The organism is Mycobacterium sp. PDNC021 (assembly GCF_048282635.1).
Lineage (GTDB): Bacteria > Actinomycetota > Actinomycetes > Mycobacteriales > Mycobacteriaceae > Mycobacterium > Mycobacterium llatzerense.
This window is the reverse complement of the sequence record NZ_CP182502.1, coordinates 5753916-5804342: the sequence shown is the minus strand read 5'-3', so window position 1 is coordinate 5804342 and position 50427 is coordinate 5753916. Positions and strand designations below refer to the sequence as shown.

54 protein-coding genes and 1 riboswitch (1 of these 55 cut by a window edge) are annotated in these 50427 nt (G+C 67.6%); of the genes, 29 read left to right on the top strand and 25 right to left on the bottom strand.

Annotated features, from left to right (window positions below):
* A partial coding sequence (locus ACNO8X_RS27790) for a DUF6986 family protein (protein ID WP_418003615.1) occupies positions 1-1214 on the bottom strand: 1214 nt, incomplete at its 3' end.
* 103 nt (positions 1215-1317) lie between these two features.
* On the opposite strand from ACNO8X_RS27790, the gene ACNO8X_RS27785 reads away from it, so the two are divergent.
* The 4 genes from ACNO8X_RS27785 (at position 1318) to ACNO8X_RS27770 (ending at position 7120) form a co-directional block, all read left to right on the top strand.
* Positions 1318-2340 carry an alpha/beta hydrolase gene (locus ACNO8X_RS27785; protein WP_418003614.1) on the top strand — a complete coding sequence of 341 codons (1023 nt, stop codon included), beginning with the start codon at positions 1318-1320 and terminating at the stop codon, positions 2338-2340.
* 81 nt (positions 2341-2421) lie between these two features.
* Positions 2422-3558, top strand: coding sequence for an alkene reductase (locus ACNO8X_RS27780; protein ID WP_418003613.1), 1137 nt, complete (start codon positions 2422-2424; stop codon positions 3556-3558).
* A 189-nt stretch (positions 3559-3747) separates the two neighbouring features.
* On the top strand, positions 3748-4959 hold the full coding sequence (locus ACNO8X_RS27775; protein WP_043390495.1) for an acetyl-CoA C-acetyltransferase: 1212 nt from the start codon (positions 3748-3750) through the stop codon (positions 4957-4959).
* 16 nt (positions 4960-4975) lie between these two features.
* Positions 4976-7120 carry a 3-hydroxyacyl-CoA dehydrogenase NAD-binding domain-containing protein gene (locus ACNO8X_RS27770; RefSeq protein ID WP_418003612.1) on the top strand — a complete coding sequence of 715 codons (2145 nt, stop codon included), beginning with the start codon at positions 4976-4978 and terminating at the stop codon, positions 7118-7120.
* A gap of 60 nt (positions 7121-7180) precedes the next feature.
* Here ACNO8X_RS27770 and ACNO8X_RS27765 read toward each other — a convergent pair whose 3' ends face one another.
* From ACNO8X_RS27765 to ACNO8X_RS27755, 3 genes are all read right to left on the bottom strand, one after another.
* On the bottom strand, positions 7181-7618 hold the full coding sequence (locus ACNO8X_RS27765; protein WP_418003611.1) for a TIGR03618 family F420-dependent PPOX class oxidoreductase: 438 nt from the start codon (positions 7616-7618) through the stop codon (positions 7181-7183).
* A 131-nt stretch (positions 7619-7749) separates the two neighbouring features.
* Positions 7750-8760 (bottom strand): zinc-dependent alcohol dehydrogenase, encoded by a 1011-nt coding sequence (locus tag ACNO8X_RS27760; protein WP_418003610.1) that lies wholly within the window; start codon positions 8758-8760, stop codon positions 7750-7752.
* Positions 8757-9653, bottom strand: a complete 897-nt coding sequence (locus ACNO8X_RS27755) for an IclR family transcriptional regulator (RefSeq protein ID WP_418003609.1) — start codon at positions 9651-9653, stop codon at positions 8757-8759. The genes ACNO8X_RS27760 and ACNO8X_RS27755 overlap by 4 nt, the downstream gene beginning before the upstream one ends.
* Positions 9654-9711: 58 nt before the next feature.
* On the opposite strand from ACNO8X_RS27755, the gene ACNO8X_RS27750 reads away from it, so the two are divergent.
* The 5 genes from ACNO8X_RS27750 to ACNO8X_RS27730 are packed head-to-tail and all read left to right on the top strand — an operon-like array spanning position 9712 to position 14326.
* Positions 9712-10983 carry a sulfotransferase family protein gene (locus ACNO8X_RS27750; RefSeq protein ID WP_418003608.1) on the top strand — a complete coding sequence of 424 codons (1272 nt, stop codon included), beginning with the start codon at positions 9712-9714 and terminating at the stop codon, positions 10981-10983.
* Positions 10984-10991: 8 nt separating this feature from the next.
* Complete coding sequence (locus ACNO8X_RS27745) at positions 10992-12239, top strand: MBL fold metallo-hydrolase (protein ID WP_418003607.1); 1248 nt, start codon at positions 10992-10994, stop codon at positions 12237-12239.
* A complete protein-coding gene (locus ACNO8X_RS27740) occupies positions 12236-12985 on the top strand; it encodes an SDR family NAD(P)-dependent oxidoreductase (RefSeq protein WP_418003606.1) in 750 nt (249 codons plus the stop codon). Before ACNO8X_RS27745 ends, ACNO8X_RS27740 begins: the two co-directional genes overlap by 4 nt.
* 2 nt (positions 12986-12987) lie before the next feature.
* On the top strand, positions 12988-13935 hold the full coding sequence (locus tag ACNO8X_RS27735) for an LLM class flavin-dependent oxidoreductase (protein ID WP_418003605.1): 948 nt from the start codon (positions 12988-12990) through the stop codon (positions 13933-13935).
* Between the two features lie 10 nt (positions 13936-13945).
* Complete coding sequence (locus ACNO8X_RS27730; protein ID WP_418003604.1) at positions 13946-14326, top strand: nuclear transport factor 2 family protein; 381 nt, start codon at positions 13946-13948, stop codon at positions 14324-14326.
* A 253-nt stretch (positions 14327-14579) separates the two neighbouring features.
* Here ACNO8X_RS27730 and ACNO8X_RS27725 read toward each other — a convergent pair whose 3' ends face one another.
* Genes ACNO8X_RS27725 through ACNO8X_RS27715 form a run of 3 tightly spaced genes read right to left on the bottom strand, consistent with a single transcriptional unit; the run spans position 14580 to position 16868 of the window.
* Positions 14580-15191, bottom strand: coding sequence for a class I SAM-dependent methyltransferase (locus tag ACNO8X_RS27725; RefSeq protein WP_418003603.1), 612 nt, complete (start codon positions 15189-15191; stop codon positions 14580-14582).
* A 4-nt stretch (positions 15192-15195) separates the two neighbouring features.
* Positions 15196-15621 carry a pyridoxamine 5'-phosphate oxidase family protein gene (locus ACNO8X_RS27720; RefSeq protein WP_133762344.1) on the bottom strand — a complete coding sequence of 142 codons (426 nt, stop codon included), beginning with the start codon at positions 15619-15621 and terminating at the stop codon, positions 15196-15198.
* 59 nt (positions 15622-15680) lie between these two features.
* Positions 15681-16868, bottom strand: a complete 1188-nt coding sequence (locus ACNO8X_RS27715) for an FAD-dependent monooxygenase (RefSeq protein ID WP_418003602.1) — start codon at positions 16866-16868, stop codon at positions 15681-15683.
* Positions 16869-16950: 82 nt separating this feature from the next.
* On the opposite strand from ACNO8X_RS27715, the gene ACNO8X_RS27710 reads away from it, so the two are divergent.
* Complete coding sequence (locus ACNO8X_RS27710) at positions 16951-17502, top strand: TetR/AcrR family transcriptional regulator (RefSeq protein WP_418003601.1); 552 nt, start codon at positions 16951-16953, stop codon at positions 17500-17502.
* Positions 17503-17514: 12 nt separating this feature from the next.
* On the opposite strand, the gene ACNO8X_RS27705 is transcribed toward ACNO8X_RS27710, so the two are convergent.
* Positions 17515-19212, bottom strand: a complete 1698-nt coding sequence (locus ACNO8X_RS27705) for an alpha/beta fold hydrolase (RefSeq protein ID WP_418003600.1) — start codon at positions 19210-19212, stop codon at positions 17515-17517.
* A gap of 304 nt (positions 19213-19516) precedes the next feature.
* Between ACNO8X_RS27705 and ACNO8X_RS27700 the strand changes: the two genes are divergently transcribed.
* Both ACNO8X_RS27700 and ACNO8X_RS27695 read left to right on the top strand, forming a co-directional pair.
* Positions 19517-20533 (top strand): VWA domain-containing protein, encoded by a 1017-nt coding sequence (locus ACNO8X_RS27700; protein ID WP_418003599.1) that lies wholly within the window; start codon positions 19517-19519, stop codon positions 20531-20533.
* Between the two features lie 3 nt (positions 20534-20536).
* Entirely contained in the window at positions 20537-21766 is a 1230-nt protein-coding gene (locus ACNO8X_RS27695; protein ID WP_418003598.1) for a hypothetical protein, read from the top strand.
* A 13-nt stretch (positions 21767-21779) separates the two neighbouring features.
* Here ACNO8X_RS27695 and ACNO8X_RS27690 read toward each other — a convergent pair whose 3' ends face one another.
* Positions 21780-22085, bottom strand: a complete 306-nt coding sequence (locus ACNO8X_RS27690) for a type VII secretion target (protein ID WP_418003597.1) — start codon at positions 22083-22085, stop codon at positions 21780-21782.
* Between the two features lie 147 nt (positions 22086-22232).
* On the opposite strand from ACNO8X_RS27690, the gene ACNO8X_RS27685 reads away from it, so the two are divergent.
* A complete protein-coding gene (locus ACNO8X_RS27685; protein ID WP_418003596.1) occupies positions 22233-23222 on the top strand; it encodes an LLM class F420-dependent oxidoreductase in 990 nt (329 codons plus the stop codon).
* Positions 23223-23232: 10 nt separating this feature from the next.
* Here the strand turns inward: ACNO8X_RS27685 and ACNO8X_RS27680 are convergent, their stop codons facing one another.
* Positions 23233-23898, bottom strand: a complete 666-nt coding sequence (locus ACNO8X_RS27680) for a helix-turn-helix domain-containing protein (RefSeq protein WP_418003595.1) — start codon at positions 23896-23898, stop codon at positions 23233-23235.
* Positions 23899-24008: 110 nt separating this feature from the next.
* Between ACNO8X_RS27680 and ACNO8X_RS27675 the strand changes: the two genes are divergently transcribed.
* From ACNO8X_RS27675 to ACNO8X_RS27660, 4 genes are all read left to right on the top strand, one after another.
* The gene (locus ACNO8X_RS27675) at positions 24009-24824 is read left to right on the top strand and encodes a Coq4 family protein (protein WP_418003594.1); all 816 of its coding nucleotides are present in this window, start codon (positions 24009-24011) and stop codon (positions 24822-24824) included.
* 42 nt (positions 24825-24866) lie between these two features.
* Complete coding sequence (locus ACNO8X_RS27670; protein WP_418003593.1) at positions 24867-25589, top strand: YqjF family protein; 723 nt, start codon at positions 24867-24869, stop codon at positions 25587-25589.
* 94 nt (positions 25590-25683) lie between these two features.
* Positions 25684-26058, top strand: a complete 375-nt coding sequence (locus ACNO8X_RS27665) for a hypothetical protein (RefSeq protein WP_418003592.1) — start codon at positions 25684-25686, stop codon at positions 26056-26058.
* Positions 26059-26105: 47 nt separating this feature from the next.
* The gene (locus ACNO8X_RS27660; RefSeq protein ID WP_418003591.1) at positions 26106-26444 is read left to right on the top strand and encodes a cupin domain-containing protein; all 339 of its coding nucleotides are present in this window, start codon (positions 26106-26108) and stop codon (positions 26442-26444) included.
* On the opposite strand, the gene ACNO8X_RS27655 is transcribed toward ACNO8X_RS27660, so the two are convergent.
* From ACNO8X_RS27655 to ACNO8X_RS27645, 3 genes are all read right to left on the bottom strand, one after another.
* Entirely contained in the window at positions 26425-28020 is a 1596-nt protein-coding gene (locus ACNO8X_RS27655) for an FAD-dependent oxidoreductase (RefSeq protein ID WP_418003590.1), read from the bottom strand. The two genes, ACNO8X_RS27660 and ACNO8X_RS27655, sit on opposite strands and share 20 nt — an antisense overlap.
* A gap of 58 nt (positions 28021-28078) precedes the next feature.
* Positions 28079-29728, bottom strand: coding sequence for a DNA repair helicase XPB (locus tag ACNO8X_RS27650; protein ID WP_043390519.1), 1650 nt, complete (start codon positions 29726-29728; stop codon positions 28079-28081).
* A gap of 75 nt (positions 29729-29803) precedes the next feature.
* Positions 29804-32041: a helicase-associated domain-containing protein gene (locus tag ACNO8X_RS27645; RefSeq protein WP_418003589.1), complete on the bottom strand. Its 2238-nt coding sequence runs from the start codon at positions 32039-32041 to the stop codon at positions 29804-29806.
* A 57-nt stretch (positions 32042-32098) separates the two neighbouring features.
* Between ACNO8X_RS27645 and ACNO8X_RS27640 the strand changes: the two genes are divergently transcribed.
* The 4 genes from ACNO8X_RS27640 to ACNO8X_RS27625 are packed head-to-tail and all read left to right on the top strand — an operon-like array spanning position 32099 to position 33696.
* The gene (locus ACNO8X_RS27640; protein ID WP_418003588.1) at positions 32099-32293 is read left to right on the top strand and encodes a hypothetical protein; all 195 of its coding nucleotides are present in this window, start codon (positions 32099-32101) and stop codon (positions 32291-32293) included.
* A gap of 2 nt (positions 32294-32295) precedes the next feature.
* Complete coding sequence (moaC, locus tag ACNO8X_RS27635; protein WP_133762328.1) at positions 32296-32766, top strand: cyclic pyranopterin monophosphate synthase MoaC; 471 nt, start codon at positions 32296-32298, stop codon at positions 32764-32766.
* 31 nt (positions 32767-32797) lie between these two features.
* On the top strand, positions 32798-33277 hold the full coding sequence (locus ACNO8X_RS27630; RefSeq protein WP_418003587.1) for a MogA/MoaB family molybdenum cofactor biosynthesis protein: 480 nt from the start codon (positions 32798-32800) through the stop codon (positions 33275-33277).
* Positions 33274-33696, top strand: coding sequence for a molybdenum cofactor biosynthesis protein MoaE (locus ACNO8X_RS27625; protein WP_166555720.1), 423 nt, complete (start codon positions 33274-33276; stop codon positions 33694-33696). The genes ACNO8X_RS27630 and ACNO8X_RS27625 overlap by 4 nt, the downstream gene beginning before the upstream one ends.
* 116 nt (positions 33697-33812) lie before the next feature.
* Here the strand turns inward: ACNO8X_RS27625 and ACNO8X_RS27620 are convergent, their stop codons facing one another.
* The 4 genes from ACNO8X_RS27620 to ACNO8X_RS27605 all read right to left on the bottom strand — a co-directional run bounded on the left by ACNO8X_RS27620 (position 33813) and on the right by ACNO8X_RS27605 (position 37086).
* Entirely contained in the window at positions 33813-34949 is a 1137-nt protein-coding gene (locus tag ACNO8X_RS27620) for a transglycosylase family protein (protein ID WP_418003586.1), read from the bottom strand.
* A gap of 7 nt (positions 34950-34956) precedes the next feature.
* Positions 34957-35123: riboswitch (cyclic di-AMP (ydaO/yuaA leader) on the bottom strand.
* A gap of 240 nt (positions 35124-35363) precedes the next feature.
* Positions 35364-35621 (bottom strand): MoaD/ThiS family protein, encoded by a 258-nt coding sequence (locus ACNO8X_RS27615; RefSeq protein WP_418003585.1) that lies wholly within the window; start codon positions 35619-35621, stop codon positions 35364-35366.
* 2 nt (positions 35622-35623) lie between these two features.
* Positions 35624-36685 (bottom strand): GTP 3',8-cyclase MoaA, encoded by a 1062-nt coding sequence (gene moaA, locus ACNO8X_RS27610; protein ID WP_418003584.1) that lies wholly within the window; start codon positions 36683-36685, stop codon positions 35624-35626.
* Entirely contained in the window at positions 36682-37086 is a 405-nt protein-coding gene (locus tag ACNO8X_RS27605) for a YccF domain-containing protein (protein ID WP_418003583.1), read from the bottom strand. The genes moaA and ACNO8X_RS27605 overlap by 4 nt, the downstream gene beginning before the upstream one ends.
* Positions 37087-37235: 149 nt before the next feature.
* Here ACNO8X_RS27605 and ACNO8X_RS27600 point away from each other — a divergent pair, with 149 nt between their 5' ends.
* Both ACNO8X_RS27600 and ACNO8X_RS27595 read left to right on the top strand, forming a co-directional pair.
* Positions 37236-37646: a cold-shock protein gene (locus ACNO8X_RS27600; protein WP_043390536.1), complete on the top strand. Its 411-nt coding sequence runs from the start codon at positions 37236-37238 to the stop codon at positions 37644-37646.
* Between the two features lie 86 nt (positions 37647-37732).
* Complete coding sequence (locus tag ACNO8X_RS27595; RefSeq protein ID WP_418003582.1) at positions 37733-38734, top strand: glutathione S-transferase family protein; 1002 nt, start codon at positions 37733-37735, stop codon at positions 38732-38734.
* A 70-nt stretch (positions 38735-38804) separates the two neighbouring features.
* Here the strand turns inward: ACNO8X_RS27595 and ACNO8X_RS27590 are convergent, their stop codons facing one another.
* Together ACNO8X_RS27590 and ACNO8X_RS27585 are read right to left on the bottom strand one after the other, a co-directional pair.
* Positions 38805-39287, bottom strand: coding sequence for a DUF2771 domain-containing protein (locus ACNO8X_RS27590; RefSeq protein ID WP_043390538.1), 483 nt, complete (start codon positions 39285-39287; stop codon positions 38805-38807).
* Positions 39284-41014 (bottom strand): MFS transporter, encoded by a 1731-nt coding sequence (locus ACNO8X_RS27585; protein ID WP_418003581.1) that lies wholly within the window; start codon positions 41012-41014, stop codon positions 39284-39286. Before ACNO8X_RS27585 ends, ACNO8X_RS27590 begins: the two co-directional genes overlap by 4 nt.
* Positions 41015-41416: 402 nt before the next feature.
* Here ACNO8X_RS27585 and ACNO8X_RS27580 point away from each other — a divergent pair, with 402 nt between their 5' ends.
* Positions 41417-42118 carry a DUF3027 domain-containing protein gene (locus tag ACNO8X_RS27580; protein WP_082067791.1) on the top strand — a complete coding sequence of 234 codons (702 nt, stop codon included), beginning with the start codon at positions 41417-41419 and terminating at the stop codon, positions 42116-42118.
* Here the strand turns inward: ACNO8X_RS27580 and ACNO8X_RS27575 are convergent.
* Both ACNO8X_RS27575 and ACNO8X_RS27570 read right to left on the bottom strand, forming a co-directional pair.
* Positions 42115-42579, bottom strand: a complete 465-nt coding sequence (locus ACNO8X_RS27575; protein ID WP_418003580.1) for an SRPBCC family protein — start codon at positions 42577-42579, stop codon at positions 42115-42117. The two genes, ACNO8X_RS27580 and ACNO8X_RS27575, sit on opposite strands and share 4 nt — an antisense overlap.
* A gap of 27 nt (positions 42580-42606) precedes the next feature.
* The gene (locus ACNO8X_RS27570; RefSeq protein WP_043983892.1) at positions 42607-42873 is read right to left on the bottom strand and encodes a DUF2530 domain-containing protein; all 267 of its coding nucleotides are present in this window, start codon (positions 42871-42873) and stop codon (positions 42607-42609) included.
* 41 nt (positions 42874-42914) lie between these two features.
* On the opposite strand from ACNO8X_RS27570, the gene ACNO8X_RS27565 reads away from it, so the two are divergent.
* The 3 genes from ACNO8X_RS27565 to ACNO8X_RS27555 are packed head-to-tail and all read left to right on the top strand — an operon-like array spanning position 42915 to position 44477.
* On the top strand, positions 42915-43346 hold the full coding sequence (locus ACNO8X_RS27565; protein ID WP_133762318.1) for a MarR family winged helix-turn-helix transcriptional regulator: 432 nt from the start codon (positions 42915-42917) through the stop codon (positions 43344-43346).
* Positions 43343-44191 (top strand): TrmH family RNA methyltransferase, encoded by an 849-nt coding sequence (locus ACNO8X_RS27560; RefSeq protein WP_418003579.1) that lies wholly within the window; start codon positions 43343-43345, stop codon positions 44189-44191. The genes ACNO8X_RS27565 and ACNO8X_RS27560 overlap by 4 nt, the downstream gene beginning before the upstream one ends.
* A 10-nt stretch (positions 44192-44201) precedes the next feature.
* On the top strand, positions 44202-44477 hold the full coding sequence (locus ACNO8X_RS27555; protein ID WP_418003578.1) for a DUF2537 domain-containing protein: 276 nt from the start codon (positions 44202-44204) through the stop codon (positions 44475-44477).
* Between the two features lie 169 nt (positions 44478-44646).
* Here ACNO8X_RS27555 and sepH read toward each other — a convergent pair whose 3' ends face one another.
* Together sepH and serC are read right to left on the bottom strand one after the other, a co-directional pair.
* Positions 44647-45594 carry a septation protein SepH gene (gene sepH, locus ACNO8X_RS27550; protein WP_418003577.1) on the bottom strand — a complete coding sequence of 316 codons (948 nt, stop codon included), beginning with the start codon at positions 45592-45594 and terminating at the stop codon, positions 44647-44649.
* A 137-nt stretch (positions 45595-45731) separates the two neighbouring features.
* Entirely contained in the window at positions 45732-46838 is a 1107-nt protein-coding gene (gene serC, locus ACNO8X_RS27545) for a phosphoserine transaminase (RefSeq protein WP_043390555.1), read from the bottom strand.
* A 207-nt stretch (positions 46839-47045) separates the two neighbouring features.
* On the opposite strand from serC, the gene ACNO8X_RS27540 reads away from it, so the two are divergent.
* Both ACNO8X_RS27540 and ACNO8X_RS27535 read left to right on the top strand, forming a co-directional pair.
* Positions 47046-48062, top strand: a complete 1017-nt coding sequence (locus ACNO8X_RS27540) for an AurF N-oxygenase family protein (protein ID WP_133762313.1) — start codon at positions 47046-47048, stop codon at positions 48060-48062.
* 15 nt (positions 48063-48077) lie between these two features.
* Entirely contained in the window at positions 48078-49754 is a 1677-nt protein-coding gene (locus ACNO8X_RS27535) for an FAD-dependent oxidoreductase (RefSeq protein ID WP_418003576.1), read from the top strand.
* A 48-nt stretch (positions 49755-49802) separates the two neighbouring features.
* Here ACNO8X_RS27535 and ACNO8X_RS27530 read toward each other — a convergent pair whose 3' ends face one another.
* A complete protein-coding gene (locus ACNO8X_RS27530) occupies positions 49803-50255 on the bottom strand; it encodes a VOC family protein (RefSeq protein ID WP_071286748.1) in 453 nt (150 codons plus the stop codon).
* 99 nt (positions 50256-50354) lie between these two features.
* On the bottom strand, positions 50355-50427 hold the 3' portion of the coding sequence (locus tag ACNO8X_RS27525) for a citrate synthase 2 (RefSeq protein ID WP_418003575.1). It continues 1070 nt past the right edge of the window; 73 of the gene's 1143 nt are visible here — the last part of the coding sequence; its start codon lies off the right edge, out of view; it ends in the stop codon at positions 50355-50357.

Sequence of the window (50427 nt, the reverse complement as noted above, 5' to 3'; positions counted from 1 at the left end):
CATGACAGCTTCCGGTTCTTGAGGTTTCGTAGCACCGCGACGGTGGCACCGGGTGCGAGAGCGAGGACGTCGTCGGCACCGAATGCGCCGCAGTCCAGACCGCGCAGCACGACCGCCGCCAACGCCTCGGCGGTCGCGGGTTCATCGACGATCGGGCCGCCGCTGCGGTCCAGATAGGCCTGCAGCCGTGGCGCCGCGGCGGCCATGGCGGCCCGGAAGAACGTGAACGTCGCCAGCCACCGTGTCACCAGGTGGCCGGGGTGCATGTCCCAGCCCTGATAGAAACCGCGCTCGAGCGACCGCGTGACGAGCCGGTGGTGGCGCCGGATCGCTTGCACCACTTGATCTTCGGTGCCGACCGGGGCCACCTGCGTCGAGCCGTCGGCAACCCAGACCCCGGTTTGTGCGGCGGCGGTCTGCATCACCGCCTTGGCGTGGTCGGCCACGGGGTGATCCAGCGCTTGGTGCTGCGGTGCGATCCCGCAGGCTGCACTGTAATCGTATGTGCCGTAATGTAATCCGCTGCACCGACGGTCGGCGAGTTGGATTGCGCGGGCGAGCGTCGCGGTCCCGTCGGGGCCGAGTACCGCCTGCGGACTCTCGATCTGCAGCTCGAAGCGCAGCGTGTGCGCTGCCAAACCGTGTGCGGTCTCCAGTGCCTCACACAGCCAGACGGCCGCGGTGACCTGTTCGGCCGCACGTAGTTTCGGCACGGTGAAGACGAACCCTTCGATGGCGCCGGCATCCAGCACCAACTCGAGGGTGCGCAGCGCCCGTGGGCGCTCGGCGGCGGTCAGCCCCTTGATGCGAATCCCGCTGTGGCTCAACCCGAGTGCGCGCAGGGTCACCGCCGCTCGCGTCGCGTCACGATCCTCCACATCGTCGCCACGGCGGCCGTAGCCGTCCTCGAAATCCAGCCGCAGATCGGCAATCGGGGCTTCGGCCAGTTGGTCGCGCACCAGCGCGACAGTGGTGGTGTCGCCGAGTTCGGCGAAGACCCCTGCGTGCTGGTCCAGCAGTGCCAGCGCGGCCTGCCCCCATTGCGCAGGAGTATCGGGAGTGGCGTCGGCCGCGCTGACATACACGGTGTGTATGGGCTGGACGTCAGCACTGTCTCCCGGGAACCGCGCCGCGAGATCGGCGTCGACGCGGGACAACAAGGTGTCGATTCGATGTAGTGCATCCGCCGGGATGCGATGTTGGGGGGCCGACACCTGCCTATCGTGCCGTGTCGACGCGATCTCAGCACGTCGAGTCCAAGCCCGGATCGGGGAGCTGATCTAGTCTCGGCACAGCAACGTTGCCAAAGGAGGCCCTATGACCAGCGCCGAACGGATCGACGATCCTTTTGAGGGCTCTGCGCCGGAAACCGCGACGTACTCCGGCCCGGAATGGATGGGCAAGGCCAACTGGCATTCGGTCGCAGAGACATACCTGCTCAAGGCCATGAAGCCGCTCATGTTCCTGCTGACCAAGGTGATGCTGGCCATCAACAAGCGGTTCCCGCAGGTGCTGCTGAACCGCGCCTACGACGGTGCCGAGCGCGTCATGCATTGGATGCCGGGCGTGGCCGGTTCACGCACCGAAAAGGTCGAGCTGCCGAATTGTCCGGCGGAATGGGTGTGGAACGAGACCACGCCACCCGTCGACGGGCGGGTCATCATCTACTTCCACGGTTCGGCGTTCATCGCGCTCGGCATCAACAGCCACCGGCCGTTGGTCAGCCACATCGCCCGTGACAGCGGCGCGCGTGCCCTCAGCGTCGGGTACCGGCTCTGCCCGCGCAATCTCGTCGAGGACGCGGTCGACGACGGCGTGGATGCCTACCGCTACGTGCTGGCACAGGGTGTGAAACCGGAGAACATCGTGCTGGCCGGCGACTCTGCCGGCGGCTTCATCGCGGCGATGACGGCCGTCGCGGTGCGCGATCTGGGCCTGACGCCGCCCGCGGGCTGCGTGCTGCTCTCGGCCGCCACCGACAGTGACATGACACCGAAATATGAAGCAGCTCGGCGTATTCCGGATGCAATGTTCCCCATCGAGTTCCTCCGGATGATCAGCGAGGTCTTCCTGCTGCGCAACGGGGCCCGGGGCCCGATCCCGTCTCCGGTGGACGCTGACCTGCACGGCCTCGGCCCGTTCCTCCTGCAGGTGGGTTCGGCAGAGGCGCTGCGGCCCGATTCAGAGCTGATGGCCGAGCGGCTCGCGGCGGCGGGAGTGCCGGTGCGGCTGCAGGTCTTCGACCGCGCCGTCCATGTCTTCCAGGCCTTCGCCTTCTCCAACCCCGACGCCCGTCGCGCAGTCCGCGAGGTCACGGAGTTCGTGAAGGCTGTCGCCTAGCCCCACCGAGAGTCGGGTTGTGGTCGAGATCCTCGCGAATTCTCGATCACAACCCACCATTCGACGCCACCACGGCCGGGAATGAACCGGCGCCGTGCGGCGGTTGCCTACTCCGTGACTGCCGCTCCCTTCCGCCTTTCCACCGACGCCGCACTGCTCAAGCCCGTTCAGGTCGGTGACACGCCGGCCGCCAACCGTCTGTTCATGGCGCCGCTGACCCGGTCGCGGGCCGACGCCGACGGCACACCGTCGGACTTGGCGGCCGAGTACTACTCGCAGCGCGCCGCCTCCGGGCTCATCATCTCCGAGGCGACCGCCATCTCGCGGAGCGCCAACGGCGCCTACATGAATACCCCCGGCATGTACACCGACGGGCATCAGGCGAAGTGGGCCGAGATCGCGCAGGCGGTACACGGTGCCGGCGGGAAGATGTTCGTCCAGCTGTGGCACGTCGGCCGCATGGCGCATTCGGAGATCAGCGGTGCCACGCCGGTCGCGCCGTCGGCCATCGCCGCCGACATGGTCACCCACACCCCCACGGGCAAGAAGCCGCTGGAGATCCCACGGGCGCTCGACATCGAGGAGATTCCCGGGATCGTCGCCGACTTCCGTGCCGCCGCGCGCCGCGCGGTCGACGCTGGGATGGACGGCGTGGAGATTCACGGCGCCAACGGTTACCTGTTGCACGAATTCGCGTCCGATGTGGTCAACCAGCGCACCGACGCGTATGGCGGAACGCCGGAGAACCGGGCCCGGCTGACCGCCGAGGTCGTCGAAGCCGTCGTGGCCGAGATCGGGCCCGGGCGGGTCGGGCTGCGGATATCCCCAGGGAACCCCGCCGGCGACATGCATGAGGACGACGCGTTCAGCGCGTATGAGGCCCTGCTGAACCGGATCGACCCGCTCGGTATCGCCTACCTGCACGTGCTCATCGACCCCACCGAGAGCCTGTTCGGTGCGATCCGCGCGCTGTGGTCGGGGACCTTTGTGCTCAATACGGGACGGGGCTCAGGCACCGATTTCTGCCAGCTGAACAGCTTCGTCGACCTGGGTGCCATCAGTGCCGCCGCGGTCGGGCGGTCCTTCCTGGCCAACCCCGACCTGGTCGACCGGCTGATCCTGGGGGCCGAGCTCAATGAGCCTGACGTGGCGACGTTCTACGCGCCGGGCCCCGTCGGCTACACCGACTATCCGACCCTCACCGAGGCTGTCGCTTAACTCACGGCGCAGTGGCCACTTATTGCACGTCAGGTCGTCCAGAACGTGCAGTAAGTGGCCTTTTGCGTTCGTCTGGTCACTCTCCCAACCACCTGGTTGGGAGGGCCTGTTACGCTTCCGGGCAGGGGACCGTCGACCTGCTGGTGGGCGCACCCATAACCCCATCTCAATAGGACCTGGAGCAAACACATGTCCGAAGAAGCCTTCATCTATGAGGCCATTCGCACGCCCCGTGGCAAGCAGCGCAACGGTGCACTGAACGAGGTCAAGCCGGTCAACCTCATCGTCGGCCTGATCGACGAAATGCGTCGCCGCAATCCCGACCTCGACGAGAACCTGATCAGCGACGTCATCATGGGCGTCGTCTCGCCCGTCGGCGACCAGGGCGGCGACATCGCCCGCACCGCCGCTCTCGTGGCCAAGCTGCCCGAGACCACCGGTGGTTTCCAGCTCAACCGCTTCTGCGCCTCCGGCCTGGAGGCCGTGAACCTGGCCGCCCAGAAGGTCCGTTCCGGCTGGGACGACCTGGTGTACGCCGGTGGCGTCGAGTCCATGAGCCGCGTCCCGATGGGTTCGGACGGCGGCGCGTGGGCCGGTGACCCCGAGACCAACTACCGCATCGGCTTCGTCCCGCAGGGCATCGGCGCCGACCTGATCGCCACCATCGAGGGCTTCTCGCGTGAAGACGTCGACGCCTACGCGGTGCGTTCGCAGGAGAAGGCCGCCGCGGCCTGGTCCGGCGGCTACTTCGCCAAGTCCGTCATCCCGGTCAAGGACCAGAACGGCCTGACCATCCTGGACCACGACGAGCACATGCGTCCCGGCACCACCGTCGAGAGCCTCGGCAAGCTGAACTCCGCGTTCGCGGGTCTGGGCGCCATGGGCGGCTTCGACGACGTGGCGCTGCAGAAGTACCACTACGTCGAGAAGATCAACCACGTCCACCACGGTGGCAACAGCTCGGGCATCGTCGACGGTGCCGCGCTGGTGCTGATCGGTTCGGAGGCCGCCGGCAAGTCGCAGGGCCTCACCCCGCGCGCCCGCATCGTGGCCACCGCCACCAGCGGTGCCGACCCGGTCATCATGCTGACCGGCCCCACCCCGGCCACCAAGAAGGTCCTGGACCGCGCCGGCCTGACGGTCGACGACATCGACCTCTTCGAAATCAACGAGGCCTTCGCCTCGGTGGTGCTCAAGTTCCAGAAGGACCTGAACATCCCGGACGAGAAGCTGAACGTCAACGGTGGCGCCATCGCGATGGGCCACCCGCTGGGCGCCACCGGCGCCATGATCACCGGAACCATGGTCGACGAGCTCGAGCGCCGCGGTGCCAAGCGTGCCCTGGTCACGCTGTGTATCGGCGGCGGCATGGGCGTTGCCACCATCATCGAGCGCGTCTAGGGAGAAGCGAAAAACAATGGCTGAGAAGACAATTCAGTGGGACAAGGATGCCGACGGCATCGTCACCCTGACGATGGACGACCCCACCGGGTCGGCCAACGTGATGAACGAGCACTACAAGGAGTCGATGCACTACGCAGTGCAGAGCCTGGTAGCTGAGAAGGATTCCATCACCGGCGTCGTCATCACCAGCGCGAAGAAGACCTTCTTCGCCGGTGGTGACCTCAAGGGCATGATGCAGATCGGTCCGGACGACGCCGGCGAGGCGTTCTCCATGGTCGAGGACATCAAGGCCGACCTGCGCGCCTTGGAGACCCTGGGCAAGCCCGTCGTGGCCGCCATCAACGGCGCCGCCCTCGGCGGTGGCCTGGAGATCGCCCTCGCGTGCCACTACCGCATCGCGGCGGACGTCCGCGGCAGCCAGATCGGTCTGCCCGAGGTCACCCTGGGCCTGCTGCCCGGCGGTGGCGGCGTCGCCCGCACCGTCCGCATGTTCGGTATCCAGAAGGCCTTCATGGAGGTCCTGAGCCAGGGCACCCGGTTCACCCCGGCCAAGGCGCAGGCCACCGGCCTGGTCAACGAGCTCGTCGACACCGTCGAGGAACTGATCCCCGCCGCCAAGGCATGGATCAAGGCCAACCCCGAGGGCGGCGTGCAGCCGTGGGACGTCAAGGGCTACAAGATGCCCGGCGGCACCCCGTCGAGCCCGGGTCTGGCCGGCATCCTGCCGTCGTTCCCGGCTCTGCTGAAGAAGCAGCTCAAGGGTGCTCCGATGCCCGCGCCGCGCGCCATCCTGGATGCCGCCGTCGAGGGCGCGCAGGTCGACTTCGACACCGCGTCGCGCATCGAGAGCCGCTACTTCACCACCCTGGTCACCGGCCAGACCGCGAAGAACATGATCCAGGCGTTCTTCCTGGACCTGCAGGCCATCAATGGCGGCGCCTCGCGTCCGCAGGGCATCGCCAAGCAGGACATCAAGAAGATCGGTGTCCTCGGCGCGGGCATGATGGGCGCCGGTATCGCCTACGTGTCGGCCAAGGCCGGCTATGAGGTCGTCCTCAAGGACGTCACGCAGGAAGCCGCCGACAGGGGCAAGAACTACTCCGAGAAGATCGAGGCCAAGGCTCTCGAGCGTGGCAAGACCTCTCAGGAGAAGTCCGACGCGCTGCTGGCCCGGATCACCCCGACCGCCGACCCGGCCGACCTCGCGGGTGTCGACTTCGTGATCGAGGCCGTGTTCGAGAGCCAGGAACTCAAGCACAAGGTGTTCCAGGAGATCGAGGACATCGTCGAGCCCAACGCACTGCTCGGCTCGAACACCTCCACCCTGCCGATCACCGGTCTCGCGACCGGCGTGAAGCGCCAGGAGGACTTCATCGGTATCCACTTCTTCTCGCCGGTCGACAAGATGCCGCTGGTGGAGATCATCAAGGGCGAGAAGACCTCTGACGAGGCGCTGGCCCGGGTGTTCGACTACACCCTGGCCATCAAGAAGACCCCGATCGTCGTCAACGACAGCCGTGGCTTCTTCACCTCGCGCGTGATCGGCACCTTCGTCAACGAGGCGCTGGCCATGCTGGGCGAGGGCGTCGCGCCCGCGTCCATCGAGCAGGCCGGCTCGCAGGCCGGTTACCCGGCGGCGCCGCTGCAGCTTTCGGATGAGCTCAACCTGGAGCTCATGCACAAGATCGCCGTGGCTTCCAAGGAAGGCGTCGAGGCCGAGGGTGGCACCTACGTCGGGCACCCGGCCGAGGCTGTCGTCGAGAAGATGATCGAGCTCGGTCGTCCGTCGCGCCTGAAGGGCGCCGGCTTCTACGAGTACACCGACGGCAAGCGGACCCAGCTGTGGCCGGGTCTGAAGGACGCCTTCAACTCGGGTTCGGTCGAACTGCCGCTGCAGGACATGATCGACCGCATGCTGTTCGCCGAGGCACTGGAGACCCAGAAGTGCATCGACGAGGGCGTGCTGACCTCGACCGCTGACGCGAACATCGGCTCGATCATGGGTATCGGCTTCCCGCCGTACACCGGTGGTTCGGCGCAGTTCATCGTCGGCTACCAGGGCGAGCTCGGCGTCGGCAAGGAGGCCTTCGTGGCCCGGGCCAAGGAACTGGCCGCCCAGTACGGCGACCGCTTCCTGCCGCCGGCTTCGCTCACCTAATAGCGCGAACCGTCGCGAAAACCCCTAAATCCCTATGGATTTGGGGGTTTTTGCGTCTGCTCAGCGAGAAGGGTTCGAGTACACCCGAGTGGGGGAGATCAGCACCGCGGCCCGACCCTCTTCGCGCATGACGCGGTCGTAGGTGTCCCAGTCGTCATGCGTCCCGCCTGCGGCTTGAAAAACGTTGCGCAGCAACACCCGTAGGGTCTCGGCGTCGGTGTCGTCGGGGCCGATGACCTCCGCGGTGCCTTCCGCCGTCAGCCACTGCCAGCCCGCGTGCGTGACGACCGAGGTCCGCGGGTCGGTGCGCAGGTTGTGCAGCTTGCGGGTGGACCCGATCGCGACGAGCGCGACGACCGGCTTCCCGGTGTTCGGATGCGTCATCACACCGGCATTGACGACCGAGGACTGGATGCTGCCGTCACCACGCAGCGTGTTCAGCACACACAGCCCGTGATCACGTGCGGACAGCTCGGCGAAAGCGGCAAGGTCAGTCACCGTCGCAACGCTACGCCGGATTTTCTCGGACTGGTCGTGTTGATTGCCCGGCCCGATCACAACGTCGGCCTGAGGGCGTAGATAGCCGGATATAGCCTCAACGAGGCTCTCAGACCGACATTGTGTCGCGGTCAGTCGAAGGTGACGACGATCTTGTCGGCGGCACCGGGGGTCGACGCTGTCACCAGCGCCTCGTTGACCTGGTCGAACGGGATGGTGTGGCTGACGATGCGAGCGTACTTCTGCCAGTTCGCGACGAGATCGCTTGTGACGTCGAAGATTTCGTCGGGGTATCCCATCGAACCGAGAATGGTGATCTCGTTGCTCATCAGCGATAGGAAGTCGACCGGGACGGGCGCCTTGTGCACGGCCACCACGCCGATGGTTGCGCCCTTCTTGGCCATCGTCACCGCGCTCTCGATCACGGCGGGGACGCCCGCCGCGTCGAGGTAGATGTCGGTATCGGCCTTGCCGGGGAACATCGCCGCACCCGCGCCGTGCAGTTCGACGAGACGGGCGGCAAGCTTCTCTTCGGCGGAGTTGATGACGGCGTCGGCGCCGATCTCCAGCGCGGTCTCGAGTCGGGATGCGATGACGTCGGCGACCACGACATGCTGCACACCAAGGGATTTGAGCGCCAGCACGGCGCCGAGACCGATGGGGCCGGCGCCGAAGATCAGCACCTTGTCGGAGGGCTTCGGCCGGCAGCGGTTGACGGCATGCCGCGCGACGGCCATGGGTTCGTTGAGGGCAGCCACCTCGAACGGGATGTGGTCGGGGATGACTTCGAGGTGAGTGCCGCGGACGGCGTCGGTGAGGAGCAGGTACTCGGCGAGGGCGCCGCGGCCGCCGCCGTTGCCGATGATGTCACCGGGGGTCGCCATGGGGTCGACGACGACATGGTCGCCGACGGCCAGATCTACGACCTTCGCGCCGACCGCGACGATCTCACCGGCAGGTTCGTGCCCCAACGGCATGCGGCCCTGATGCGGCGGCAGCCCGCCGATCGCGATGTAGAGCGCGTCGCTGCCGCAGATGCCGCAGGCGCGAATCTTCACCAGCACGTCGCGCGGGCCGACCTCGGGTTGGTCGACGTCGATGACATCCGTTGTGCCCGTGCCGGTTACCACGGCCGCCTTCATGGTCCGACTCCCTGCAGTCGTTGTTCGATGCGGTGGGCTGCTTCGGAAACCTGTGCGCCGACGTCCTGTACCTGGGCGGCGGTGAGCGCGGCGAACGGTGCGGCGCTGACCGACATGGTCACCAGCCCGTCGGCGTCCCGGACCGGTGCCGCGATGGTGGCGATCTGGTGGGGACCGTCGTCGTCGAGTTCACCGGGCAGGTAGTCGACGAGCGTGAGGTCGGCGAACGACCAGGCGAGGCGTCGGGTGATGGCGTCGGCTTCGCCGTCGACGACCAGTGCGCGCAGCGCGGAGTAGACCCGGACGTACTCCGGGCTGAGTCGCTCGATCACGTAGCCGCGCCGCCGCGTCTCCTGCAGCACCGCGGCCAGGCGCTTCCGGAGTTGCGTCGCCGGTTGGCCGGTGCCCAGCCACGCTTGTTGCGCCGATTCGGCGGCCCATGCCACGTAGTCGCGGCCGAAGGGCGCGACCAGTGGGACCCGGAAACCGGGGCCGAGCCGGGGAGCGGTGAGCGATTCGCCGGCCGTGTCGACGATCTGCAGCGCGGCGCCGTCGCGGCGGGCCAGCAGGACCAGCGTGCCGATTGACTCGGACAGTTCGGTCAGCACCGGTCGGAATGCCCGGTTGTTCGACGGGCGGCCCAGCGTCGCAATCGCCGGTCCGCAGGAGTAGCCCGCACTCGCTTCGTCGCGCAGAACCCATTGGTGCGCAGCAAGAGTCGTCACGATGGCGTGCCCCGTGGCTCGGCTGATGTCGAGGCGGCGGCAGATGTCGGCAAGGGAGAACGAGTGGTCGGGTTCGGCGGCCAGCAGTTGCATCACCGCGATCACGCGTTCGGTCGGCGGTGACGGCACTTGACTGACAGCCTCGGCCCCGCCTACCTTCAGTGTCATACTTTCGAACAGTACGTCGAATATTCGACATTCACAAGTGGGAACCGAGGAGTGGCCGATGGCGAACACCCCGGACGGCGCCGACGTCGTCGACATCGACGACCTGGCCGCACCGCAACTCACTGCGCCGCAACGGCAGATCCTCGACTACACCGAGTCCCGGCGGGTTGAGCTCGACATCGAGACGATGCTGGCCGAGGCGGTCGCTCAGGCCGGGGTGGATGATCTGGCGGACACCGACGGTTTCGCCGCCCGACTGACCGCCCATGTGGCCGCCATCGAGGCCGACGACGGCCTGCGCCAGCTGGCCCGGATGACGCTGCGCGGCAGAATCATTCGGCTACTGCGCAACCGGCTGTCGTTGACCGAGCTGCTCAAGCGTCATCCCGAGATCGAGGCGATCGAGATCGAGCGGCCCATCATCGTCGTCGGGATGCCGCGGTCGGGCACCACGCATCTGGTGAACCTCATCGCCGCCGATCCGGGACGCCGGGCACTGCCGTACTGGGAGAGTCAGGAACCGATCCCGGCACCGGGTCAGGGGCCGGACATCAACGGCATCGACCCGCGCTTCGCGCGCGCGAAGGCCGAACACGACGCCATGATGGCCACCACCCCGCTGGTGGCGGCCATGCACGACCGGTTCCCCGAGGCCATCGAGGAAGAAGTCGAAGTCCTCGACCTGGACCTGGCCTCGTATGTGCTGGAATGGCATGCACGCGTGCCGGATTGGCGCGACTACTACCTGAGGCTGGACCAGAACCGGCACTACGCCTACCTGAAGAAGGTGCTGCAGGCACTGACGTTCCTGCGCGGGCCCCGCACCTGGGTGCTCAAGAGCCCGCAGCATTCCGAGCAATTGGGTCCGCTGATGGCGACCTTCCCCGACGCCACCGTCGCCTTCACCCACCGCGATCCCGTCGCGGTGATCCAGTCGGCGGTCACGATGATCGCGTACGGCGACCGGATGCGACGGACGAGCATCGACCCCGGCGCGCTGATCGAGTATTGGAGTGACCGCGTGCACCGGCTGCTCAGTGCGGGTGTCCGGGACCGCGAGCTGGTACCCGCCGACCGCAGCATCGACATCAACTTTCATGACCTGAACGGCAACGAAATGGCCCTGCTGGAACAGCTGTACGCGGCCGGTGGCATAGAGCTGACACCCAAGGCCCGCAGGGGTTTCCAGCGGTACCTGGACAGCAACCCGCGCGGCAAGCACGGCCGCATCCGCTACGACCTGCAGGGTCATTTCGGCGTCGCGCCCGACGACCTGCGTAGCCGATTCGATTTCTACTTCGATCGGTTCGACGTCCGGCCAGAGAATTGAGGAGAGACGTGATGGAACCGATCTACCGCAGCCGGCCCGGCGCCGATGCGATGGCGCCCGCGTCCGCGGACGCCGCCGAGCAGATCGCGCCCGGCCTGTGGTGCTCGCCGGGCCTGTCGAATTCCTATCTACTGACCACCGCCGACGGCAGGGTGATCATCAACAGCGGCATGGGTTTTGAAGGGCCGGTGCACCGCGCCAACTTCGACGCCGTCGACTCCTCGCCGGTGCGCTACGTCATCTTCACGCAGGGCCATGTCGATCACGTAGGTGGACTGGACAGCGTGCGTGACCCGGACACGCAGGTTGTCGCCCAGGCGAACTGGACGACCTGGCGCGACGACAACAACCGGCTGATCCCGTACCGCGCGAGCCGCAGCGCCTTCGCCTTCAGCGACACCCTGGCCGCCGGCGTCCGGCAGATTCAGCAGCGGCTGGGCACCACGCACCTTGCCGGGCAGAGCGTGCCGACCGTCGACATCGACTTCGAGGACACCCTCACCATCGAGGTCGGCGGCCGCCGCATGGAACTCATCTCCGTGCCCGGCGGAGAGACCACCGATTCGCTGGTGGTCTGGCTGCCCGACGAGCGAATCTGCCTGGCCGGAAACGTCTTCGGAGCGCTCTTCGGACACATCCCCAATCTGGTGACGATGCGCGGTGACCGGTACCGCGACGCGCTGACCGTCATCGCATCGATCGAACGGGTGCGCGCGCTGCAGCCCGAGCTGTTGGTGACCGGACATTTCGGACCGATCGCCGGGGCGGAGTTGATCGAGGCCGAACTCACCCGGCTGCGCAATGCCGTCGAGTACATCCACGACGAGACCGTCGCAGGCATGAACGCGGGCAAGGACGTTCGGACCCTGATGCGCGAGATAGCCCTGCCCGCCGAATACGAGGTGGGGCAGGGCTACGGCAAGGTGGCCTGGGACGTGCGAGCCATCTGGGAGAACTACTCGGGCTGGTTCCACCACCGGTCGACCACCGAGCTGTACCCCGTCGGGCCCGATGCCGTCGCCGCCGACATCGTCGAACTGGCGGGCGCGCAAGCCCTCGTCGACCGGGCCCGGGCCCACCTCGATGCCGGCCGCCCGCTGGAGGCCATTCACCTGGCAGAACTGGTCGGCAGCGACGATCCCGGCGCGCGCGAGGTGTTGCGGCAGGCCCACGAAGTGCTCCTGTCCGGCAGTACGAATTTCTGGGAAACCGCCTGGCTCAGAAACGTTCTCGACACCTTAGAGGGGCAGAAATGACCGCACGCGTCACCTTCGATTTCGCCGGGACCGCTGTCCTGGTCACTGGCGGCACCAGCGGCATCGGCCATGCCACCGCGACACTGTTCCGCAACGCCGGGGCCCACGTCACCATCACGGGCACGAAATCCGTTGCGGCGGAATATGACACCGATCTGTCGGGGATGACGTACCAGCAGTTGCAGATCACCAACCCCGACTCGGTGAATGCGCTGGCCCAGCAGTTCGACCGGCTCGACGTCCTGGTGAACAACGCGGGCGCGAATTTCCCTGGCGGCCTTGACGAATCACAGCCCGACGGCTTCGACGCCTCGGTGGCACTGAACCTCAGCGCGCCGTACCGGCTGACGGTCGGGCTGTACCGCGCGCTGAGGGCGTCGACCGCGGCGGGTGGCGCCAGCGTCGTCAACATGGCATCGATGTCGGCGTTGCGGGCCGTCCCGCTGGTGCCCGGCTATGGCGCCGCCAAGGCTGGAATCATCGGCATCACCCGCAATCTCGCCGTCAAGTGGGCCGACAAGGGCATCCGGGTCAACGCGGTGGCGCCCGGCGTGATCGACACCCCGATGACCGCGCCCATGAAGTTCGCGCAGCAACTGGTCGACGCCGAGCTGGCCCATGTTCCGTTGCGGCGCTTCGGATCCGTCCACGAGATCGCGCCCACGATCGCCTTCCTGTGTACCGAGCAGAGTGCCTACACCTCGGGCGCGCTGTTCGTCGTCGACGGCGCCTCGGACTGCGTGTAGCCATGCAGCTGACTGTTCTGCGCTTCAATTTCGCCTCCCCGCAGGGAGATCCGCGCAACCAGCACCGGCTGTTGTCGGCGGCGCTGGAAATGGCGCAGTGGGGCGAGGCCAAGGGCATCACCTCGGTGAGCGTCGACGAGCACCACGCCACCGGGCACGGCTGGAGCTGCAACCCGATCATGGCCGCGTCCATGTTTCTGGCGCGGACCACTAAGCTGGTCGCCAGCGTGGACTGCGCGCTCGGTCCGCTGTGGAATCCGGTGCGGCTCGCCGAAGACATCGCGCTGGTGGACAACATGAGTCGCGGACGGTTGTTCACGACCGTCGGCCTCGGTTACCGCGAATGCGAATACGATTCGCTGGGAGTCGATTTCAGTCAACGGGGCCGGCTGCTGGACGACCTGATCACACGGATGCTGGCGCACTGGGCCGAGATCGGCAGCTGGACCCGGCCGCATCCGATGCTGTTCGTCGGCGGCGGAGTTCAGGCGACGGCGCGGCGCGCGGCACGGTTCGGGCTGCCGCTGAGCCTGGTCGACTACCTGCCCGAGGTTGCCGACCACTACCGAGAGTTGTGCGCAGAAAAGGGCATCACCCCGTTCGTGATGATGCCCGGAGAAGCCAACCGCGGCATGATCTATCTGCACGAGGACCCTGACCAGGCCTGGGCGGAACTCGGCGAACACATCCTGTGGGAGGCCGTCACCTACGGCGCCTGGTCCGTCGAACGCCGGTCCCTCATGCACATTCCCGGCGTGCAAGCCATCGACGAGGTCAGGGCGTCAGGCAAGTACCGCATTCTCACGCCGGACGCGCTGATCGACGAGATCCGCGCCGCCGGTCAGTACGGCCCGCTCGTCATGCACCCGCTGGTCGGCGGCATGCCCGTCGACGCGGCGTGGAAGTCCATCGAATTGCTCACCGACACAGTGCTGCCCGCACTGGCATAGGAGATTTCACGTGGCATCCGTCGAACAGATCCAGAACGTCGTGGCGCGGTACGTCGAACTGCTTGCGGCACACCAACCCGACGCGATCGTCGACCTCTTCGCTGACGACGCCACCATCGAGGATCCCGTCGGCACCGAACCCAAGACGGGCCGTCAAACCTTGGTCGACTTCTACACGGTCTTGGCGTCGATGGAAGACATCAGCGCAGAACTCCTGTGGAGCAAGGTGGCCGCCGACACCGCCGTCTTCTCGTTCAAACTCCGCACCGGCACCGGCTCGTACCGTTTCGAACTCAGCCCGGTCGACATCATGGTCTTCGACGACGACGCGAAAATCGTGAGCCTGCGCGCCGTCTTCGACCCGGCCACGGACATCACGCCCCTGTCCTGATGCGAGTAGGAATGTGACGGACCGGGCGGCGACGTGCTCGGGTTGACAGTCATGGACCTTGTTCGCAATTGACTCGGCGGCTACGCACACGTGCACTCGGGTTTTGTGTGCGTAGCCGCACGATCAATGTGTGGCCCTCATTGACTGTGAGCCCACGCACTCGTCTACTCGCACTTTGTGTGCGTAGACGCAATGTCAACGCGCACAGGGTGATTGCTTGTCAAGTGTCCAGCAGATGACAACCGCGAGCAACTCAGGTGCGGCGCCGCACGAACAGGTAGTACCGCGCCGGATTCTTGCCGTTGTGGTCCAACCCCGGCTCGTCGCCGCTGTCCAGCAGCGTCCAGCCGAGCGCGAACCGTCGCTGCACCTCCGCCGGATCGATCCCGGGCACTCCGAACGAGGCGTCCGGGACGAACGCGACGATCAGCAGCCGCGCGTCCGGGGCCGCGACCGCGGTCACCTCGCCTACGTACGCGTCGCGGTCGTTCGCGCTCATCCCGTGCTGGCACCCGTTGTCCACGATCAGCGCGAAATCCGCGCCGATGCCCTGGCCGGTGAGCCGGGTGGCGTCGGCCTGGTCGAACCGCACCGCCCCCGGTGCGGAGTCGGCCCGCTTGGCGGCCTTGGCCCGCGCCTTCTGCACTGCGCTGGCGACGTAGTCCACTCCGGTGACGTCCCAGCCGAGCCCGGCCAGATAGAGCGCGTTGTCGCCGGTGCCGCAACCGATGTCGAGCGCGGTGCCCGGGGTCAGGGCACCGTCACCCTCGACCAGCTCACGCAGGCTGGTGGCTAGCGGATGACCGTCCCACGGAGTGAATCCGAGCCGGTAGAAGGCCCGGAACAAGCGCTGCCGGGACGACATGGCATCACAGCGCCCCGAGGTCGGCCGACAGCCAGTGCTTGGGGTCGACTGTGACGGTCACGTTCGTGCCATGCTCGCGCCGCGCCATCTCCAGGTATGCCGGGGCCTTCTCTTCGCCGAGGTACCGCACTGCCATCTCGACCAACTGCTCGTCGGTGCCCGGCTCGATGCTGAGCACCGGACCGTCGACCGCGACGTAGCGGACCGTCGGATCCAGACGCTCGGCCATCAGCGACAGGTGCCCCGCCGCTTCGATCAGCTTGTGCTTACGGGAGTCGAGCCCGGTGAGCAGCCACAACTTGCCGCCAGGCGTGTACTGGTACCAGATCGGCACTGTCAGGGGGCCGCGGTCCGCGCCGGCGTTGACCGACAGTGCCCCGATGTGTGGTTCGGCCAGAAATTTTTCGCGTTCATCCTTGGAAAGCGCCATGGGATCCAACGTAGCGAAAATGGGTGACACCGCAGCGGCTTCGGCCACACGCGATGACGTCAGTTCGGCAGCGGCATGGTGTCGTACAGCCTGACGCCCTTCGCGTTGAGCCGGGCCAGCCGCTGCGTCAGGCCGCTCGGCAAGAGCGAGACGGTGCGTGCCGCGCCGAGGAGTGCCCTTGCGCCCCAATCTGATCCGGGCACGATGGTCTTCGCGTTGACCCGCGCCATGGTGCGGCTGCCTGCCACCGGAGCGGCCATGGCCCGTTCGTAGGCGGCGAACGCGGCAGTGTGGTCGCCGCGTGCCGTGATCAGGGCGTGCGCCAGGACGTACGCCCCGTACACCGCCAGGCTGGTACTGCCACCGACCGCGGGCCCCGGGCAGTACCCGGCGTCGCCCACCAGCGTGACGCGCCCACGCGACCAGGTGCTCATCTCCAGTTGGGTGATCGCGTCGAAATAGAACGCCGGAGTACGGTCTGTTTCCTGCAGCCAGTAGTCGACTTCGGGAGCCAGCCCGGCGAACGCCGCCCGCAGCTGCCGCTGTTGGCCGGCGACGTCACGGTAGTGGTAGTCCAAGGGCTGCTGCGTCCGGAACATGAAGACCGCGCGAGCGTCGTCGAGATGGTCGGCGGTATAGATCATGGCGATCCGCCGGGGCGCCAGGTAACCGCTCATCTCACCTTTGGGCGCAAGGACTTTCGGCACGGAGACCACCGCCAGGTACCCGCCGAGGAACCGTTCCCGCACCTGATCGCCGAAGGTCAATCGACGGACTCCCGAGTGCAGGCCGTCAGCGCCGATCACCAGGTCGTACTGTTCCGGAGCGCCGTGCTCGAACGTCACCTCTCCGGCGTCGGTGATGGACGTGATCTGGTCTCCGAAGCGGAACTCGGCGTCGTCGCGGACGGCGTCGTAGTAGGCCTCGCTGAGGTCGTCCCGCATGATCTCGACATGCCGGTCGGACATGGCCGCGATGAGCTTGACGTAGTCGATGTGGGTCCAGCGGTTGCCGGGCGGACGGTTGAGGGCGAGCGTGGTGGTCCCGGTGGCGCGCGACTCGATGCGGTCCAACACGCCCATGCGCTCGGAGATCTCCATCGCCGGCCGGAACAGGTCGACGGCATGGCCGCCGGTTTTGCGCAGCGCGGGCGCGCGTTCGACCACCGTCACGTCGAATCCGTTGCGGGACAGCCAGTAGGCCAGGACCGGGCCGGCGATGCTGGCGCCGGAGATGAGCACCTTCATGGGGTTCCTCCGTATTTACTTAACGGTCGGTAAGTAGATGTCCGGTCAGCTTACCGCCTGTTAAGTAAGTTAGGGTGGTTACGTGGCGAGACCCCCTTCCGAGACTCGGCTGCGCATCCAGGACGTGGCGCGCGAGCTATTCAGTCAGAAGGGCGTGCAGCGGACCAGCCTGCAGGACATCGCCGACCGGCTCGGTATCAGTAAACCCGCGCTGTACTACCACTTCAGTTCGCGTGAAGACCTGGTGCGCAGCATCCTGCAGCCGCTGATCGACGAGGGTGAGGAGTTCGTCGCCGCCCAGGAACGGCTGCGCGGGTCGGCCCGGGCCACACCTCGCGAGCTGCTGCAGGGCTACTTCGACTTCCACTACCGGCACCGGGCCGATCTGTTGCTGATCGTCGCCGAACTGTCCACGCTCGCGGATCTGGGGCTGATCGATGCCATGCTGGCCTGGCGTGACCGGCTCGGCAAGCTGGTCTTCGGACGCCGGCCGACCCTGGAACAGTCCACGCGCGCCGTCATCGCTTTCGGCGGTCTGCAGGACTGTTGCCTGCAGTTCCCGGACGTCCCCGCCGACCAGCTCAGACGGGCAACGGTCGACGGCGCGATGGCCGCGCTCGGGCTGTCGGACTGAGCCAGGCTTCGGTTAGGCGACGGCGGCGACCGGCTGCACCAGGTTGGCGGCCGGGTTGGCGGCGAGCATGCCGAGGATGTCCTGCCAGACCCCGTAGTTGATCGCGATGTTCAGATGTCCGCCGGCAAACCCTGGATTTTGGTCCTGTACAACGACATTGGTGACGTTCGGTCCGCTGAGGGCCTGCTGGGTGTATGGCGTAACCACCTCGTCGTTGGTGGAGGCGATGGTGTCGTAGATGACGCCGGGCCGGGTGTCGCCGTTGTCGTATACCTGGTGCACCAGCGACGAGCCCATGGCCTGCTGCAGCCAGGCAGCGCCGCCTTGGCTCACCAGGCCCTTGATCAGGGTGCCGAGGATCGGGACGGCAAGCAGGCCGGTGATGCCGTCGAGGTTGGTGCCGTGGTTACTCGGGGCAATGCCGATCAGTTGCGACACCTTCGAGGCACCGCCGAGATTGTTGATGTAGTACTCGGGCAGGATGCCCCCGCCCTGGGAGTGCCCGATCAGGATCACCTGCGGCGCGCCGGTCTGGGCCAACACCATGTCGACCTCGGCGGAGAGCTGCTCGCCCGACTTCGTGATGTCCGCGATGGACTGCACGGGGAAGTTGGGGTCGCTGGTGTTGTTGCCGTAGTTGAAGGTGAAGACCTTGTAGCCGGCATTGGCCAGCACCGGAGCGCCGACGCTCCAGTCGAAGTTCTGAGTCGTGGCGGTGGCGTTGATCAGGATGATCGGCAGTGGATGTTGCGCGGTCACGGTGATCGACGGGTCGTTGGCCCCGGGAGGGGGCACCAACGGCGTGGAGAAGCCGAGCAGGTTGTAGACGCCGTAGTCGACCGCGAACGGTCCGCTGCTGGTGGCGTTGAGCGGCGTCCCGGTGAGCACCTTGCTGATGTCGCCGGCCGTGGTGGCAATGCCGGTCAACGCCTTGTACGGCAAGCCCCACAGCAGGTTCGGGCCGACTTTTTGGGCGTCCTGGGTGACCGTGTTCTTCACCTCTGAGGCCAACATCGCGCCGACATCGAACCCCAGCCCGACCATCTGTCGGGTGAACTGAGTGGCCTGCCGGACGTTGTTGGCCCACGCGGCGCCGACGTGTTCGGCGGTCCCCGCCAGTGCCGCCCCCACGGTGTTGACCACCGAGTTGACCAGGTATCCGGGGCTCAGTTGGGTCGAGACATTGGACTTGCGTTGTAACTCTTCACCCAGCGCTGCCACGGTCGCGCTGTCCGGAAGCCGCGGGCTCGAGGGTTTGAGTGGTGTGTGGGGTGAACTCGCGGTGGTCACCGCGCTCACCGGGGTCGCGCCGGTGGGGACTTTCAGCAGCTTGGTGACTTTGGGTGCCGGGGAGGACGACGTGGTTGCAGCGACCGCAACGGCGGGCGCGGCCGACGGCTTGGTCGGCGTGCCGTGGTCTTTGGCGGATGTCGGTTTCCGTGACGATTGTGGATCGGTTTTGGGAGCGACGGGCTTGGTTTCACCGGCGGCTTTCGCTCGCTGGCGCGGTGGCGCCGGTTTGGCCTGTTGGTGAGTGTCGGCGTGACCGGATCCCTCGCCGTCACCCTCGGCCCAGGCGACGCCGTCGGCCACCGCAAGCATTGCCCAGGCGGCCAGTACCACCGCCAGTACAACCATCCACGGCCGTCGCCGGCGCATATCGTGCGCCGCGACACCGCCGACCAGACCGATGCGCGTAGGTGCTTCCATGAGGTCCTGGTATACGGCAGAAAAACCTGTGATGGAGTCAATTCTGCAATAATTTTTCCCGCGGCGGGAAAAATTGTTCTTGCTCCGCGCATCGGCAATTGCAATTGCCGGCCGGTGACCCGCGCCGGGCTACCGGTGTCGCCGCAACCGCGGCGTCCGGAGCCACCGCCGCCGCGCCGGTACGATTGCGGATGTTCGTCGGCCCCGTTCAGCCGACGCCGAATTGCAACGGAGGGTGAGTGTTGGGGATTTCGCCGCCGCGACGCCCTGAGGTGCGGTCGATGCCGCCCGGTCCGGTGAGTCGATGAACATCCCCTTTGTCGGGCCGCTGACGCTGTCCGGGTTCTCCAGTGCGTGGTTCTTCCTCTATCTGATCGCCGTCATCGGGGCCGTCGCGATTTACCTGCTGCTGCGCAAGGCGCGGCGCAAGCGGGTGCTGCGGTTCGCCAACACCGAGCTGCTGGAGCAGGTCGTCGCGGCCCGTCCGAAGACGCAGTCGCGGTGGCGGCATGTGCCGGCGGTGTTGCTGGTGACCTCGCTGGTGCTGCTCACCACCGCCATGGCCGGACCGACCCACGACATCCGGATTCCGCGTAACCGCGCCGTCGTCATGCTCGTCATCGACGTCTCCGAGTCGATGATCGCCACCGACGTCAAACCCAGCCGCATCGAGGCGGCGAAAAGCGCAGGCAAGACGTTCGTGAAGGGCCTGACCAACGGGATCAGCGTCGGCCTGGTCCAGTTCTCGTCCAGCGCAACGATGTTGGTGGCCCCGACCAGTGATCACGACGTCGTGGCGCGAACCATCGAGACTCTGGAGCCGTCACCGCGCACCGCGACCGGCGAAGGCATCTTCACGGCGTTGCAGGCCATCGCCACCCTCGATGCGGTGATGGGCGGCGGTGACGGTCCGCCGCCTGCCCACATCGTGCTGATGTCGGACGGTAAGGAAACCGTGCCGGCGGACCCGAACGACCCCCGCGGCGCACTGACTGCGGCGCGGGCGGCCAAGGACCAGGACGTCGTGATCTCGACGATCTCGTTCGGTACGCCGTCGGGCGTCATCACCTACGAGGGTCAGGAAGTGCCGGTCCCGACCGACGACCTGTCGCTGCAGAAGATCGCGAAGGTGACCGGCGGCGAGTCGTTCCGCGCCGAGACCCTCGACCAGCTGACCCGCGTCTACGCCAATCTGCAGGAGCAGATCGGCTATCAGACCATCCGCGGCGACGCCAGCGGCAGCTGGACGCGAGTCGGATTCTTCGTGCTGGTGTTGGCGTTGTTCGCGGGCCTGAAGATCAACAACCGCCTGCCGGGCTGAGCCATGGCCCGACGGTTGATCGCGGTGTCGCTGGCGGCGCTGGTCGTGGCCGGCTGTGCCAACACCGAGCCCGGGCAGGCCGAGAAGCAGGGCGGTGGGCCGCCGTCGTCCGCCGTAGACGTGACCCTGCTCGGCAGCGGGAACTTCCCGGTGACGCCGACACCTCCGCTGGGCACGGCGGGAGCGGCGTCCACAGGGGCGCAGATAGATGCGCGCCGGATGGCCGACGACGTCGTCGGGCCCTGGGAAATCGACCCGCAGATGGTGGTGCCCGGCGAATCGCGGGCCGTCGTGATCACCGGAGCACCGGCCCTCGGCACGATCCTGCCCGCCGCCGTGGCGAGCACCGTCAACGCCCACCACATGCTGTACGGCTTCGCATCCGACCGGCAGGACCCCGACCAGTGGCGATTGATGAACGGCGTCCTGCGGTTCCCTGACCCCGCCGCCGCCGTTGCGGCGGCCGCGGATCTGGCCGGTGCGGTCGCCGGGCTGTCGCCGACGGTGAATCACCCGGTACCGATCGCCGGGCATCCGGACGCGCGCGCCACGACCTACAGCTCGAACCTGAACACCGGCCCGGATCAGCCGGTCACGCTGTACTCGTTCACGCCGCACGGTCCGTATGTCCTCACCCAGCTGGTTTACGGGCCGGACCCGGGCGATGCCGCGGCGGCCGTCGGCGCTGCGTTGGACGCGCAAATGCCGCGCATCGACGAGTTCGTGCCGACCGACCCGGCCAAGCTACCGACGCTTGCCGTGGATCCGTCAGGCTTGCTGTCGCACACCATGTCGCCGCCGACTTTCCCTGATCCGCCGTCCTCGCGGCTGCCGGACGCCAAGATCGGCAGCTACCTGCCACGGGCTGCGCTGCACTTTCAGGACGAGCCGACCGGCACGGCACCGTTGTTCGCGGCAGCGGGCCTGCAGGAGATGACCTACAACCAGACGATCGTCTATCGCGTGAAAGATGCGGCGGCCGCGAAGAAACTGGTCGATGACCTGGCCGACCTCACCGCGCGCGTCGAGGTGTCGGCGCATCCGGCCAATGCCGTCGATTTCCTGCCGGGCAGCCGGTGCGTGCAATCCGAGATCGACCCGACGATGACCAATGGTTCGATGTTCTATTGCTTTGCGGCGCTGAACAACACCGTCATCGCAGTGCGCAATGCCGATGCCACCGGGGCACGCCAGGAGACGGCGGCGCAGTACAAGATGCTGCTGGCTCCGTAGGGCCGCGGGCTGATCAGCGCCCCGGCATGGTCTTGCCGATAGCGCCACCTGATGCGGCATCGGTGTTCTGGTACTTGGTCGCCGCGGTGCGCAGTGAGTCGGCGTACCCCGTGACCGCCTTCCCGAGGTTCTGGCCGTCGGCGTTCAGCAGCGGGCCGACGCGTTGGCAGGCGGCCCCGGTCGCGAGCCCGGACATGCCGGACGCGGCCGAATTCAGCGGCTCGCCCGGCTTGAGCTCGCCGACGGCGGAACCGCACAACGTCATTGTGCTCGCCGCGGTTGTCAGGACCTGCGGGTCGACGCGCAAATCGGGTGCCATTTCTTCAGCCTAAGGCCGCTAGGCGGTGGATCCCGACGCTGTTTCTTTGCCCCGTTTGATCGTCGTACGGCCGGGTCTGATTTGCCGCACTCCTCATCGCGGCTCGTCCCTCGCCGCTTGATCGTCGTACGGCCTAAAGTCGAGGCCATGCGCTTCGGATTGTTCATCCCGCAAGGTTGGCGTCTCGATCTGGTGGGGATCGCCCCGCAGGATCAATGGCAGGTGATGCGCGACCTCGCCGCGTACGCCGACGCCGGACCCTGGGATTCGCTGTGGGTGTACGACCATTTCCACACCGTGCCGATGCCGACCGCGGAGGCCACGCACGAGGCGTGGACGCTGATGGCGGCCTACGCGGCGACCACCAATCGCATCAAGCTGGGCCAGATGTGCACGGCGATCAGCTACCGCAACCCCGCGTACTTGGCGAAGGTCGCCGCGACCACCGACATCATCTCCGGCGGCCGGGTCCAGATGGGTATCGGCGGCGGCTGGTACGAACATGAGTGGCGCGCTTACGGTTACGGATTCCCGTCGGCCGGGGTACGGCTGGCCCGGCTCGACGAAGGCGTGCAGATCATGCGCGCGGCCTGGCGCGAAGGTGTGGTGAGCTTCGACGGCAAGCACTACCAGGTCGACGGTGCCATCGTGCAGCCGAAGCCGCTGCAGACCGGCGGGATTCCGCTGTGGATCGCGGGCGGCGGGGAGAAGGTGACGCTGCGGATCGCCGCGAAGTACGCGCAGTACACCAACTTCACCTCCGAGCCGGACGGTTTCGCGCACAAATCCGAAGTGCTGCAACAGCATTGCCGCGAGGTCGGCACCGACTACGACGGCATCGTCAGGTCGGCCAACTTCAACGTCGTGATCGGTGACTCCGAGGCCGACGTCGCGGCCCGCATCGCGCGCATCCGCGAGCGGCAGGTCGCCGTCGCGCATGAGGCTGCCGTCGACGCGATGGTCAAGAACCTGACCTCGCCCGACTCTGCCTGCGGCACAACCGAACAGGTCATCTCGAAGCTGCAGAAGATCAAAGATCTCGGGTGTGAGTACGCGATCCTGTATTTCCCGGAAGCCGCGTACGACCGGTCGAGCATCGAGGCATTCGAGCGCGAGGTCATCCCCGCGCTGAGTTAGGGCGTCGTCGCTACTGCGGAAACACCGGCTCTGCTGCCGGTGGTTCGGCGAGCAACGCCGGTAACACGAAGACCCGGACATATCGACGTACCTGGGCCGCGTCGTCGGCCCCGGGGATCGCATCCATCAGCAGGCTCAGTGCCACGCCCAGGACGTACTGCGCGGCGTCGGCGGGTTGCAGTCCCGGCCGCATGCTGATCACCTGCGCCTTGAACAGGCCCTCGTACATCGAGCCGAGCAGGGTGACCAGGTTCGGCGCCGTCACGATAAGCGTTGCGACGCTTGATTTCTCGTCGTGCTCGGACAGGACCCGCAGAATCGGATTCTGACGTACCTCGGTGGCGACGATGACGAGCGACTCGGTCATGATCTCGGCGAGGTCCTGCAGCATCAGTAGCCGGGCGGCCATCTGGGTTATCTGGGTCAGCGTCACGCGGACCACGAGGGCCTCGAGCAGTTGATCGCGGTTGCGAAAATGCCGGTACATCACAGCCCTGCTGTATCCGGCTTCCAGGGCGATGGCCTCCATCGTGGTCGCCGCGAAACCCTGCCGGATGAAGAGTCGTTCCGCGGCATCCAGGATTTGGGTTTGCGCCTGTGGTGCGCTGTTTCCGCCTCCCGTGGGGCGGCCCCGGCCGCGTTTGGGGGCGGGGCTGTCCTTCGTGTTCCGCGCCATCACCACATTCTCCAGCACATGACCAATATGTTGACATATGTCGTCGTGTATCTGATTATCGAATCGGTTGAATCACTCAATGCGGAGGCTGGATTCAGGTGAATGAACATGTGCCAGGACCGACCGAATATGAACGCAGCGGTGGCGTTGTCCCAGACAAAACGACGTGGACGCCGTGGTTGAAAGCCTGGCGAATGCTCATCGACGCCAGGTACCACACCGATATCTACGAGGCTTTCCTCGGCATGGAAGCGCCCATCCTCGCGCGCGCCTACTACCAGGTGCGGTCACATCCCAACGGACGCAAGCTGTTCCGGGACAAGCCAGATCTGCTCGCCGTCCTGAATGACCGGGAGTACCTGGCGTCGCTGCCGTTCGGCAGTCTCGGCCACGCCTACCTGAGCTTCCTCAACACCAACAAGCTCGATGCGGGCGTTTTCGGTGAGGCCGAGACCATCCGGCCCATCGCCGAGAAGAACAACTGGGACGACGACTTCTACTACATGGTCGTGCGCGGCACCGCGCTGCACGACATGTTCCACACCATCGGGGGCTACGGCCCCGACATGGCAGGCGAGATGGCCAACATCGGATTCCATTGCGGGCAAATGGAACCCGCCGGTCCATTGGAGAAGCTGGGCTGGTTCGGTGCTCTCACGCTGCCGGGTGCGTCGGTGCCGTTCAAGTTGCGGTACTACCGCCAAGCCGTCGAGCGTGGCCGAAGGGCCGATCTGCTGATGGCGGCGCCATGGGAAGCGCTGCTGCCGAAACCGTACGGCGCGGTCCAGCGGACGCTCGGAGTGGCGCCCGTCGAAGTGGCCCACCCGCAGGGCCGGTGGGTCACCGACTGGACTCCACCGAGCATCACTCCGCCCACCGCGTGGAACTATGAACGGATCCTGGCCGCCGGCCCCGCGGCCGCGTGACCTCAACTGGCGGCGGAGCCGTCGGGCGGGTGAGATGACAACGTGAGCGACTTCCTGGTCGACGCCCCGCCGCTGCCGCCGCCGGTGTGGGTCGAACAATTCTGGGGAGACCTCACGTTCCTGCACTGGCCGGTCGACCCGGCGACCGTCGCGCACCTGTATCCGCCCGGCACCGAGCCGGACGCCTTCACCGATGGGCTGACGTACGTCGGCCTGATCCCGTTCGTCATGCACCGCTCCGCGGTGGCAGGCAGAGTGCCGCTGCCGTACTTCGGGGCCTTCGCCGAAACCAACGTGCGGCTGTATTCGGTGGATGCCGCCGGCCGGCACGGCGTGCTGTTCCGGTCGCTCGAGACGACGCGGCTCGCGGTCGTCGGGATGACGAGGCTCGGCATGGGCGTGCCGTACACCTGGGCCAAGCTGCGGGTGACCCGAACCGGTGATCGGATCACCTACGCGGGCACGCGCCGGTGGCCGGAGCGCGGCCTGCGCAGCCTCGCGGAGGTGGCGATCGGGGAGCCCGTCGAACCCACTGCGTTGGAGGTGTGGCTGACGGCTCGGTGGGGCGCGCACACCCGCAAGGCCGGCCGGACGTGGTGGGTCCCCAATGCGCATCCGACCTGGCCGCTCCGGCAGGCCGAACTGATCGAGCTGACCGACGATCTGGTGCCTGCCAGTGGTGTGGTGCCGGTGGGGCCGCCGTTGCGCGCGCTGTTCTCGCCGGGCGTGCAGGCCCGTTTCGGGCGGCCCACCGCGCTCCGCTGACCTTTACCCGAAGGTGTCTGATTCCGGTCCGGAAGATGAACGGCTGGTAGCGCAAAGGTGCAGTCTCGGTGATCATTGCGCCATGTTGCCGACGATGCGCGAAACCGGACGCCGAACCGCCCCGGTGCCGATCCCCTCCAATGCCACGGCCACCCGGCGCACGGTGCGCCCCGGCGTCGCGAGTGGCCGGCCGCGCGTCGATACGCAGCCCCGTCCCGCCCACCGCGCCGACCTGGCGCAATCACGCCTGTTCGCGGCGCTGTTGCTGGACGAGATCGCCGATCTGGAAGACCAGATGACGTTGGTGGAGCGGCGATCCCGGCGTGCGCAAGGCACCGCGGCAGCGGGGTCCGAGCTTCCGTCGGACGCTCTGCTCGCACTGCGTCGGCGACTCATGGAGGTGCAGCGGATGCTCGACGCACTGGGCCGTCGCTTCCCCAACGAGGGGGATTCGCTGCGCGTGATTTAAACCGCCAAACGGTTCCGGTGGGCATTGCTGAAGCGGATATTTGAATCATGGAGAAAATCTCGCTGACCGCTCTGGCGCGCCAGCATCTGGACATCGCGCGGGATGGGAACGGTGGGCGCAGTGCTCACACGATCTTCGGCGGCCACGAGCACGCGTTGCGGCAGACGCTGATCGCTCTCGCCGACGGCAATGAGTTGGCCGAACACGAGAGCCCCGGCGAGGCCACCCTTCAGGTGCTGCAGGGCCGGGTGCGGCTCGTCGCCGAGCAGGCCAGCTGGGACGGTATGGCCGGTGACCACCTCATCATCCCGTCCACCCGGCACAGTCTGAAGGCGCTCGCCGACTCGGTGGTGCTGCTGACGGTGGTCAAACAGCCTGCGCGTTAGCCGGAATGAACGTCATCGCGCGCTCGGCGAGCGCGGTGATGGTCAGACTCGGATTGGCACCCACATTCGCCGGGACGGCTGCACCGTCAGTGACCAGCAGGTTCTCGTAGCCGAACACGTGGTTGCGGCTGTCGACCACACCCGTCTCCGGGGACGCGCCGATCACCGCGCCACCGAGGATGTGGGCCGTCGACGGGATCGCGAAGATGCCCTCCGTCACGCCGGTGTAGGGAACGCCGCCCATCCGCCGAGCGAACCATTTCGCCGCGTCGTAGGCGGCCGGCACGAAATCCGGGTTGGGGTTGAGCGGGTCCTGCTCGGTCGTCAGCGCCACGTTTCCGTTCGGCAGCCGCATCTTGACCTTCAGGCGCATCGCGTTGTCGATGGACTGCATGACCAGCAGGATGATCGTGCGGCGTGAGGTGCCCTTGATCTTCCACGCGGCCAGGGCTGCCTTCGGGTTCTTCGCCGCGGCGGCCAGGAAATGAAGTGGCCTGGTGCCGCGCTTTCCGGCCTCGATCATCAGGTTGAACAGCATCGACTGGGTGTCGCCGCCCTTGCCGTACGTGACGACCTCGATGTGGGTGGTCGGGTCGGTGTAGATACTCGACGTGATCGCGATCGAGTGGGTGAAGTCGTCGGGGTAGTCCTCGGGCGCCATCACCGCCATGATCGATTCGCTGTTGGTGCGCACCACATACCCGAGGCGGTCGGAGATGTTCGGGAGCGAACCGCTGAGCTTGCAGCGCTGCAGCAGCCGGTTGGTGCCCAAGGCCCCGGCCGCGACGACGACGCCGCGGGCACGCAGCGTCTCGCTGGTGCGCTTGCCCAATGCGCCGCTCTTGCGGTGTGTCACTTCATATCCCGCTGAACCGTCGTCGTCGAGCGGCTTGATGTCGGTCACCGCGCGCTCGCTGAAAATGCGGACCCCGAGCTTCTCTGCGAACCACAGATAGTTCTTCCGCAACGTGTTCTTCGCGCCATGGCGACAGCCGACCATGCACGAACCGCATTTGATGCAGCCCGTCCGGTCGGGTCCGTCGCCGCCGAAATACGGGTCCGGCACCGTCCGTCCCGGCTGCCCGAGGAACACGCCCACGTGCGCGCGGCGGTAGGTGTCGCCGACGCCGATCGACTTGCCGTACTCCTGCAACAACAGGTCTGCTGGTCCGTCGTCGTCGTACTCGACGACGCCCAGCATCCGTTCGGCCTCGTCGTAGTGCGGCGCCAGCTCGGTTTCCCAGTCGGCCAGGCCCTTCCACTGCGAGCTCTCGTAGAAATTCGGGAACGCCCGGTAGAGCGTGTTCGCGTAGCCAAGGCTGCCACCACCGACACCGCAGCCCGAGCCGATGAAGATGTCCTTGAACAGCGTCAGCCGCAGGATGCCGCGCATCCCGAGCTGCGGCGCCCAGTAGTAGTTCTTTGCGTCCTTGGTCTCGTCCGCGAAGTCGGCATCCTCGAAGCGCCGCCCGCATTCGAGAATCGCTACGCGGTAACCCTTTTCGGCCAAGCGCAGCGCCGAGACGCTGCCGCCGAAACCGGACCCGATGACCAGCCAGTCGTAGTCGTACGTCATCTGTGACCTCCGCAATCGGCGAACTGCGAAGAGCCTATGCCCTGATTGCTGGGACTGACTAGATAGCGGGCCCAAGCAGGTCGTCGGCGTCCTTGATGACGTAGCCGTAGCCCTGCTCGGCCAGGAAGCGCTGCCGGTGTGCGGCGTACTCGGCGTCGAGGCTGTCGCGCGAGACCACCGAGTAGAACACCGCGCCGCCACCGTCGGCCTTCGGGCGCAGCAACCGGCCCAGTCGCTGGGCCTCTTCCTGTCGCGAGCCGAACGTGCCCGAAACCTGAACGGCCACAGACGCTTCCGGCAGGTCGATGGAGAAGTTGGCGACCTTCGACACCACCAGGGTGCGAACCTCGCCGCGCCGGAACTGATCGAACAGCGCTTCGCGTTCGGCGTTCTTGGTCGAGCCCTGGATCACCGGGGCGTCCAACTCCTGGCCGAGTTCCTCCAACTGGTCCAGATACGCGCCGATCACCAGGGTCGGTTCGTCGGGGTGACGGGCCAGGATCGACTTCACCACCGCGATCTTGGTGTGTGCCGTCGAGCACAGCTTGTAGCGCTCCTCGGGCTCGGCCGTCGCGTACGTCATGCGCTCGTTCTCGGTCATGGTGACCCGCACCTCGACGCATTCGGCCGGCGCGATCCAGCCCTGCGCCTCGATGTCCTTCCACGGGGCGTCGTACCGCTTGGGTCCGATCAGGGAGAACACGTCGCCTTCGCGGCCGTCTTCGCGAATCAGGGTGGCGGTCAAGCCAAGTCGGCGCCGGGACTGCAGATCGGCCGTCATCCGGAACACCGGCGCGGGCAGCAGGTGCACCTCGTCGTAGATGATCAGGCCCCAGTCGCGGCTGTCGAACAGTTCCAGGTGCTTGTACTCGCCCTTGGTGCGCCGGGTAATGACCTGATACGTCGCGATGGTGACGGGCCGAATCTCCTTGCGTTCACCGGAGTATTCGCCGATCTCCTCTTCGGTCAACGAGGTGCGCGCGATCAGTTCGCGCTTCCACTGCCGGCCGGCGACGGTGTTGGTGACCAGGATCAGCGTCGTCGCCCCGGCCTTGGCCATCGCCGCCGCACCGACCATGGTCTTGCCCGCGCCGCAGGGGAGGACCACGACGCCGGAGCCGCCCGCCCAGAACGAATCCGCGGCCAGCTCCTGGTAGTCGCGCAGCTTCCAGCCGTCCTCCTCCAGCGTGATCGGGTGCGCCTCGCCGTTGACGTAGCCCGCCAAATCCTCGGCGGGCCAACCGATCTTGAGCAGCATCTGCTTGACGCGGCCGCGCTCGGACGGGTGGACGATGACGGTGTCGTCGTCGATCTGGGCGCCCAGCATCGGGGCGATCTTCTTGTTGCGCAGCACCTCGGTGAGCACCGCGCGGTCGAAGCTCACCAGGGTCAGCCCGTGCGCGGGATGCTTCACCAGCTGTAGGCGCCCGTAGCGGCCCATGGTGTCGACGATGTCGACCAGCAGTGGCTGCGGCACCGCGTAGCGGGAGTGCGACACCAGCGCGTCGACCACCTGCTCGGCGTCGTGACCCGCGGCGCGCGCGTTCCACAGCGCCAAGGGCGTGATCCGGTAGGTGTGCACGTGCTCTGGCGCACGCTCCAGCTCGGCGAACGGCGCGATCGCCGCCCGCGCCGCCCCGGCCAGCTCATGGTCGACCTCGAGCAGCACGGTTTTATCCGACTGAACGATCAGGGGTCCGTCAGTCATGTGCGATCCATTCCATTACTCGCTCGCAGGCCATCCGATCCATTATCCAGACTTCTCGGAGTGGCCCAGATTCCGTCAGTCCGGCGCCACCACCGAGGTCACCCGGTGGATGGCGAATTCGCGGACCCGTCCGGCGGCCGGGTCGTAGGCGGTCAGCTGGCCGCCGCGGACGTTGACCGGCGACACCACCCGCTGCGTCGCGACCCCGGCGGCGTCGACGTAGCCGATCACCACCGGCGACTGGGTCAGTGCGGCGTCGGTGAGCAGCGAGATCGCCGCGGCGGGGTCCAGTCGCCCGCCGTTGCCCCCGCGGCCGGTCTGGCGCAGGACGGCGACGATCGCGCCGAGCGTCTTCGGGTTCGGCGGTTGCGGGTGCCGGAAGGTGCGACGGTGTATGGGTGTGGACACCCGCGCGCCGAGCGGGCGCAGGTCGACGATGGTGCCCGACCAGTCCTCGGCGGCCGGGGCGAAACCCGCGGTGCGCAGGCCGGCGAGCACATCGGCGATCGGGGCCGGGGACACCGCGACGGTCGGGGCCAGGGCCCGCAGGCTCAGCTGCTCGAGGGTGGGGGAGGCCAGTGCCTGCGCCAGCAGGGCGGGGTCCTCACACCGCACGAACGACGATGCCATGCCCACCCGCAGCTGCCCGTGCCGGCGCGCCACGTCGTCGATGAGGTAGCTGAGGCCTTGCGGCACCGGCGTTTTGGAGTGCCGGGCGAACAGGGTATGGATCTCGCTGGCGGTCCTGCCAGTGTCCAGGGCGCGCCGGATGGACTGCTCGCTGATGCGATACACCGTTGCCGCGCCGGCGGATTCGATGTCGGCGACGGCCGCCAGCTGATCGGCCAGGTCGCGTTCCAGCGGTCCGGGGACGACGACCGTCAGGTCGGCCTGCAGCAGGAAATGGTCGATGGGGTCGGGCAGTGCCGCGGCCATCGCGGCGGTGACCTCTTCTTCGGGCGCACCCGCCAGCAGCAGCCGGATGGGGCCGGCGATGGCGCCGCGGCCGATCATGCCCAAAGCGTGTGCCTCGGTGAGCAATTCGTCGGTGGGCTCGGGCTGCAGCCGGGCAGTCCAGCGCGGCCGGCGCCAGAGCATCGCGGCGGACGCCGCTGCAGTGTCCATGGCGCTGCCCGGCGGCAGCTCGGCGAGCACCGTCAGCAGCAGTCGGCGGTCCAGCGGAGCCGCCGACGAGTACAGCGCGTTGGTCAGGGCGGCATAGGGTTTGCCGTCGGGGCCACGCTTGCCCACCAAGCCGGGCCGGCCCGGCAGATCCAGCCAGGTGGTGGCCAGCAGATGCCAGCGCGTCGCGGCGTTCGATTCGATGAACCGGTCCGCGGCCACGGTGGGCGCCCAGTAGGGGCCGTCGTCGTAGTCGTCCGAGTCCGGGATGCCCGACGCGATCAGCGTGGCCGACGCGCACAGCTCCAGAATCAGCGACAGCCGCCCTTCGTCGATGCCGGTGACCTTGGTCAGCCGCTTGGCGTCGCGCACCCCGAGGCCGCCGCTGCGCAGCTCGGGAACCGGTGTGGCCGAGAGGGTTTCGAGGACCAGTTCGACCTCGCGCAGTAGGTCGATGGCCGAGCCGGCCGCCGCCGCATCGACGTCCGCCGCCGGCAGCACCGGCGACGACGGGGCCGGCGGCGTCAACGTCGTCGGCCCCGGTGGCTGACCGCGCAGCACCTGGCCGACGAGTCGCGGCAGGATCACCGTCTCGTCATCGATCCGGCGCAGCAGTCCGGCCGCGATCAGCTGTGGCACCGGGCGGTCGTCCGGCGTACCGGGGGCCGCGTCCTTGGTTCGGCCGATCGGTGATCCGTCGGCCAGCCGCTCCAGCAGATCGCGCTGCGGGGTATCGATACCGGCCAGCTTCCCGGCGATGCCGTCGCCGTCAGGGTCTTCGACCGTGACCTGGCCCGGATACCAGGGCAGCACCGACGCCGCCTCCGAGACCACCCGCACCGAGGTGTCGCCCCACACCAGCCCGCGGGTCCGCAGCTCGTCGAGCGCCGAGGTGACGATCTTCTTGGTGGCCCGGCCGGCCAGCAATTTGAACAGGGCTCCGGTCGGCACGGCGATGCTGGTGGCCTGCAGCGTCAGCAGTGCGTCCAGCACCGCCAGCTGCAGGAAATCGAGATCGTCCGTCGCGGCTTTGACCGACTGCCGGGACTGGGCCCGGGCGGCCAGCGCCGACAGGGTCGCCGGTGGCGGCTGGGTGAGGTCAGGTCGGGCGCTGAGCAGCTGTACCAGCTGCGCATCCGACATGTCGGCCAGCCAGGAGCCCAGCGGCACACCCGGGGATTCGTCGATCATTGCTGACCAGCGTAAAGCAGCCTCCCGGCCTCGCCAGCGGGCGCGGCGCCTGCCACAATGTCATCCGTGGCTGAGAAGAAGAAGAACCAGTACGTCGACAACGGCTGGCCCGAGGTGGCCGACGACGATCACGCCGTCAGTGAGCTCGCGACGGACCGTACCGGCGCCCTGTCTCCGTTCGGTGACGTGGCGTTCCCGCTGCCGGCCGAGCGGCTGCCGTACATGCACCCGGTCACCGTCGTCAACAAGTAGCCGTGGAGCTCTCGCACCTGGACGAATCGGGTGCGGCCCACATGGTGGACGTGTCCGCCAAGGACGCCACCCGACGCACCGCCGTCGCGGCGGGCGTCCTGCACACCCGCGCTGACGTCGTCGACCTCATCACCAGCGGTGGCCTGCCCAAGGGCGACGCCCTCGCGACGGCCCGCGTCGCCGGCATCATGGCCGCCAAGCGCACGAGCGACCTGATCCCGCTGTGCCACCAGCTGGCACTGACCAAGGTCGAGGTGGCCTTCGAGACGAGTGCGGGTGCTGCCGATATCGCCATCACCGCGACGGTCCGAACCACCGACCGCACCGGTGTCGAGATGGAAGCCCTCACCGCCGTCAGCGTCGCGGCGCTGACGCTGTACGACATGATCAAGGCCGTCGACCCGGCCGCGCGCATCGACGACATCCGGGTGCTGCGCAAGGAGGGCGGCAAGACCGGTCTCTGGGAGCCGTGATGAGCGCTTGCGCGAAGAACAGAGTGCCAACGTGAGTCGTTCGGCCAGGGTCCTTATCGCCTCGACCCGGGCCGCCGCCGGCGTCTACGAGGACCGCACCGGCCCGTTGATCGTCACCTGGCTCGCTGAGCGCAGGTTCGACGTGCCCGCACCGGTCGTCGTCACCGACGGCGCCCCGGTGGGCGTCGAACTGCGCCGCGCCATTGCCGACGACGTGGACGTCGTCCTCACCTCAGGTGGCACGGGAATCTCCCCGACCGACGCCACCCCGCAAGCCACCATCGAGGTCCTGGACTACCAGATTCCCGGGCTGGCCGATGCGATCCGTCAGTCCGGCCTGCCGCACGTCCCGACCTCGGTGCTGTCCCGTGGTGTGTGCGGCGTCGCCGGCCGGACGTTGATCGTCAACCTGCCGGGTTCGTCCGGGGGAGTGAAGGACGGGCTGGGCGTGCTGGCCGGGGTACTGGACCATGCGCTCGACCAGCTCAGTGGAAAGGACCATGCCGGGTGATCGTGCTCCGTGCCGACCTCAGTGAATCGCCGATCGACGTCGCGTCCCACGAGGCGCTGGTCGACCACAGTGCCGCGGGAGCGGTCGTGAGCTTCGCCGGCGTGGTGCGCAATCACGACGGCGGCCGTGGGGTGACGCGCCTGGAGTACTCGGCGCACCCGTCGGCCGCGGAGGTACTGGCCGAGGTCGCCGCCGAGGTCGCCGCAGCCTCCGAAGGCGTGCGGGCCATCGCGGTCAGCCACCGGATCGGCGTCCTCAACATCGGCGACGCGGCCCTCGTCGCGGCGGTCTCGGCCGATCACCGCGCCGCGGCGTTCCGGACCTGCGCGCTACTGGTCGACACCGTCAAGGAGCGGCTGCCGGTCTGGAAGCACCAGTTCTTCACCGACGGCACCGACGAATGGGTCGGCTCCGCCTGACTTCCGCCGACCGGCCACTTACGACCCGCGTTCCACGAATATCCGCGTCGTAACTGGCCACTCGGCAAAAGAAATCGCCCCGGTCGATGACCGGGGCGATTTCTTTTTGTCAGGTGCTACTGGGCCGGAGCCGGGGCGATGTCGGCAACCGGGGCCGGGCCGGGCGCCGGAGCGTTCGGCGGGGCCGGGACGCTGCCACCCGGGGTGCCGGTCCGCGTCGAGGCGACGGCGAGCAGGGCGTCACGTCCGGAGATGTCGTTGTTCTGGACCGCGTGCCACAGCTGCTTGAGGTAGCTCATGTTGGCGCTGTCGCCGGTGTCGGTCGGCTCCATGGTCGAACCCGGAGGCAGGTTGGTCGGGCTGGCCAGATGCGGCGTGCCGTTCGGCGGGGTCTGCAGCGCGGCGGGGGCAGCCGGCGCGGGGGCCGGGGCCGCGGCGTCAGCAACCGGAGCCGGTGCGTCGACGACCGGGGCCGGGTCGGTCGGCAGGTCCTGCTTGGCGTGCAGTGCCCAGACGCCGGGCTCGGCGGGGGCTTCCGTGGTGTCCCAGTTGGCGGCCTGGATCACGGGCGCCGGGGCCTCGGCCGGGGCTTCCGGTGCAGGTGCGTCAACGACGGACGCCTCAACGACGGGAGCCTCGGGCGCGGGGGCTTCGGGCGCGGGGGCTTCGGGCGCGGGGGCCTCGGGCACGTCCAGGACCGGCGCCTCGGGGGCGGGGACCTCATTGACGACATTGACGATCGCGGGGGCCTCGGGGGCCTCGGGGGCGGGCGCATCCAGCGGAGCGGCGGCTTCCTGCACCGGCGCCGGATCGGCCGGGGTGTTGAGCTCAGGGTTGTCCAGCGTGACGGCCGGGGCCGGCTTCGGGGTGTTCACCACGTTGCGCGGGGAGGAGCCGGACAGGCCGGTGCCGCAGACGGGCCAGGCGCCACGGCCCTGGCGGGCCAGGACGCGCTCGGCGACGGCGATCTGCTGGTCCTTGCTGGCCATGTTCGCGGCCGGGGCGTACTCGCCACCGCCGTGGGCGCTCCAGGTGCTCGGCGAGAACTGCAGGCCGCCCTGGTAGCCGTTGCCGGTGTTGATGGCCCAGTTGCCGCCGGACTCGCAGCGGGCTACCTGGTCCCATTCGCCGTCGGTCGCTGCGCTCGCCTGAGCGGCGAGGGCGATGCTGCCACCGCCGAGAACAGCGCCGGTGAAGGCGATCTTCGCAACGCTGACGCTGGACGTGGTCGGTTTGCGGTGGCGTCCACTCATAGAAAAGCAGTCCTCTCGTCAACGCCTGCGAGGTCAGCTGTCGGGTTCGGGCTGGAGAGGTTGCCCGGCCTGCCAAGCAGGCTTCACCCCAAGGAGCCGAGGCTCCTGGTCCTGATTTCTTCGGTGGACCGATTGGGTCCCCCGCCTCCATCCACGGTTTGTCGTCGGCCGCACTTGATGGATGGAGCTAGGCGTTTCAAGTGCGGGTGCCAAAGGGTCGCTCTGGCTTGAGAGACGACGGTATCGGGTCCGGTGGGTTCCGTCACTTCGGCGGATTTTGGGCGTTTCGGGCCAGGGCAAATTATGAGAGGACTTTAAAGCCGCTGGCTGTTTCGGCGTTTTCGCAGGTATTGACGCCGGTCAGTGGCACCACAGCCAGGTCGTTATCGATTCGTTATGTGAGGCATTTCACAATTAGCCGCCGGCGAAGGGGGGTAACACATCGACCGTCTGAGCTGTTGCGAGCGCGGAGTTCAGATCGCGCACGGCGACGCCGTCGCGCAGAAACGAGCAGCGTGTCAGCACTTTTGCCACATCTGCCCCACGCGTACCAATGGAGTCCACCAGATCGCGGACGGTTACACCCTCAGGAAGCCGCAACGTTTCGGTCTCGATTCCGGTTGCGGCCTTCGCGGCGGCGAAATAGCGCACCGTCACCACCAACTCGGTCAACCTCAGCCGCCGATCGCACTCATCGGACGGTCCGGCTGGACGAACCCCGGATCGTTGATGCCGTGCCCTGCCGGCTTGGCCCACATCGCCGCCCGCCAGGCGGCCTCCAGCGCATCGTCGTCGGCGCCGCCCCGCAGCAACGCGCGCAGGTCCGTCTCCTGCTGGGAGAACAGACAGCTGCGCACCTGGCCGTCGGCCGTGAGCCGGGTGCGGTCACACGTGCCGCAGAACGCGGCGGAGACCGACGCGATGACGCCGACGGTGCCGAGCACCGCTCCGTCGTCGTGGACCTGCCAGAGCTCGGCAGGTGCCGAACCCCGCGGCGCCGGGTCCGGGCGCAGGGTGAACTCGCCGCGCAGGGCCGCCAGAATCTGCTCGGCCTGCAGGACCGAACCGCGCTCCCAGTGGTGCCCGGCATCCAGCGGCATCTGCTCGATGATCCGGAGCTGGTACCCGTGCTCGAGACAGAAGCGCAACAGCGCGGGGGCGTCGTCCAGGCCCGTCTGCGGATCGAGCACCGCGTTGACCTTCACCGGGCTCAGCCCGGCGTCCTTCGCGGCAGCCAGGCCGTCGAGCACCTCGGGGAGGCGCCGGCGCCGGGTGATGGCCGCGAACCGGTCCGGGTCGAGGGTGTCCAGTGAGACGTTGACGCGATTGAGCCCGGCCTTCTTCAATGCGGCGGCGCGCTTGGCCAGTCCGATCCCGTTGGTCGTCACGGCGATCGCCGGACGCGGCTCCAGTGCGGCCGCCGCTGCGACCACGTCCTCCAAGTGTGGCGACAGCAGCGGCTCGCCGCCGGTGAACCGCACGCCGGTGATGCCCAGACGGGTCACGGCCACCCGGATCAGCCGGGTGAGCTCTTCGAGAGTGAGTAGGTCGGCGCCGGGCAGCCAGTCCAGGCCCTCGGCCGGCATGCAGTAGGTACAGCGCAGATTGCAGCGGTCGGTCAGCGACACCCGCAGGTCGGCGGCGACGCGGCCGTACGTATCGATCAGCGGCCCGGATTCCGGTGCTGAACCGACGGGCCGTGCGACGGTGGGCAGGCCGAGGGGTGTGAGTGTCATTGTTGCCAGGCTGGTGCGGGGTGCATCTGATCGACCGGCACGATCTGCTTGCCGAGCGGCAGTAGCGACACCGGGATCAGCTTGAGGTTGGCCAGGGCCAGCGGGATACCCACGATGGTCAGGGCCTGGGCGATGGCCGTGGCGATGTGGCCGAGCACCAACCACCAACCGCACAGCACCAGCCAGATCACATTGCCGACCAACGCACCCGGGCGCGGGCCGGGCTTGTCGACGACCGTCTGGCCGAACGGCCACAGCGCGTACACCCCGATGCGCGCCGCGGCGACGCCGAACGGGATGGTGACGATGAGAACGAAGCAGATGAGGGCGGCGAGGAAGTAACCGAGCGCCAGCCAGAAGCCGCCGAAAACCAGCCAAATGATGTTCAGGACCAGGCGCATGTCACCTCCCGTAAGTAGAACTCTCAGTCTACTGAGTAATGGGGATGCTGCGATCAGAGGTGGCCGAGTAGAATCAACGTCAACGCGTCCTGCGTCGGTGGGGCGCTTTCCTTATGTGACCGTAGTTTGAGAACGAGCAGGTGAGACCAGTGCCAAGCGGCCGGGTTAAGTGGTACGACACGGAGAAGGGCTTCGGCTTCCTCTCTCAGGAAGAGGGCGAGGACGTCTACGTCCGGTCTTCGGCGCTGCCCGACGGGGTCGAAGGTCTCAAGGCCGGTCAGCGCGTCGAGTTCGGCGTCGCCGCCGGGCGCCGCGGTCCGCAGGCGCTGAGCCTCAAGCTGATCGACCCGCCGCCGAGTTTGTCGCGCACGCGTCGCGAGGCGTCGGCCCCTGAGCACAAGCACACGCCCGACGAGCTGCACGGCATGGTGTCGGACATGATCACCCTCCTCGAGGACGCGGTGCAGTCCGAGCTGCGCCGGGGCCGTTACCCGGACAAGAAGACCGCCCGCAAGGTGTCCGAGGTGGTCAAGGCCGTCGCGCGTGAGCTCGACGCCTGATCCCTGGGCCGAGCGTTGGCTTGTGTCCGGGTATCGACCACTGATTTCTCGTACACAAGCCAACTTTGGGCGGGCAGACTGGGGACGTGTCCTACGTCGACCCCGGTACTGAATACACCCGCGACACCAACTACATCAGCACCCGGATCACGGCCGACGGCCGTGACGGTTACCCCGTCGAACCCGGCAGGTACCGGCTGATCGTCGCTCGGGCCTGCCCGTGGGCCAACCGCGCCATCATCGTTCGTCGGCTGCTGGGCCTGGAAGATGTGCTCTCCATTGGCTTTTGCGGTCCGACGCACGATCAGCGCAGCTGGACGTTCGACCTGGACCCCGATGGGGTGGACCCGGTGCTGAAGATCCCGCGGCTGCAGGATGCGTACTTCAAGCGCGACCCGGACTACCCCAAGGGCATCACGGTGCCGGCGATCGTCGACGTGCCGACCGGCGCGGTGGCGACCAACGACTTCCCGCAATTGACGCTGGACCTGTCGACCGAATGGACGGCGTATCACCGTCCCGGTGCGCCGCAGCTGTACCCGGAGCACCTACGCGCCGAGATCGACGAGGTGGCGCATCGCGTCTACACCGAGGTCAACAACGGCGTCTACCGCTGTGGGTTCTCGGGCTCGCAGGAGTCATACGACGCCGCCTACGACCGGCTGTTCACCGCGCTGGACTGGCTGACCGAAAGGCTCAGTGGCCAACGGTATCTGGTGGGGGACACCATCACCGAGGCCGACGTACGGCTGTTCACCACGCTGGCCCGGTTCGACCCCGTCTACCACGGGCACTTCAAATGCAACCGGTCCAAGCTCACCGAGATGCCGGTGCTGTGGGCGTACGCCCGGGATCTGTTCCAGACGCCGGGCTTCGGCGACACCGTCGACTTCGTGCAGATCAAGCAGCACTACTACATCGTGCACGCGGACATCAATCCGACGCGGATCGTGCCGAAAGGACCCGAGCTGGCCGACTGGCTCACGCCGCACGGCCGGGAAGCGTTGGGCGGCAGGCCTTTCGGTGACGGCACACCACCCGGCCCGGTCCGTGCGGGCGAACAGGTGCCGATCGGCCACGGCGCCTGACCCCTACGCCGAGTGGCCACCTGTGACACGGAAATCGTGAAAATTCGTGCGACAAGTGGCCATTCGGCGGTTACGGCCAGACGGTCCGCACCGACCATTCGGCGTGCGGCAGCGGGAACTCGTTACCGTCGGAATCCCTTGCCAGCGTGGGTAGCTGGACGGCGAGCCCGAGCAGCTTGCCGTGATGCGGGTCGACAGTCGGGATCGTCACGGCCAGCCGCTTGTCCGGCCGGAACTCGCTGACCGCCGAGCCGCCGTCCTCGTAGGCGAGCAGCAGCACCCACGGTGCGCGGGCGATGGCCTGCGGCACCGACAGCTGAATCGGATGCCGCGCCGTCACGTGCAGCTCACCCGTCGTCGCGGGGACGTCGCATGCTTTCAGGTGCACGTCGCAGTAGCGGTACGGCCCGACCCGGGCCAGCTGGCCGTCGGTAAAGGCGCTGATCTCGGGGAAGTCGGGGCCCTGGTGCCGCGTCATCCGCCAGACCAGGACACCGGTGGCCGTCGCAGACAGCACCGCGACCACTGCCAACAGCGCGAGAACTCGTTTCATATCCATCCTTGGCGCGCCCCGGGCATTGCCGCGGGATCGGGCCGTGGTCCTTCCTGTTCGGCTAGTACGGGTCGGTTACCGCCCAGGCCCGGGATCAATGAGCCTCCGTTGTAGCTCACCAGGGTCTGGGCCAGCCCGGGAATCAGCAGGGCGCTGATCGCGGTGAACCCGACCCAGAGGTCGGTATAGATCAGCACACCGATGGCGCCGCCGATCACCCAGGCCAACTGCAGAACGGACTCGGACCGGCCGAAGGCGGATGCCCGGGACTTTTCGGGCAGGTCGTGTTGCAGTGACGCGTCCAGAGATGCCTTGGAGATCGCCGTGGCTGCCGAGGTGATCAGTGCTGCTGCCGCGGCCACCATCAGATTGCCGGCCACCGCGGCGGCGATGGCGCACGCGGTGACGATGACGGTGGCGCGTACGACCACCTGCGCGGGATGCCCCAGCTTGAGCCGGGCGCTGGCGATGTTGCCGGCGATGTTGCCGATGCCCGCGGCGGCGCCGATGAGCCCGAGGATCTTCAGCTGCTCCCACGCGCCCGCGTCGTGCGACTTGGCGACGAACGCCGGGTACAGGAACAGGAATCCGACGAGTGCCTTGATGGTGCAGTTGCCCCACAGCGACGTGATGATGTTGCGGCCCAACGGCTGCCGCGGAGATTGGTCGTGATGCGGATGCCGGAGCTGCTCGGTCGGCGCGTGGTACGACAGCGTCGCCGGCACCTCGCCCTCGGTGACCTCGACCCATTTGGGGATGCGCATCGTCAGGACCGCACCCGCGACGGCCACGACGGCGACGACGTAGAGCGCGCCCGGCAGGTGCATCAGACCGAAGGTGTACTCGAATGCGGCCGCGAGGCCACCGCCGAGCCCGGTGCCACCCAGCAACCCGAACATGGTGAGCCGGGAATTGACCCGGACCAGGTCGATGCTCGGCGGGAGCACGCGTGGCGTGACCGCACTGCGCAGCACACTGAACGACTTGGACAGCACCATCATGCCCAGCGCGCACGGGTACAGCACCCAGGGCGGATAGCTGCCGGTGGCGCCGTCGTAGTTGCCGATCAGCACCAGTGCCAGCACCACGCGCAGCGCGAACGACACCGCCAGGGCGACCCGGCGGCCGTGCTGCACCCGGTCCAGCGCCGGCCCGATCAGCGGGGCGATCACCGCGAACGGCGCGATGGTGATGAGTAGGTACAGGGCCACCTTGCTCTTGGACTCGCCGGATGCCGCCGCGAAGAACAAGGTGTTGGCCAGCGCGATGCCCATGGCCGCGTCCAGCGCGTTGTTCGCGACGACCGGCCAGGTCAGCGCCGTCAGGCCGGACTTGTCGGCGCCATCGGCGGTGGCAGCGCGGTGCACCAGCCCGTACACCTTGGTGCCCATCTCGCGACTGCGCTGGGCAGCGGCGCGGGTGACGGTGATCTTCTCGCCGCCCGCGGGGCCGCCGCGCCGGTCGTCGTAGTCACGGCGCCGCTCATCCCGGTCATCGTCGTAGCCACGGTCGTAGCCGGCACCATCGTGGTGGTCGTCGTCCAGCGGCGGCAGCCACCGGTTGTCGCTGTGCGCGGATGAGCCCCGAGGCGGCGGACGGCGTCGTGAATGATCGGGATCGCTCGGGTAGTTGGCCATGCCGGGATGCTCTTCGTCATGGCGGCGCGGTGGGCGCGGCGGGTAGTAGCGGGGATCTCCCGACCACCCGGCGTCCCGCGGTCCACTCATGAGCACGATTGTTCCCCATGCTGCCGACAGCGGCGCGCAGGCAGGCGGTGTGGCCTTGTCCTGGGTGGTCAGGCAGTATTGATCGCGATGGACACGCCCAATGACACCGAATCGGCAGCCGTGACGCCGGACGAGTCGACGCCGACGGAGGCGCCGGTCGAGGTGCCGGCCGCTGAAGCCGCCGCGGAAACCGTGGAGGCCGTCGAAGTTCCCGCTGAGGCAGTGGAATCCGCCGACGTGCCGGAGACCGTCGACGAGCCGCAGCCGCAGGCCGCTGCCGACGAATCCCCGTCCGCCGAGGTCCCGGCTGTGGAGACCGACGATGCGCCGGAGGCCGAAGCAGCCCCCGAGCCCGAGCCGGTTGTCGAAGCGGCCGACCTGCCCGACCTGACCCCGATCCTGATGGGCGCGGTCGATCAGGCCCGCGCCGCGATCATCGAATTCAGCGGTGACGGCGTCGTCGGCGACTACCTGGGCGCCAGCTTCGACGACCCGGCCTCGGTGACCCATCGTTTCCTCGCCTCGATGCCCGGCTACCACGGCTGGCAGTGGGCAGTGGTGCTGGCGACCTATCCGGGCGCCGACCACACCACCGTCAGCGAAGTGGTCCTGGTGCCGGGTCCGGATGCGCTGCTGGCCCCGCAATGGGTGCCGTGGAATGAGCGCGTGCAGCCGGGCGACCTGAGCCCCGGTGATCTGTTGTCTCCGCTGCCCAACGATCCGCGTCTGGTGCCGGGTTACCTGGCGTCCGGTGATCCCGAGCTGGACGAGGTCGCCGCTGAGATCGGGTTCGGCCGCAAGCAGGTGCTCAGCGACTGGGGCCGGACGGACGCCGCGCAGCGCTGGCAGGACGGCGACTTCGGACCGAACGCCGCCATGGCGCGCGCCACCCGACGAACCTGCCGTGGCTGTGGCTTCTTCGTGCCGCTGTCGGGGTCGCTCGGCCTGGTGTTCGGTGTTTGCGCCAACGAGCTGTCCGCGGACGGACGCGTGGTGTCGGCAGAGTACGGCTGTGGCGCCCATTCGGACACGCCGCCGCCGGAGCCCATCGGCTCACCGGCGTTCGAGCCGTTCGACGACGGCGTGCTCGACCTCGGTACTTAGTTCGAGGAACCTTCGGCCGCGGCCTTGATCCGGCCGAGCGAGGTCTTCATGCCCTCGACCAGTTCCACTTCGAAGTTGGGCACACCACCCATGAAGCGGTTGATCAGCGTGCTGGAGATCGGTTTCACGGCTTCCGCGTGCCGGCTGACGGTGACCTTGGTACCGGTGCCGGAGGGCTCGAGGTCGTAGGTCCACTCGGTGTTGTTGGTGTTGACCCGGAACGACAGCTTCTGCTGCGGGTCGAGTGCGGTGATGGTCGCGGTCGTCGGCCAGAACATCGCGCCCCGCCGGTTGACGTTGACGGTCTTGGTGCCGACCTTGACGGCGCCGATCGCCTTCATGGTCCGACACTGCGGGCTCCATTTGGGCATGTTGTCGAGGTCGGAGATCAGAGCCCAGACCTTGGCCACTGGTGCGTTGATGGTGATGTCTGCCTGCAGCAGAGGTGTTTCTCCAGCCATCGGACTCTCCCTTGTCGAGACGTTGGGTCAGCGCAGGCCGCGTTGGGCACCACGTGCGCCCCGACGGGCTGCGCTGCGTTGCCACAGAAATATAGATGTGCCCAGTACGCCGACACCGAGGCCCGCGACGGTCACCGGACGCCAGTCGTGCAGGGCCGCGACGGTGAAGGCCAAGACCACCGCGACCAGCCAGCCCACAGCGATCACCACGATCACCGGAACCGGGTCGAGGAGTCGGTCGGGGAGAGCCGGCGGCTGTGGTGCCGCCGGGTGTTCGTGCGCGGGCGTGGCCATCTCCTCTAACGCTAGTCGATCGATCGGTACGCTATCTGCTCGTGACGGACGCCGATGACCGCTTGGCCAATGACCTGTCGCTGGCCGTCGTGCGGCTGGCGCGACAGTTGCGGTTCCGTCGTCCCGATTCCCCGGTGTCCCTGACGCAGTTGTCGGCACTGGCGACCCTCGCCAAGGAAGGCCCGATGACGCCGGGCGCGCTGGCCACCCGCGAGCGGGTGCGGCCGCCGTCGATGACGCGGGTCATCGCGTCGCTGGTCGAACTGGGGCTGGTGGAACGCAGTTCGCATCCCGACGACCGGCGCCAGGTGCTGGTTGTGGTGTCCCCGGCCGGTGAAGAGCTTTTCGAAGCCGAGCGCCGAGCCGGCATGGAATGGCTGCAGGGACGGCTGGAGAAGCTGAAGCAGCAGGACCGCGCGACGCTGCTCGCCGCGGCGGACCTGATGTTCGCGATCATCGACGAAGCCCAGTGAGCGCGGCGCCCGACATCGACGCCCTGGACGACGTCATCGTTGTCGACGTCGACGACCCCGCCGATCCGCGGCTCGACGATTTTCGCGACCTCAACAGCGTGGACCGCCGCCCCGACCTGCCGTCGGGCAAGGGCCTGGTGATCGCCGAAGGCGTGTTGGTGGCGCAGCGCATGCTGGCATCGCGGTTCAGTCCGCGGGGCTTCCTGGGCACCGATCGCCGGCTCCGAGAACTGTCCGACGACCTGGCCGGTTGCGGCGTGCCGTACTACCGCGCCAGCGCCGAGGTGATGGCGGAGGTGGTCGGCTTTCACCTCAACCGCGGCGTGCTGGCCGCGGCGCCACGTCCGGTCGAATTGTCGGTGCCCGAGGTGCTGCAGGGCGCCCGGACCGTCGCGGTGCTCGAGGGCGTCAACGACCACGAGAACCTGGGCTCGATCTTCCGCAACGCCGCGGGCCTCAACGTCGACGCGGTGGTGTTCGGCACCGGGTGCGCCGACCCGCTGTACCGGCGCGCGGTCCGGGTGTCGATGGGCCACGCTCTGCTGGTGCCCTACGCTCGCGCGGAGTCCTGGCCCGGCGATCTGAAATTGATGCAGGACAACGGCTTTCACTTGATCGCCATGACGCCGGGGGAGGGGTCCGTGCCGCTGGCCGACGCCCTCGCGCCACTGGCCGATCAGAAGGTCGGGGTGCTGGTCGGCGCGGAAGGTCCCGGGTTGACCGAACACACCATGCGGGCCTGCGAGGTGCGGGCGCGCATTCCGATGTCGCGGGGCACCGACTCGCTGAACGTCGCCACCGCCGCAGCCATGGCGTTCTACGAACGCACCCGATCGGCGGTCTAGATTGGCTCAGATGACCTTGCCGTCGCGCACGCCGTGGGGCACCGGACTGACGGTGTCGGCGTTCGTGGCCGCGGTGACGGCCGCCGCCATCATCGTCTTGTCCCTCGGGCTGTTGCGGGTGCATCCGCTGCTGTCGGTGGGGTTGAACGCGGTGGCGGTCGGCGGCCTGGCCCCGACGGTATGGAGCTGGCGCGTGCGCCCCGTATGGCGCTGGTTTGTCTGGGGCGCCGGGCTGGGCGTGGCGCTGGGCTGGGTCGCGACACTGGCCATCGCGCTGGCGCGTTAGCCCCGCCCGCCGTTGATCCTGTATCTACGGCGCAAAAGTGCGAGTAGCGACGACCCTCAGTGCAGGGTCAACTCGACATTGACTGACCCACGGGTTGACTCTGTATCCACGGCGCAAGACGTCGAGTGCCGGAGACCCTCAGTGCGGGGTCAACGTGAGAAACGCGGGGTCAGCGCTGGCCGTTGGCCCGCACGCCCAGCAGGACGTCTTCCCAGGCCGGAATCTCGGGCTTCTTCTTGCGCGGACGCGCCGTGGGAGCGACCGGCTCGGGAGTTTCGGGGGTTTCGACCGCGGCAGCCGGTTCCGGTACCGGGATGGGCTCGGGTGCCGGCGGGGCGACAGGCGCCGCGGGCACCGGGGGCACCAGGGGAGCGACGGGAGGCGGTGTCATGACGACGACCTGGGCCGGCACGGGTTCCGGAGTGGGCTCCGGTTCCGGCACGAAGGCGGGCATCGGGATCTCGGCGACCGATTCCTCGAAGTGCAGCTGCGGGAGCGGTGCGACCGACCGCAGGGCCGGGCGGGTGTAGTTCGGATCGATGAGCTCGGTCGCGGCGTCGTCGAACGCGGTGGTGGTGCCGCCGTGGGCGCCCGGGCTGAACCGGAAGTGCGCGATGTTGTCGGAGCGTCCGGCCTTCCAGCCGAACTGCACGGTCCACCGGCTGTCCTCGTTGCGCCAGGCGTCCCACTTGGTGGCCTCGGGATCGAGGCCGCGGGCGATCAGGGCCCCGGTCACCGTCTCCAGCAGGGTCAGTACCGACGGACCGTCGGGCAGGATCGGGTGCGACGCGCTGGCGAGCTCGGCGGCGCGGGACCGTTCCAGCAGCACGGGGTGAGCGAAGCGCATGACGCGCTCCGGCGTCACGCCGGCGGCCGCGGCGAGCTGTTCGACGGAGGCGCCGGCCCGGATGCGGGACTGGATGTCACGGGGGCGCAGGGAATTGGGCACCTCGACCTCGACCTCGATCTCCGTCTGGTTGCTGGCGGCCCGGTCGCCGCGGACGGCGGCCTTCAGGCGATTATCGACGCGCACCACGAATTTCTCTGCGGTGTCGGCGGTTTCGCAGATGATGCGCTTGCCGTCGGCGTCGAGTCCGACGACCTTGAGTTCCCTCATTGGTGACCTCCTAGGACGCGGCTTAACGGCCCACCCTACTGCGTTATCGACTCGTAACCGTGCTGACACACCGAGGCGCGCAGCTCTTGCTGAGCTGCGCGCCTCGGTTGCCGATTCAGATCATGCGGAGAGCCGCGCTACAGCCGTTCCACGACCCAGTCGACGCACGCCGTCAGCGCGCTGATGTCGTCGGGGTCGACGGCCGGGAACATGGCGACGCGCAGCTGGTTGCGACCCAGCTTGCGGTACGGCTCGGTGTCGACAATTCCGTTGGCGCGCAATACCTTTGCCACCGCGGCGGCATCCACATCGTCGTTGAAGTCGATGGTGCCGACCACCTGCGACCGCAGCGCCGGGTCCGCGACGAACGGCGTGGTGAACGGACGCGACTCGGCCCACGAGTACAGCCGCTGCGACGAGTCGGCGGTGCGCTTAACGGCCCAGTCCAGGCCGCCGTTGCCGTTGAGCCAGTCCAGTTGCTCGGCGAGCAGGATCAGGGTCGCGATCGCCGGGGTGTTGTAGGTCTGGTTCTTGAGGCTGTTCTCCACCGCGATGGGCAGCGACAGGAAGTCGGGCACCCAGCGGTCGGTGGCGGCGATCTGCTCGACGCGGGCCAGTGCGGCAGGGCTCATCACGGCGATCCACAGCCCGCCGTCAGAGGCGAAGTTCTTCTGCGGCGCGAAGTAGTAGGCGTCGGTGTCGGCGATGTTGACCGGCAGGCCGCCGGCGGCCGAGGTGGCGTCGATGGCGACGAGCGCGTCACCGGCGGGACGCTGGATCGGCACCGCGACACCGGTCGAGGTCTCGTTGTGGGCCCAGGCCACGACGTCGACGTCCGGGTCCGACTGCACGGCGGGCGCGCTGCCGGCGTCGGCCTTGATGACGATCGGGTCGCCGACGAATGGGTTCTTGGCGACGCACGAGGCGAACTTGCTGCTGAACTCGCCGTAGGTGAGGTGCAGCGAGCGCTTGTCGATGAGGCCGAACGCGGCGGCGTCCCAGAACGCGGTCGAGCCGCCGTTGCCGAGGATGACCTCGTAGCCGTCGGGGGTGGAGAACAGTTGCTTGACGCCGTCGCGGACGCGGCCGACCAGGTTCTTGATCGGGGCCTGGCGATGCGAGGTGCCGAACAGGTCGCCGGCGGCGGCCAGGGCGGTCAGCTGCTCGGGGCGAACCTTGGACGGGCCGCAGCCGAAGCGTCCGTCGGCGGGCTTGATGTCGGCGGGGATGGTGAGCTCAGCCATGGGTGTCAGCGTAGTTGCAGGTCCACGCCCCGGTGTCGTGGGGATCCGGCTGCTTGCTCGGGCATTCGACCCACAGATGTGACCGGGGCCACAAAAGAGGTCCATATGTGTGACGGCGGGCACTAGTTTTTAGGTGGTACCCCCGGTACCGTTGGGCATAAGGCAGCCGAATGTAAAGCTGACACCTAAGCCTTGGGAGGCTCGAAAATGGCTCGTACCCGCATGATCCGTCGCTGGCGTCGGAACATGGACGTGCTCGATGACCAGGTCTACGTCGAGAAGCTTGCCACGCTGTCCGAGGGGTCGGTGCGGCGCAACTTCAACCCGTACACGGACATCGGCTGGGACTCGCCGGAATTCGCTGTGGTCCCCAATGACCCGCGCTGGATCCTCCCGGACACCGACCCGCTCGGTGGCCACCCGTGGTACCAGGCCCAGTCACACGAGCGCCAGATCGAGATCGGCATGTGGCGCCAGGCCAACGTCGCCAAGGTCGGTCTGCACTTCGAGAACATCCTGATCCGCGGCCTGATGGAGTACGCGTTCTGGGTCCCGAACGGGTCGCCGGAGTTCCGGTACTGCACCCATGAGGCCATCGAAGAGGGCAACCACACCCTGATGTTCCAGGAGATGGTCAACCACATGGGGGTTGACGTCCCGGGCATGCCGAAGCTGCTCAAGTGGATTCAGCCGCTGATCCCGCTGGCCGCCGGCCCGGCGCCCATCCCGTTCTTCTTCGGCGTGCTCGCCGGCGAGGAGCCCATCGACCACACCCAGAAGAACATCCTGCGTGAGGGCAGCGAGCTGCACCCGATCATGGAGCGGGTCATGGCCATCCACGTGGCCGAGGAGGCCCGCCACATCTCGTTCGCCCACGAGTACCTGCACAAGCGCGTTCCGGAGCTGAGCCGCTGGAAGAAATTCTGGCTGTCGCTGTTCGTGCCGCTGACCATGCGCATCCTGTGCTCGGCGATCATCGTGCCGCCGCGCGTCTTCTGGAAGACCTTCGACATTCCGAAGTCGGTGCGCGACGAGCTGTTCTTCGACGCCCCGGAGTCGCGCATGTTCCTGCGCAACATGTTCTCCGACGTCCGGATGCTGGCCTACGACACCGGTCTGATGAACCCGCTGGCCAAGATCATGTGGAAGCTCTGCAAGATCGACGGCCCGCCGAGCCGGTACCGCAGCGAGCCGCAGCGCCAGCACGTCGTGGTCGCTGCCTGAGCATCTAGGTAACTCATGCCGCACGTCATTACTCAGTCGTGCTGTAGCGATGGTTCATGCGTTTTCGCATGCCCGGTGAACTGTATTCACCCGTCCCCGGACGAGCCGGGCTTCGCTACCGCCGAAATGTTGTTCATCGATCCCGCCGCTTGCGTGGACTGTGGTGCCTGCATCACGGCCTGCCCGGTCGGCGCGATCAAGCCCGACACGAAGCTGACCGAAGCGCAGCTGCCGTTCATCGAGCTCAACGCGTCCTTCTATCCGAAGTACGAGGGAAAGCTGCCGCCGACGTCGAAGCTGGCGCCGGTGCCCGACGCCCCGGCGGTGGACCAGCGTCCGCACGGTCCGCTGCGGGTCGCGATCGTCGGCTCCGGGCCGGCTGCCATGTACGCCGCCGACGAGTTGTTGACCCAGAGCGGGGTCCGGGTCAACGTCTTCGAGAAGCTGCCGACGCCGTATGGGCTGGTGCGTGCCGGGGTTGCCCCCGACCACCAGAACACCAAGGGCGTGACCCGGCTGTTCGACCGGATCACCGAGCGTCGTGGGCTCGACTTCTACCTCAACGTCGAGGTGGGTCGGGATATCTCGCACGCCGAGCTGCTGGAGCACCACCACGCGGTGCTGTACGCGGTGGGTGCGCCCAACGACAAGCGTCTCGACATCGAGGGCATGGAGCTGCCGGGAACTGGAACCGCCACTGAGGTGGTGGCCTGGTACAACGGGCACCCCGAGTTCTCGCATCTGCCGGTCGATCTGGGCCACGAGCGGGCGGTGATCATCGGTAACGGCAACGTCGCGTTCGACGTGGCCCGCATCCTGACCGCCGATCCGGATGCGTTGGCGCGCACCGACATTTCCGACCATGCCCTGGCCGCACTGCGAGACTCGAAGGTGCGCGAGGTGGTCATCGTGGCCCGGCGTGGCCCGATCCACTCCGCGTTCACCCTGCCCGAGTTGATCGGTCTGACGGCGACGTGCGACGTGGTGCTCGACGCCGCAGACCACGAGCTGGTCCGCCGCGATCTCGAAGCAGAGACGGACGCGCTGACGCGGCACAAGCTCGAGATCATCGCCAAGCTGGCCGACAGCTCCGCGCCGGCGACCCGCCCGCGGATTCGGTTGGCCTACCAGCTGACCCCGGCCCGGGTACTCGGCTCGGACAAGGTCACCGGCATCGAGTTCACCGTGACCGGCACAGACGAGGTGCGTCAGCTCGACGCCGGCCTGGTGCTGACGTCAATCGGCTACCACGGCAAGGCAATTCGTAGTCTGCCGTTCGACGAAGCGGCTGGGGTGGTCCCCAACGACGAGGGTCGTGTCATCGATCCGGCCACCGGTGAGCCGGTCCGCGGCAGCTATGTCGCGGGATGGATCAAGCGTGGTCCGACGGGCTTCATCGGCACCAACAAGTCCTGCGCGGCGCACACCGTCGATCGGCTGGTCGCCGACTACAACGCCAGCCGTCTCGGCGAGCCCACCGCGAGAAATGGTGCGCTGCAACAACTCATCCGCGACCGGCGGCCAGAAGTGGTCGACATGGCGGGGTGGCGGGCCATCAATGCGGCCGAGATCGCCCGCGGTGGAGCGGACCGGCCACGGGACAAGTTCATCGACGTGTCCGATATGCTGGCTGCTGCCGCCAGCGCACCGAAGCCGACGCTGCGTCAGCGTCTGCTCGGCGCCTTCAGCTGATTTCGGCGTGATCCGTAACGCCTCGCGTTACGGATCACGCCCGAATCGCTAGCCCTGCTGGGCTGCCATCGCCTCGGCGAGTTCTTCAGGACTGACGACGCGCACGGTCTGCGCCAGCGACCAGTGGTGCCCGAACGGGTCTTCCACCTGGCTATAGCGGTCACCCCAGAACATGTCGGCCGGGGCCATCAGTTCGGTGGCGCCGGCGTCGATGGCGCGCTGGTATGCCGCGTCGACATCGGGGACCTGCAGGTGGATGGTCACCGGCGTCCCGCCGAAGGCCTTCGGGGTCTGCGACTTGCCGCCACACATCTCGGGGAAGTCGTCGTTGAGGTAGACGTTCGCGCCGTTGATGGTCAGCGCGGCGTGCATGAGCTTGCCGTCGGGTCCGGGCACCCGGCCCAGCTCGGTAGCGCCAAAAGCCTTGACGTAGAAGTCGATTGCGGCGGCACCGTCGCCGACGACGAGGTGCGGGGCGAGGAAGGTCTGGGACTCGGTCATCGTGTTCTCCTCAGAGCGGTACTGCGTGGATTGGGGTCAGTCGTTATGACCATCCCCAACGCTACTTCTCATCGGTGACAAAAAATTGAGCCCGAAATGTCAGCTGTGCTTGATGCTGTCCCAGCCCGCCACGGAGTCCGCGCTGCGCGGCTGCGGGCCGACGTAGATGGCC

Bases quoted from the DNA above. Each gene is read 5' to 3' on its own strand.
- ACNO8X_RS27785 (WP_418003614.1), top strand. From the start codon at position 1,318: ATGACCAGCGCCGAACGGATCGACGATCCTTTTGAGGGCTCTGCGCCG.
- ACNO8X_RS27780 (WP_418003613.1), top strand. From the start codon at position 2,422: ATGAACCGGCGCCGTGCGGCGGTTGCCTACTCCGTGACTGCCGCTCCC.
- ACNO8X_RS27775 (WP_043390495.1), top strand. From the start codon at position 3,748: ATGTCCGAAGAAGCCTTCATCTATGAGGCCATTCGCACGCCCCGTGGC.
- ACNO8X_RS27770 (WP_418003612.1), top strand. From the start codon at position 4,976: ATGGCTGAGAAGACAATTCAGTGGGACAAGGATGCCGACGGCATCGTC.
- ACNO8X_RS27760 (WP_418003610.1), bottom strand. From the start codon at position 8,760: ATGAAGGCGGCCGTGGTAACCGGCACGGGCACAACGGATGTCATCGAC.
- ACNO8X_RS27755 (WP_418003609.1), bottom strand. From the start codon at position 9,653: ATGACACTGAAGGTAGGCGGGGCCGAGGCTGTCAGTCAAGTGCCGTCA.
- ACNO8X_RS27750 (WP_418003608.1), top strand. From the start codon at position 9,712: ATGGCGAACACCCCGGACGGCGCCGACGTCGTCGACATCGACGACCTG.
- ACNO8X_RS27740 (WP_418003606.1), top strand. From the start codon at position 12,236: ATGACCGCACGCGTCACCTTCGATTTCGCCGGGACCGCTGTCCTGGTC.
- ACNO8X_RS27735 (WP_418003605.1), top strand. From the start codon at position 12,988: ATGCAGCTGACTGTTCTGCGCTTCAATTTCGCCTCCCCGCAGGGAGAT.
- ACNO8X_RS27725 (WP_418003603.1), bottom strand. From the start codon at position 15,191: ATGTCGTCCCGGCAGCGCTTGTTCCGGGCCTTCTACCGGCTCGGATTC.
- ACNO8X_RS27720 (WP_133762344.1), bottom strand. From the start codon at position 15,621: ATGGCGCTTTCCAAGGATGAACGCGAAAAATTTCTGGCCGAACCACAC.
- ACNO8X_RS27715 (WP_418003602.1), bottom strand. From the start codon at position 16,868: ATGAAGGTGCTCATCTCCGGCGCCAGCATCGCCGGCCCGGTCCTGGCC.
- ACNO8X_RS27705 (WP_418003600.1), bottom strand. From the start codon at position 19,212: ATGGAAGCACCTACGCGCATCGGTCTGGTCGGCGGTGTCGCGGCGCAC.
- ACNO8X_RS27700 (WP_418003599.1), top strand. From the start codon at position 19,517: ATGAACATCCCCTTTGTCGGGCCGCTGACGCTGTCCGGGTTCTCCAGT.
- ACNO8X_RS27695 (WP_418003598.1), top strand. From the start codon at position 20,537: ATGGCCCGACGGTTGATCGCGGTGTCGCTGGCGGCGCTGGTCGTGGCC.
- ACNO8X_RS27690 (WP_418003597.1), bottom strand. From the start codon at position 22,085: ATGGCACCCGATTTGCGCGTCGACCCGCAGGTCCTGACAACCGCGGCG.
- ACNO8X_RS27685 (WP_418003596.1), top strand. From the start codon at position 22,233: ATGCGCTTCGGATTGTTCATCCCGCAAGGTTGGCGTCTCGATCTGGTG.
- ACNO8X_RS27680 (WP_418003595.1), bottom strand. From the start codon at position 23,898: ATGGCGCGGAACACGAAGGACAGCCCCGCCCCCAAACGCGGCCGGGGC.
- ACNO8X_RS27665 (WP_418003592.1), top strand. From the start codon at position 25,684: ATGCGCGAAACCGGACGCCGAACCGCCCCGGTGCCGATCCCCTCCAAT.
- ACNO8X_RS27660 (WP_418003591.1), top strand. From the start codon at position 26,106: ATGGAGAAAATCTCGCTGACCGCTCTGGCGCGCCAGCATCTGGACATC.
- ACNO8X_RS27655 (WP_418003590.1), bottom strand. From the start codon at position 28,020: ATGACGTACGACTACGACTGGCTGGTCATCGGGTCCGGTTTCGGCGGC.
- ACNO8X_RS27650 (WP_043390519.1), bottom strand. From the start codon at position 29,728: ATGACTGACGGACCCCTGATCGTTCAGTCGGATAAAACCGTGCTGCTC.
- ACNO8X_RS27645 (WP_418003589.1), bottom strand. From the start codon at position 32,041: ATGATCGACGAATCCCCGGGTGTGCCGCTGGGCTCCTGGCTGGCCGAC.
- ACNO8X_RS27640 (WP_418003588.1), top strand. From the start codon at position 32,099: ATGTCATCCGTGGCTGAGAAGAAGAAGAACCAGTACGTCGACAACGGC.
- ACNO8X_RS27620 (WP_418003586.1), bottom strand. From the start codon at position 34,949: ATGAGTGGACGCCACCGCAAACCGACCACGTCCAGCGTCAGCGTTGCG.
- moaA (WP_418003584.1), bottom strand. From the start codon at position 36,685: ATGACACTCACACCCCTCGGCCTGCCCACCGTCGCACGGCCCGTCGGT.
- ACNO8X_RS27605 (WP_418003583.1), bottom strand. From the start codon at position 37,086: ATGCGCCTGGTCCTGAACATCATTTGGCTGGTTTTCGGCGGCTTCTGG.
- ACNO8X_RS27590 (WP_043390538.1), bottom strand. From the start codon at position 39,287: ATGAAACGAGTTCTCGCGCTGTTGGCAGTGGTCGCGGTGCTGTCTGCG.
- ACNO8X_RS27585 (WP_418003581.1), bottom strand. From the start codon at position 41,014: ATGAGTGGACCGCGGGACGCCGGGTGGTCGGGAGATCCCCGCTACTAC.
- ACNO8X_RS27580 (WP_082067791.1), top strand. From the start codon at position 41,417: ATGGGCGCGGTCGATCAGGCCCGCGCCGCGATCATCGAATTCAGCGGT.
- ACNO8X_RS27575 (WP_418003580.1), bottom strand. From the start codon at position 42,579: ATGGCTGGAGAAACACCTCTGCTGCAGGCAGACATCACCATCAACGCA.
- ACNO8X_RS27570 (WP_043983892.1), bottom strand. From the start codon at position 42,873: ATGGCCACGCCCGCGCACGAACACCCGGCGGCACCACAGCCGCCGGCT.
- ACNO8X_RS27555 (WP_418003578.1), top strand. From the start codon at position 44,202: ATGACCTTGCCGTCGCGCACGCCGTGGGGCACCGGACTGACGGTGTCG.
- sepH (WP_418003577.1), bottom strand. From the start codon at position 45,594: ATGAGGGAACTCAAGGTCGTCGGACTCGACGCCGACGGCAAGCGCATC.
- serC (WP_043390555.1), bottom strand. From the start codon at position 46,838: ATGGCTGAGCTCACCATCCCCGCCGACATCAAGCCCGCCGACGGACGC.
- ACNO8X_RS27540 (WP_133762313.1), top strand. From the start codon at position 47,046: ATGGCTCGTACCCGCATGATCCGTCGCTGGCGTCGGAACATGGACGTG.
- ACNO8X_RS27535 (WP_418003576.1), top strand. From the start codon at position 48,078: ATGCCGCACGTCATTACTCAGTCGTGCTGTAGCGATGGTTCATGCGTT.
- ACNO8X_RS27530 (WP_071286748.1), bottom strand. From the start codon at position 50,255: ATGACCGAGTCCCAGACCTTCCTCGCCCCGCACCTCGTCGTCGGCGAC.